Annotated in this window: 43 protein-coding genes and 5 pseudogenes (2 of these 48 only partly in view); 31 read left to right on the top strand and 17 right to left on the bottom strand. The window is 43.5% G+C overall.

Going from position 1 to position 57671, the window contains the following annotated elements; translation table 11 throughout:
• Positions 1–2367 carry the 3' portion of a cellulose synthase subunit BcsC-related outer membrane protein gene (locus L4D05_RS09125; protein WP_428793724.1) on the top strand. Its footprint begins 1215 nt before the window's first position, so 2367 of the gene's 3582 nt are visible here — the last part of the coding sequence; its start codon lies beyond the left edge, outside the window; it ends in the stop codon at positions 2365–2367.
• 80 nt (positions 2368–2447) lie between these two features.
• On the opposite strand, the gene L4D05_RS09120 is transcribed toward L4D05_RS09125, so the two are convergent.
• Entirely contained in the window at positions 2448–4898 is a 2451-nt protein-coding gene (locus L4D05_RS09120; RefSeq protein WP_428793723.1) for a metallophosphoesterase, read from the bottom strand.
• A 271-nt stretch (positions 4899–5169) separates the two neighbouring features.
• On the opposite strand from L4D05_RS09120, the gene L4D05_RS09115 reads away from it, so the two are divergent.
• The 3 genes from L4D05_RS09115 to L4D05_RS09105 all read left to right on the top strand — a co-directional run bounded on the left by L4D05_RS09115 (position 5170) and on the right by L4D05_RS09105 (position 7688).
• Positions 5170–5748 carry a hypothetical protein gene (locus L4D05_RS09115; protein ID WP_428751348.1) on the top strand — a complete coding sequence of 193 codons (579 nt, stop codon included), beginning with the start codon at positions 5170–5172 and terminating at the stop codon, positions 5746–5748.
• Positions 5749–6258: 510 nt separating this feature from the next.
• Complete coding sequence (locus L4D05_RS09110; RefSeq protein ID WP_428793722.1) at positions 6259–7203, top strand: TerC/Alx family metal homeostasis membrane protein; 945 nt, start codon at positions 6259–6261, stop codon at positions 7201–7203.
• Between the two features lie 293 nt (positions 7204–7496).
• The gene (locus L4D05_RS09105) at positions 7497–7688 is read left to right on the top strand and encodes a hypothetical protein (RefSeq protein WP_428793721.1); all 192 of its coding nucleotides are present in this window, start codon (positions 7497–7499) and stop codon (positions 7686–7688) included.
• A gap of 114 nt (positions 7689–7802) precedes the next feature.
• Here the strand turns inward: L4D05_RS09105 and L4D05_RS09100 are convergent, their stop codons facing one another.
• On the bottom strand, positions 7803–8045 hold the full coding sequence (locus L4D05_RS09100; protein ID WP_428793720.1) for a hypothetical protein: 243 nt from the start codon (positions 8043–8045) through the stop codon (positions 7803–7805).
• A gap of 161 nt (positions 8046–8206) precedes the next feature.
• Here L4D05_RS09100 and pepT point away from each other — a divergent pair, with 161 nt between their 5' ends.
• From pepT to yqfB, 10 genes and pseudogenes are all read left to right on the top strand, one after another.
• Entirely contained in the window at positions 8207–9436 is a 1230-nt protein-coding gene (gene pepT / locus L4D05_RS09095; RefSeq protein WP_428793719.1) for a peptidase T, read from the top strand.
• 27 nt (positions 9437–9463) lie between these two features.
• The gene (locus tag L4D05_RS09090; protein WP_428793718.1) at positions 9464–10306 is read left to right on the top strand and encodes a mechanosensitive ion channel family protein; all 843 of its coding nucleotides are present in this window, start codon (positions 9464–9466) and stop codon (positions 10304–10306) included.
• A 134-nt stretch (positions 10307–10440) separates the two neighbouring features.
• Positions 10441–11574, top strand: coding sequence for an efflux RND transporter periplasmic adaptor subunit (locus tag L4D05_RS09085; RefSeq protein WP_428793717.1), 1134 nt, complete (start codon positions 10441–10443; stop codon positions 11572–11574).
• Entirely contained in the window at positions 11575–14727 is a 3153-nt protein-coding gene (locus L4D05_RS09080) for an efflux RND transporter permease subunit (RefSeq protein ID WP_428793716.1), read from the top strand.
• 339 nt (positions 14728–15066) lie between these two features.
• Positions 15067–15771: a response regulator gene (locus L4D05_RS09075; protein WP_428793715.1), complete on the top strand. Its 705-nt coding sequence runs from the start codon at positions 15067–15069 to the stop codon at positions 15769–15771.
• 13 nt (positions 15772–15784) lie between these two features.
• The gene (locus tag L4D05_RS09070; protein WP_428793714.1) at positions 15785–17197 is read left to right on the top strand and encodes an ATP-binding protein; all 1413 of its coding nucleotides are present in this window, start codon (positions 15785–15787) and stop codon (positions 17195–17197) included.
• A gap of 177 nt (positions 17198–17374) precedes the next feature.
• Positions 17375–18520, top strand: coding sequence for an exonuclease SbcCD subunit D (locus L4D05_RS09065; RefSeq protein ID WP_428793996.1), 1146 nt, complete (start codon positions 17375–17377; stop codon positions 18518–18520).
• A gap of 2 nt (positions 18521–18522) precedes the next feature.
• Positions 18523–19356: pseudogene (locus L4D05_RS09060) on the top strand (AAA family ATPase); the annotation flags it as partial.
• A gap of 1647 nt (positions 19357–21003) precedes the next feature.
• Positions 21004–21567, top strand: a pseudogene (locus L4D05_RS09055) (SbcC/MukB-like Walker B domain-containing protein); the annotation flags it as partial.
• 68 nt (positions 21568–21635) lie between these two features.
• The gene (yqfB, locus tag L4D05_RS09050; protein WP_428793995.1) at positions 21636–21932 is read left to right on the top strand and encodes a N(4)-acetylcytidine aminohydrolase; all 297 of its coding nucleotides are present in this window, start codon (positions 21636–21638) and stop codon (positions 21930–21932) included.
• A gap of 161 nt (positions 21933–22093) precedes the next feature.
• On the opposite strand, the gene L4D05_RS09045 is transcribed toward yqfB, so the two are convergent.
• A complete protein-coding gene (locus L4D05_RS09045) occupies positions 22094–23110 on the bottom strand; it encodes an OmpA family protein (protein ID WP_428793713.1) in 1017 nt (338 codons plus the stop codon).
• A 529-nt stretch (positions 23111–23639) separates the two neighbouring features.
• Here L4D05_RS09045 and L4D05_RS09040 point away from each other — a divergent pair.
• The 4 genes from L4D05_RS09040 (at position 23640) to L4D05_RS09025 (ending at position 28041) form a co-directional block, all read left to right on the top strand.
• Positions 23640–24548, top strand: a complete 909-nt coding sequence (locus L4D05_RS09040) for a DUF6279 family lipoprotein (RefSeq protein ID WP_428793994.1) — start codon at positions 23640–23642, stop codon at positions 24546–24548.
• A gap of 24 nt (positions 24549–24572) precedes the next feature.
• Complete coding sequence (locus L4D05_RS09035) at positions 24573–24812, top strand: hypothetical protein (RefSeq protein ID WP_428751339.1); 240 nt, start codon at positions 24573–24575, stop codon at positions 24810–24812.
• A gap of 67 nt (positions 24813–24879) precedes the next feature.
• Entirely contained in the window at positions 24880–26493 is a 1614-nt protein-coding gene (locus L4D05_RS09030) for an NAD(P)H-hydrate dehydratase (protein WP_428793712.1), read from the top strand.
• A gap of 501 nt (positions 26494–26994) precedes the next feature.
• A complete protein-coding gene (locus L4D05_RS09025; protein WP_428751337.1) occupies positions 26995–28041 on the top strand; it encodes a GMP reductase in 1047 nt (348 codons plus the stop codon).
• Positions 28042–28198: 157 nt separating this feature from the next.
• Here the strand turns inward: L4D05_RS09025 and L4D05_RS09020 are convergent.
• Positions 28199–28411: pseudogene (locus tag L4D05_RS09020) on the bottom strand (tyrosine-type recombinase/integrase); the annotation flags it as partial.
• A 225-nt stretch (positions 28412–28636) separates the two neighbouring features.
• On the opposite strand from L4D05_RS09020, the gene L4D05_RS09015 reads away from it, so the two are divergent.
• Positions 28637–30172, top strand: a complete 1536-nt coding sequence (locus L4D05_RS09015) for a DNA cytosine methyltransferase (RefSeq protein WP_428793711.1) — start codon at positions 28637–28639, stop codon at positions 30170–30172.
• Here the strand turns inward: L4D05_RS09015 and L4D05_RS09010 are convergent.
• From L4D05_RS09010 to L4D05_RS08995, 4 genes are read right to left on the bottom strand one after another with little or no spacing between them, the layout of a single operon-like run.
• On the bottom strand, positions 30169–31149 hold the full coding sequence (locus L4D05_RS09010) for a ComEC/Rec2 family competence protein (RefSeq protein ID WP_428793710.1): 981 nt from the start codon (positions 31147–31149) through the stop codon (positions 30169–30171). The two genes, L4D05_RS09015 and L4D05_RS09010, sit on opposite strands and share 4 nt — an antisense overlap.
• The gene (locus L4D05_RS09005) at positions 31136–31828 is read right to left on the bottom strand and encodes a hypothetical protein (protein WP_428793709.1); all 693 of its coding nucleotides are present in this window, start codon (positions 31826–31828) and stop codon (positions 31136–31138) included. The genes L4D05_RS09010 and L4D05_RS09005 overlap by 14 nt, the downstream gene beginning before the upstream one ends.
• Positions 31825–33918 (bottom strand): ATP-binding protein, encoded by a 2094-nt coding sequence (locus tag L4D05_RS09000; RefSeq protein WP_428793708.1) that lies wholly within the window; start codon positions 33916–33918, stop codon positions 31825–31827. Before L4D05_RS09000 ends, L4D05_RS09005 begins: the two co-directional genes overlap by 4 nt.
• A complete protein-coding gene (locus tag L4D05_RS08995; RefSeq protein ID WP_428793707.1) occupies positions 33918–34544 on the bottom strand; it encodes a helix-turn-helix domain-containing protein in 627 nt (208 codons plus the stop codon). The genes L4D05_RS09000 and L4D05_RS08995 overlap by 1 nt, the downstream gene beginning before the upstream one ends.
• Before the next feature lie 88 nt (positions 34545–34632).
• Between L4D05_RS08995 and L4D05_RS08990 the strand changes: the two are divergent.
• Positions 34633–34845 (top strand): annotated as a pseudogene (locus tag L4D05_RS08990) (hypothetical protein).
• Positions 34846–35095: 250 nt separating this feature from the next.
• Positions 35096–35557: a hypothetical protein gene (locus L4D05_RS08985; protein ID WP_428793706.1), complete on the top strand. Its 462-nt coding sequence runs from the start codon at positions 35096–35098 to the stop codon at positions 35555–35557.
• An 84-nt stretch (positions 35558–35641) separates the two neighbouring features.
• On the opposite strand, the gene L4D05_RS08980 is transcribed toward L4D05_RS08985, so the two are convergent.
• Positions 35642–36172, bottom strand: coding sequence for a DUF4823 domain-containing protein (locus tag L4D05_RS08980; RefSeq protein ID WP_428793705.1), 531 nt, complete (start codon positions 36170–36172; stop codon positions 35642–35644).
• Positions 36173–36532: 360 nt separating this feature from the next.
• On the opposite strand from L4D05_RS08980, the gene L4D05_RS08975 reads away from it, so the two are divergent.
• Both L4D05_RS08975 and hflX read left to right on the top strand, forming a co-directional pair.
• Complete coding sequence (locus L4D05_RS08975; protein ID WP_428793704.1) at positions 36533–36832, top strand: hypothetical protein; 300 nt, start codon at positions 36533–36535, stop codon at positions 36830–36832.
• Between the two features lie 283 nt (positions 36833–37115).
• The gene (gene hflX / locus L4D05_RS08970; protein ID WP_428793703.1) at positions 37116–38453 is read left to right on the top strand and encodes a GTPase HflX; all 1338 of its coding nucleotides are present in this window, start codon (positions 37116–37118) and stop codon (positions 38451–38453) included.
• 699 nt (positions 38454–39152) lie between these two features.
• Here hflX and L4D05_RS08965 read toward each other — a convergent pair.
• Positions 39153–40064 carry a LysR family transcriptional regulator gene (locus L4D05_RS08965; RefSeq protein WP_428793702.1) on the bottom strand — a complete coding sequence of 304 codons (912 nt, stop codon included), beginning with the start codon at positions 40062–40064 and terminating at the stop codon, positions 39153–39155.
• Positions 40065–40181: 117 nt separating this feature from the next.
• Between L4D05_RS08965 and L4D05_RS08960 the strand changes: the two genes are divergently transcribed.
• Positions 40182–42203 carry an alkyl/aryl-sulfatase gene (locus L4D05_RS08960; protein ID WP_428793701.1) on the top strand — a complete coding sequence of 674 codons (2022 nt, stop codon included), beginning with the start codon at positions 40182–40184 and terminating at the stop codon, positions 42201–42203.
• A 316-nt stretch (positions 42204–42519) separates the two neighbouring features.
• Complete coding sequence (locus L4D05_RS08955; RefSeq protein WP_428793700.1) at positions 42520–43113, top strand: hypothetical protein; 594 nt, start codon at positions 42520–42522, stop codon at positions 43111–43113.
• A gap of 136 nt (positions 43114–43249) precedes the next feature.
• Here the strand turns inward: L4D05_RS08955 and L4D05_RS08950 are convergent.
• A pseudogene (locus L4D05_RS08950) lies at positions 43250–43801 on the bottom strand (CBS domain-containing protein); the annotation flags it as partial.
• A 906-nt stretch (positions 43802–44707) separates the two neighbouring features.
• Entirely contained in the window at positions 44708–46156 is a 1449-nt protein-coding gene (gene focA / locus L4D05_RS08945; RefSeq protein ID WP_428793699.1) for a formate transporter FocA, read from the bottom strand.
• A 387-nt stretch (positions 46157–46543) separates the two neighbouring features.
• Here focA and L4D05_RS08940 point away from each other — a divergent pair, with 387 nt between their 5' ends.
• A complete protein-coding gene (locus L4D05_RS08940) occupies positions 46544–47449 on the top strand; it encodes a LysR substrate-binding domain-containing protein (RefSeq protein ID WP_265674017.1) in 906 nt (301 codons plus the stop codon).
• Positions 47450–47577: 128 nt separating this feature from the next.
• Positions 47578–48054, top strand: a complete 477-nt coding sequence (locus tag L4D05_RS08935) for a DUF1097 domain-containing protein (RefSeq protein WP_428793698.1) — start codon at positions 47578–47580, stop codon at positions 48052–48054.
• A 188-nt stretch (positions 48055–48242) separates the two neighbouring features.
• Here the strand turns inward: L4D05_RS08935 and L4D05_RS08930 are convergent, their stop codons facing one another.
• Positions 48243–49874: an ATP-dependent endonuclease gene (locus tag L4D05_RS08930; RefSeq protein ID WP_428793697.1), complete on the bottom strand. Its 1632-nt coding sequence runs from the start codon at positions 49872–49874 to the stop codon at positions 48243–48245.
• A gap of 253 nt (positions 49875–50127) precedes the next feature.
• On the opposite strand from L4D05_RS08930, the gene L4D05_RS08925 reads away from it, so the two are divergent.
• Complete coding sequence (locus L4D05_RS08925) at positions 50128–51825, top strand: bifunctional metallophosphatase/5'-nucleotidase (protein ID WP_428793696.1); 1698 nt, start codon at positions 50128–50130, stop codon at positions 51823–51825.
• A gap of 556 nt (positions 51826–52381) precedes the next feature.
• Here the strand turns inward: L4D05_RS08925 and L4D05_RS08920 are convergent.
• The gene (locus tag L4D05_RS08920; RefSeq protein WP_428793695.1) at positions 52382–53089 is read right to left on the bottom strand and encodes a tRNA (adenine(22)-N(1))-methyltransferase; all 708 of its coding nucleotides are present in this window, start codon (positions 53087–53089) and stop codon (positions 52382–52384) included.
• 152 nt (positions 53090–53241) lie between these two features.
• Between L4D05_RS08920 and L4D05_RS08915 the strand changes: the two genes are divergently transcribed.
• A complete protein-coding gene (locus L4D05_RS08915; RefSeq protein ID WP_428751322.1) occupies positions 53242–53523 on the top strand; it encodes a hypothetical protein in 282 nt (93 codons plus the stop codon).
• 186 nt (positions 53524–53709) lie between these two features.
• Here the strand turns inward: L4D05_RS08915 and L4D05_RS08910 are convergent, their stop codons facing one another.
• Positions 53710–54945 (bottom strand): leucine-rich repeat-containing protein kinase family protein, encoded by a 1236-nt coding sequence (locus L4D05_RS08910; RefSeq protein WP_428793694.1) that lies wholly within the window; start codon positions 54943–54945, stop codon positions 53710–53712.
• Between the two features lie 244 nt (positions 54946–55189).
• Between L4D05_RS08910 and L4D05_RS08905 the strand changes: the two genes are divergently transcribed.
• Positions 55190–55900: a pseudouridine synthase gene (locus L4D05_RS08905; protein ID WP_428793693.1), complete on the top strand. Its 711-nt coding sequence runs from the start codon at positions 55190–55192 to the stop codon at positions 55898–55900.
• 126 nt (positions 55901–56026) lie between these two features.
• Positions 56027–56410 (top strand): nuclear transport factor 2 family protein, encoded by a 384-nt coding sequence (locus tag L4D05_RS08900; protein ID WP_428793692.1) that lies wholly within the window; start codon positions 56027–56029, stop codon positions 56408–56410.
• Between the two features lie 110 nt (positions 56411–56520).
• On the opposite strand, the gene L4D05_RS08895 is transcribed toward L4D05_RS08900, so the two are convergent.
• Together L4D05_RS08895 and L4D05_RS08890 are read right to left on the bottom strand one after the other, a co-directional pair.
• Complete coding sequence (locus tag L4D05_RS08895; RefSeq protein WP_428751318.1) at positions 56521–56778, bottom strand: putative hemolysin; 258 nt, start codon at positions 56776–56778, stop codon at positions 56521–56523.
• A gap of 250 nt (positions 56779–57028) precedes the next feature.
• Positions 57029–57671: the final stretch of a DUF3943 domain-containing protein gene (locus tag L4D05_RS08890; RefSeq protein WP_428793691.1), read on the bottom strand. 896 nt of this gene lie beyond the right edge of the window; the window shows 643 of its 1539 coding nt (coding positions 897–1539); the start codon falls outside the window, past its right edge; its stop codon occupies positions 57029–57031.

Below are 57671 nucleotides of genomic sequence, written 5' to 3'. Positions count from 1 at the left end.
ATATTACGCAGCAAAGGCGAGTTAGAACAGGCTAATCAGTGGGCGAAAAAAGCTATAGTGATAGAGCCGTTAAGCACCAGCGCACTCGAGCTTTGGGTTGAAACGTATCGCCCGAATCTTGGTGTGGAAGGTCAAATGCTTGCCCTAAATACGTTATCGTCGCCGCAGCGTAAAGCACTACGCGCTTTTTCTGCGCGTGTTGAGCACAGCGTCATATTGAACCGGTTGAAAGTCGTGGACGCTTTGTCCCCTACGTTAGCGCAATCAAAATTGTTTCAAGATGTCGTGGCAAGTACAGCCGATCTACCGTGGTTGAAAAAAGATATTGCTGAGCAGTTACTTCGTTTAGGTCAACCTGAATTAGCAAACCGCACGATGCGTAAAGCTTACATTGAGCATCAGGATGCTCAACACACTCACGCTTACTCATTGTTTTTGGTCTCGCAAAATCGCTGGGAAGAGGCGTACGGTGTTGTTAATGAGAATAAGTATGTAAACTTAACGCCGTCTGAGCAAGCCACCTTCACTCGAATTAAGCTTGAATATCATCGTCAGGTGGTGCGAAACAAACAAGCTAATGACCAAGCCATTGAACTCTATATTAGCCGCCTTTCTAAGCAAAATCTGCCTATTGCAATTGTGCTGTGGAACGAGTTTGGTCATCAACAGGAGGCGAATGAAGCGTTAGCCTCGGTGGATGTTAGCCATCTGCAAGATTACGAACTTGTCCTTTATTCTCAAGTGAGCTTTGACCTCAATCAAGCCGAGCTACATCACACTGTTTATAGCCAAGTGCACACCCGAAATATAAACGTATCGGTTATCAATGAGCGCGAACAGGCATTTGACGCAGACCGCTACCTTGCCAATAACCAAGCAGGGAAAGCGACAGAGCTTTACGTTGAATTGATCAATGATGGTTTTGATATAGGTTCGGAGCGATACCTTTCACTCGTAGAGCAGTCCCCCGAGCATGCAGAAGCGTTAATTAAAGCTTCTGCGGATAATGTATTTCAGCTGACAAAAGAGCAGTTCTTGACCGCTGAAATTGCAGCAATAAGAACGAATAATCAAGCGTATATCAACTTTTTCAACAATCATTCGACGCAAAAAACGCTGACGGCATTTGATTATTGGCGACTAGAAGAAGAAGCCAATGAGATAGACAATCATGCCCTTGTACAGCGTTATGCGGAAAAGAGTTTGCTTCTTGATGATAAAGAGCGCCATGAACTCGCCAACGTCCGTACAATGAGAGCGGCCTATCGAAATGCCGATGATCAGTGGATGACGAATGATCTTATTTCAACGTTAGATGTGCTTCGAGAGCGAAATCAAAGTTATGTTATGTTTGGTACCGAGTTCAACTCAGTACCCAATGGCGCCACATTTCTTACCGCACCGCTTGAACTTAGTATCGCTATGCCTGACTGGGATGGTCATTTAAAGCTTCGAACTGAATCTGTTTACCTCAATAGTGGTGAGCTTACCTATTATAATGAGGGTGTTAGCTTTGAGCGCGACCGCGTTGGGCAAGCATTTTCAATTGGTTGGGAAGCGGACCAATGGCGTGCCGATTTAGGCACAACGCCTATGGGCTTTCGTATTAACGATTGGGTAGGAGGAGTGGAAGGAACAGTGTCATTGGGAGACGTTTCGGTGCGTGGCAGCCTGAGTAAACGACCTGTGACATCCAGCCTTATTTCTTACTCGGGTCTTGAAGTGGCTGACCGTCGTGGCAATGTCACCGAGTTTGGGGGAATAACACGTACGGGGGGAACTGTCAGCGCGTCATGGAACGATGGGCGTCCTTATGGTTTTTGGGGCTATGGTGAATATCATCAATTGACGGGTAAAAATGTCGCAGATAATGATCGCTTATCTGGAATGTTTGGGGGCTATTACAACCTGATCAGTAGTAATGATGAATCATTGTCACTTGGCGGTTCAGTGTTTTATATGGGTTATGACAAAAACGTCAATGAAGTCGTGATTGGCCATGGTAATTATTACAGCCCACAGTCTTATGTATCGTTGTCACTGCCCGTTTCTTATTACCGACGGGTTAATTACGATTGGACATATGGTGCGAGAGGTACCTTGTCTGTGTCCAACGCAAGCTTTGATGCCCCATATGGACTCGACGGAAGTGCGTCAACAAGCTCAGGCGTAAGTAGTGCCTTGCAGCTTTATACAGAATATAAAATGAGTGATCATTGGACATTGGTGGGTTACCTTTCTCAGCAATTCTCCAGTGACTATCAGCCGAGCTTGTTTAACCTTTATTTCAAATATCACTTTGATCCAGCATGGCAACGTGCGGAGCTGCAACCTGACCCATTAAGACTTTACTCGAGTTATTACTAGGGCTGATTCAAAATAATCATAGCCCTAGTTGTTTAAACTCAACCTAATTGAACCATCTGCCACCGCCTTAATAGAGGTGCTTAATTAAGGCGTATTGGCTGTGATATACCTTGAGTATCTGATGGTTTTTGACCGGGTTTCATAAACTTAGCACGCTGATTAATCCATTTGTGTGCCCAGTCTTCGGGCGCATTTTCATAGTATCGCTCAACGGTTTGATTTAGCGCTCGAACTGAGGGCGTGAAGGTCAATGCACCTTTAACCGGGCCCATGCTCGCGATTTCAGAATCGGTAAGGGGCCTTGGTGTATAAAGTAAAGCGTTCAGATAAACGGGTTCAGCTTCATACTTTTGATATTCGGTATCGGTGAATAAACGCAGCTTATCTTTGCTCATTGCCCACTTGTACCCTTCGCCAGCGCTGTATCTCATGGTTGAGATAAACTTTCCATCCGCATAGAGTTTGTAAACCACATCACCCGCCTCTGAGGCATAAAAAACCAATGCAATTCGGTACCAAGTATTGGCGTCAAACGTACCCGCATATTGTGAATATAATCCTAACTGGTTGCTTTCATTTAAATATATTTCGACCTTGTTGTTGAGGTCATTAGCATCAAGGATCGCTCGATATTCATTACTGCTGCTGTCGGGCCAGAGAACGTCAAAGACTAAGGTGTAATTAGAGATGAGATCTTGTGATGCGAAGTCGCCGTTCGCAGCATGGGATGTTGTTAGCGCCAGATCGCCGTTATCATCGGCGATAAGCGCTTCAAGCTTAATAACATTGCCTTGTGAGCCATCAGGAAGGTAAGGAATGCCAAATGATGCCGTTGTGCCACACGACATAATAGCGCTATCACAGTCAGCGGAAGCCTTGTCACTGGTGCGTAGTGATAGTGATGATAGTTGGCTCTGTTCGCCGCTAAAAATATTAGCCGGGTCATTGAAGTTCCAGATTGTCGTCGCATTAATGACGTCGTTATCACAGCTATAAAGCACGTCATCTGAATCAATAAATTGGCAGTTTGCTGTTCTATTTCGCGCGTAAACGTCATAAATTTGCCACGCTTCTGCAATTAACACTGCGTCTTCTTTTTGGTAATAGTCAGCATTAAAAAACAGCTCCGGATTCCAAGCCGCAGATTTGAATAAGGCGACCTTGTACACCTGTTGGTCGTTTATGTCATCGATTGCAGGTCCGTTGTACTGTAGCTCATTTTTTGCATTCACCATGAGTTTAAGCTCCGATCCTAAGACCTGAACTTGATATAAAGCGCTAAATCCAGGTGTATTAGCGGGTTGTCGCTCTATCGGGTAGGAGCGGTGGAAATGCTCTTGCGTCAGTGAGCCTGGAGCCCAAATTTCACTGTCTTCGATTTCGTTTTCATCAAGAATGCTAGCATCTAGTTCAAAATACTCTTGAGTCTCGGGATTGGTAAAAGAGCGCATGGCGTTATACAAGATATCGCGCATTTGCGTGCGAGTCGGTTGGTTTTTCGATACGGCGATTTCGGTATGGGCATCTGGCGCGTAGCGACCAAGAATCGCGTCGATTTTGCTTTGTGTCGTGCTATCTACGTTTGATGTGAGCTCAATGTCAGTGCTGACAATAGGTTGGGTTATTACTGCCGACTTATCACTGAGATCAAAGGTGATTTCAACATCGGTGTAGCCTTTAGCGTTAAAATCTGGAAGAACCACCATGGTATTATTAATTAGCTCAGCATCTGGTGTCGCATGGGAATGCCCGCCCAGAATCAAATCAATGCCGTCAACATAAGTGGCCAGGGCTTTATCAGTACCAAAGCCCAAGTGACTCAGCATAATCATATAGTCAACATCTTGTGCATAGTCACTGATTAACTGCCTTGCTCGATCGTTCCAATCCCAACGCATCCGAAAATCTGGAATAAAATCGGTTTGAGGCTTAATTTCTTGATCTAATTCGTTCCATGGGCCGGATGTCATGCCAAAAAAGCCAATTTTGATACAGCCAACTTGAGCAATGGCAAAGTTAATACCGTCAAATCCTTGCGGATCGTTGCCGTAATACTCGGTATTTGAAGCCAGTACAGTTGCAACATCATCTTTGGAGTACTTAATTAATTGTTCTGGTCCCCAGGCAAAATCATGGTTACCGATAACACGATAGTCGAAAGCCATGGCTTGGGTCGCTTCCAGCGTCGCGTCTCCTCGCGATAGTTGCTCGGCGACAGACCCTTTTTCATAGTCATCTCCGCCATTGGTAAATAGCGTGTAAGGTTGCTCGGTAAGGGCTTGGTTGTGTATCGCTTTGATTTTGCTGTAGTACTTTTCTTGGAACCCGAAATGTCCATGAAGATCGGCGACGTGAATAAACCGCACGGTTTGAGACGTGGCTGACACGTCGCACTCTGGCCCAAAGGTTTTAACAGGGGCTGGAGGGATAATATCCCCGAGTGATACGGTGTCATCGCTATTGCATGCGGTGAGAATCAGCGGCAAAGTGCAGGCAATCAGAATAGAAAGAGAGTGTTGACGAACGTTCATGACTTCTTTTGAGTTTAAATAGGACAGGTGAATTCTATCAGAGTCATCAATTATTCAGAACGGAATCAGGAATAATTTTCTGCGAAACTGCGAAGTAAACGATAGTGTGGTGATATAGTGACATCTATATCTGGAATTATCGAAAATTCAGTGACCTAGCAGTGAGAAAAATGACGGACTTAAGCCGCTTAAGTATCAACTAGCCACGAAGTAAGTAGGGCAAGATAGCCTGCAAATAACAATCAGACTTTGACAGGGGAGTAGGCTACATATGCGGAACAATCGCCATTTAACAAAGTTACTTCTCACTACGTTGTTATGCTTTACTGTCACTTTTCCTGTGCAAGCGAGTTGGATCGATGACTTCATCGCAGGACATGTAGAGGTTACTAGCTTAAAGGATGTTGAAGCATTGATGGAGGTCTATGACTGCGGCGAAACGGAACATCAATATTATTGTGGGTTTGATTTGGATTATCGCGGCGTTCCAATGAATGCGGAAATACACCTTGCGAAAGGGCAGGTCACTCACATTAAATTCACAGCCGATATGACGCCATACCATTACACACGCATTCCTTATAACCTTCGTATTGATAGTTATCAGCTGGAAGAAGTGACGATTGGCCAAGAAAAATTTAACGTACCAGAATCGCTGAAAAATCATTCTTCAAATGAAGTGGATAAGAAACTGGTTGAATTTTTGAACTTACATCCCATTTCTGACTCTAAACTGTTTACCTGGATTCATAAAAATGAGATTCAGAATAGGTTCATTGCAGAAAAGCTCTGTATGAAAAGTGACAAAGAGCAGATTTCGCTCGAATGGATTTCGAATCCAGCTTTCTAACGTTGTCACACAATAGTCTTACGGTTGTCATTTCACTGTTACATAACGTAAGTAACTTGGAATGCGTAGAGTAGAGAAGGAGTTAACCCATGAAAAAAATGAGACGTGCTCGACTTCATCGTTGTCGTATCCAGTATTGGAAAGAAACCAATCAAAAAACAACGGATAGAGAAAAAGCATAAATTAATCAATGCTATAAAATTTGTAAAAACCACTAGTGAACCGGCAATCTTAATTGCTGGTTTTGCATTTCTGGCCCTCGAAAAAATCTTTCTAAAAAACCAATAGACAACCCATAAATTCAGGCATACAATCCGCTCGTTTTGGGGAGTAGTCACCTAAATTATTTGTCGTCATCTCGTTAAGCCAATGCTTATCCGGCAAATAAGAGCACCTTGTGTGCTTTGACGAGACCAACGCAATCAAAGTTCGAGTGAGCATTTTCACTCGGGTGTATATTGGTTTGCGGAAGGTCGACACTCACTCATCGTCCTTCTGCCTGGAGGACTTATGCCCTTATCTGTTTATCTGTCATTTCTAGTACTAACGCTAGGTTTAGTTGCGTTGGATATTTACCAAACCCGTGGTGGGCTCATCACCATTCGCAAAGCTGCACTTTGGAGTGGTTTTTGGTTCCTGTTGGCGTTTGTTTTTGCAGCATCGATTTACTTCTATTGGGATGTTTACGCACCAAGTAGCGATTACAGTGCTGAAAAGGCAACCGTTGCGTTTTTAACGGGTTACTTACTGGAAAAATCGCTAAGCATCGATAACTTGTTTGTATTCGCGATTATTTTCCACCAGTACACAGTACCTGTGCATTTGCGACCAAGAGCGTTGCTATGGGGCGTAATTGGTGCACTGGTTTTACGCGCTATCATGATTGGTGTTGGGGCACAGCTTCTTGCTCAGTTCCACTGGGTCATGTACTTATTTGCGGCGTTTTTAATTTGGACGGGCATACAGTTAGCACGAGATCGTGGTGAAGATGAGATTAATCCTTTGCCAGAGCGAATTATCAGAAAGCTCTTTACGGTATCAGATGATTATCGTGAGAATAAGTTGTCGGTAATAGAGAATGGTAAACGCGTATTTACGCCAATGTTTATTGTTATCGGTGTGATCGCGTTTATGGATGTGTTGTTTGCACTTGACTCTATCCCAGCAATTTTTGCTGTCACCAGAGAGCCGTTCTTGGTACTAGCAGCGAACGTCTTTGCTTTGTTAGGTCTGCGCTCATTGTATTTTGTACTGGAAGGTATGATGAACCGTTTTGTGTACCTAAAGCCAGCATTGTCATTCGTTATGGTATTTATAGGTATCAAAATGTTATTGGTAGGCAGCGCTTGGGCGATACCAACATGGGTATCACTCAGCGTTATACTCGTGACTATGCTACTAGCAACATTAGCGTCGCTGTATCATGAGCGTAATTTGCCTAAAGCAATAGATTAGAATGGTTGACGAGAGGCTGTTGAATTATAAAAGAAAAACCGGATATTTTTAAGTAACGAATGCTTAACAATTAAACGTGTTGGTTTGGGTAAGTGAGCAATTATTTATCCAAATCGCTGCTTTGTGAGTAATTATGCAGCCGCTTTGAATGGTTAAAATAATCACTTGTTAATGCCTTGTTCCATTAGAATAACTAATCTGAATTGCCAAAAATTGTCATTTCTTTACGCGCGTTTTGTTGCCTATTATTGCTCCAACAACGACAAAAAATGAATTTGTAAAGAGAGGCAATCATGGCACAAGCAATGAATATCGACACCATCGCTCTAGCACCCTCTATGGATAAGAAAGCCTACGCGGTTAACTTCAAAGGATTGATTGCTCACCTACTAGATATTATGTTCGGCAAAGGTGAAGTAGAAAATACTTACTATGCGAATGAATTGTCTGGTCATATGCAGCGAGATATTGGTCTTAACCGATAAAACGCAAGCTAAGCGAATACTAAAAATGGGCATCAACGAGAGTTGATGCCCATTTTTTATGGGGGTACGGCACTTTATTTTTTGGGTTACAGCGATAGTAAAACACCCCAAAGGTTAGTCCGTTAAACCACCTTCGCGTTGTCTTTGCTCTATGAGTTCGCGTCTTTTTTGCTCTGCCTCAAACTGCTCATCCGTTACACAGGGATCTTGCCCTATATATTTTGGATAAAACACGTAATAGATATCGTTCATTGTCCTGTCACTCTCGATCAAAATTGAATGCCCACCTTGGCTGCTACTAGGGTAGTTATGCACTTGTGGCAAGTGTGCGTTTGATTTTAGCCAGCTAAGTATCATGCGGCATCAACCTAATACTCGATATTTAAGGCGTAGGTGATGGGGAGGATATTAAATGAACTCATTTTTGTTGAAGCAATATAATCTGATTTATCTCAACGTCTTGATGTGTCTAATCCGTATTATGGTTCGCGATTACATACAATGATTAGGTGAAACACATGGTAAGTCTTACAGATCGGTTTCTAAAATATGTCACATTTGACACGCAATCAGACGCATCTAAAGGCTGTTGCCCGAGCACCCAAGGGCAAACACACTTCGCAAAGCATTTAAAAAAGGAACTGATTGATTTAGGTTTATCGAATGTAAGCCTTGATGACAATGGTTACCTAATGGCGACGCTACCCTCAAACGTAGCAGGTGACATTCCGGCGATTGGTTTTGTTGCTCACATGGATACGGCACCTGACGCCTCTGGTCGTAATGTGAAGCCACAGATTGTTGAGAACTATATTGGCGGTGATATTGCATTAGGGAAAGGGGATGAGGTGTTATCACCGATTCAATATCCAGATCTTCATGACTTGCATGGGCATGACATCATTACCACGGATGGCACAACGCTACTCGGTGCTGATAATAAAGCCGGTATTGCAGAAATCATTACTGCAGTTGAATATTTGCTGGCACACCCTGATATTCCGCATGGTGATATTCAAATTGGATTTACGCCTGACGAAGAAATAGGGCGTGGTGCAAATCTTTTTAATGTTGAAAAGTTCTCAGCACAGTGGGCGTACACGGTTGATGGTGGACCTGTGGGGGAATTAGAGTATGAGAACTTTAATGCCGCTGCCGCGACCGTCGAAATTACCGGAGTTAGCGTTCATCCTGGAACCGCGAAAGGAAAATTGGTCAATGCTATGACGCTGGCATCCCGCTTCCATGCTGAAATGCCTAGCGATGAAACCCCAGAAACCACTCAAGGGTATGAAGGGTTCTATCACCTGGGGTCTGCCGATATGTCCGTGGCGAAATCGACACTGCATTATATTCTTCGTGATTTTGATAGTGATGGATTGGCAAGGCGAAAGGCGTACCTTCAGGACAAGGTGGCAGCGTTTGAGTTAGGCAGTAAGCGCGCGAAAGTGAGCTTACAGTTAGTAGATAACTACTCGAATATGCGTGAAATGGTGACGCCTCATCCACATATTATTGAGCTTGCTGAAAAAGCGATGATCGCCTGTGACGTGCAACCGGATATCAAACCAATCCGCGGTGGGACCGATGGTGCTAGATTGTCATTCATGGGACTTCCTTGTCCGAATATTTTTACTGGTGGTTACAATTTTCATGGTATTCATGAGTTTATTACTGTGCAAGGTATGGAATTAGCAGTAAAAGTGATTGTGCAAATTGCGAAAGAGACAGCAATTCGGTATCGTTGAGCCAAACCATAATTGATGTAGGCTCACATGGAAGATACAGAAAAAGTCATTGCGTATTTATACGAAAACAAACTCCTGCTGAGTGCTTTAATTCTCTTTTTTATACTCATTGTCCGTCGGATTACGCTAGGCGCAATCCGCGGCGATGTGGCGTTTATTTCTGAAGATCAACGCAAGTGGATGTCTCGTACCAAAAACTGGTCATTTGCACTCATTGTGTTGACTCTATTTCTGATCTGGAAATCAGAGATCAGTGAATTTGCATTGTCAGTAACGGCGATTGCAGTTGCAATAGTGGTTGCATCCAAAGAAATTATCTTATGCTTTACGGGCTCTATTCAACGAGCCAGCTCTCGCTCATTCCGAATTGGTGATTGGATCGAGGTCGGTAAAACCAGTGGGGAAGTGATTGAACATAATCTAATGGCCACCGTTGTACAGGAAATCGACCTGTATCATGGTCATTATCACTTTACTGGCAAAACCATCACGCTGCCTAATAGTATGTTTTTTACGTACGCGGTGAAAAACCTCAACTTCATGAAGCGCTATGTCTATCATCACTTTTCCATCGTTGTGCCAGGCTTTGACAACCTATTTCCGCTTGTTCCTGATTTAATCGCTCAAATAGAGAATCATAGCGAAGGCTTTATTGATGTCGCCCGTCGTTACAACGGCGTGATTGAAAAACATGCAGGTGTAGATTTGCCAGGCTCTGAACCTCATGTCTATCTTTCTAGTGGTGCCACTGGCGAGCAAATCGTTAATGTGATGATATTTTGCCCGACTGAATTGGCGACACATTTAGAGCAAGAAATTCGTGCCGACTTTATGTTGATATATTCCAACGCATTCCCGAAAGATAAATAGGAAACGCATTTAAAAACATACTGTTATATTTTGAAACACTTTCATATGATATGTTGATGATTCTCGGACATTGACCTGACTTTTCGTTGGATACTGTGCAGTGCCTGTTCCAACTAAAATATATTGGTGTTTCAATGCCTAAAAAAATACTTGTTCTAAGCTTAATCACAACAGCGTTGCTAACGGGTTGTGGTGATAATAACGCGAATAAATCTGCCGCGCCGCTCCCTCTTGTACAAACGCAAGAGGTGAGTGTCGTGCAGCACCAGCAAAGCAAATCTTATATCGGTCGCATGGATGCGGTTGAAGATACTGCTATTACTGCGCAGGTTTCTGGCTATCTCAAAGAAAGACATTTTTATGAAGGACAAATTGTAGAAAAAGGCCAACTGCTGTATTCCATTGAGCCTTCATCATTCGAAGCTCAAGTTGCCAGTGCTAACGCACAGGTTTCAGAAGCAGAAGCCACCCTAAAAAAGGCACAACTCGATTTCGCTCGAGGCCAAAACCTAGTCAAATCCAATAACATTTCTCAAGCTGAATTCGATGCACTGACTGCAGCCTTAATGAGCGCGCGTGCACAACTAGCTGCGGGTAAAGCTCAGCTGAAAGTTGCAGAGGTAAATTTATCTTATACAGAAGTACGTGCGCCTTTTACTGGCCGAATTGCTGATAGTAAGGTGAGTACCGGCGATTTATTGTCACCTTCTTCAGGCGTTCTAACGACGCTTGTCAGTATGGATCCTATTTATGCTTCATTTAGTATTAGTGAGCGTGAGCGCCTGGTATTAGGGATGGATGAAATAGAAGGAGATGGTAGCGATGAATCAAACGGTGTAGCGGTCAATATTATTCTTGAAGATGGACAATTGTTTGATCATCAAGGAAGGCTGGATTTTCTGGGCAATCGAATCAATCTAAACACTGGCACATTGGCCATGCGCGCTGTGGTTGAAAACCCTAAGCAGCGCTTGCTGCCGGGCCAACATGTTCGCGTTGAGTTAATGGAGAAGCAAGCGGTTGATGTCGTAACGGTACCAAGGCGTGCGGTTCAAACCGATCTTGAAGGCGACTTTGTAATGGTCATTACGGAAGGTGATGTTGCTGAACGCCGAAACGTCGCATTAGGTCCTCAGACAGACAGTGGCATCATTATCAAAGTTGGTTTAAGTGCTAACGATGTTGTGATCACGCAGGGTCTACAGCGTGTAAGGAATGGAGTTCCTGTACGAGTTGAACAACCGGAATCAACCGAACAAGGTGCCTAGATGTTAAGTCGTTTCTTTATTCAAAGACCAAAGTTTGCTTTGGTCATTTCTATTATATTAACGCTAGCAGGCGCCATTTCCTTAATGGTCCTTCCTGTTGCGGAATATCCCAAAATTAGCCCTCCTTCGGTAAGTGTCACTGCGTACTATACTGGCGCAAGCGCTGAGGTTGTTGAAGAAGCCATTGCAGACCCCATTGAAACCTCAGTGAATGGTGTTGAAGACATGATTTATATGTCTTCAAAAAGTGCGAATGATGGTTCTTATTCACTCAATGTGACGTTTGATATCGGCACCGATCCTGACATGGCACAAGTCAATGTACAGAACCGTGTCTCTCAAATTGAATCTAAATTGCCTCAAGAAGTGCGTATGGTTGGCGTGACGGTGAAGAAGCGTTCACCTGACTTGCTAATGGTACTGAACTTCTATTCTCCAGATGGCACCTACGACGACAAGTTCCTAATAAACTACGTTAACCTGAATATCAAAGATCAGCTTGCACGAGTTAAGGGTATCAGTGAAGTAGGTGTGATTGGGGGCGGTGAGTACTCGATGCGAGTCTGGTTAGACCCAGACAAGCTCGCCAACCTAAAAATGACGACGTCGGACGTGTATTCAGCACTTGCTGAACAAAACGTACAGGTCGCTGCTGGCCGTGTGGGCGCTGCACCTTATGCTGATCCACAGGAAGTGCAATTCAACTTGGTGACCAAAGGCCGTTTAGAGAGTGTCAGTGAGTTTGAAAATGTTGTGCTACGCGCAAATATTGATGGCTCTACGGTTTATCTAAAAGACGTGGCTCGTGTTGAATTAGGTAAAAAGTTCTATGATGGTTCGGGTGAATTTAGGGGGCAAGATGCTTCTATCGTGACATTGTCACTTCAATCCGATGCCAATGCGCTTGAAAGTGGCAAGGCCGTAATGGCGATGCTAGATAAGTTGAGTGTTAACTTCCCTGATGGTATGGCATACGAAACCAGTTATGACACTACTATTTTTGTGGCTGAGTCGATTAAAGGGGTAGTAAAAACGCTTATTGAAGCGATTTTACTGGTTATTGCCGTTACCTATTTATTCTTAGGCAGTGCCCGTGCGACGTTAATTCCTGTTGTGGCGATACCCGTATCATTGATTGGTACCTTTGCCATCATGAACATGACAGGGTTTACCATCAACACGGTAACCTTGTTTGGTTTGATTCTGGCAATTGGTATTGTGGTAGATGATGCGATTCTCGTGATTGAAAACGTGGATACCATCATGAAGCGCGACCCGAGCTTATCGCCACGTAAAGCAACCTTAATGGCGATGAAAGAGGTGACAGGTCCAATCATTACCTCGACGCTTGTGCTTCTTGCGGTGTTTATTCCGGTCACTTTGCTACCCGGCATCACTGGAATTATGTACCGACAATTCGCATTGACCATTTGTATATCGGTAATCATCTCGTCTATTAATGCATTGACCTTGTCACCTGCGTTGTGTTCATTGGTGCTAAAACAAGGGGGCGGCAATACGGCTCGTTGGTTCCAAACCTTTAATAAAGGCCTGGAACGTATCACACGAAAGTATGGTCAAATTGCAGGCTTCCTCGTTAAGAAAGCGCTATTGCTAATCGCATTCTTTGTCGTGGCTCTAACGGCGGTAACCTTCTTTGCGAAATCGACATCAACGGCGTTTGTCCCGCAAGAAGATAAAGGTATTTTGCTGGTTAACGTACAGTTACCAGATTCAGCTTCTTTGTCTAGAACGACGGAAACAACAAGCAACCTAATGGCGCTTGTTGAGCAAGAGCCAGGCATTGATGGTGTGACTGTCGCGAACGGTTATGCGTTCATGACAGGCGCGGCCGCCTCTAACGGTGCGTCGATGTTCATCAAGTTGAAAGACTGGAGTGAACGTAATAGCTTTGAAGGTGACCATTCTGCTAACGCCATTGCGGCACGTATCAACGGTATGGCCGCTCAGGAAATTCCAGGTGCGGTAGTGTTCGCAATGGGACCACCAGCGGTGCCGGGCATGGGCGCAGCGTCAGGGTTTGAATTTGTACTAGAAGATACGTTAGGCCGAAGTCGCACCGACTTGGCGAATGTGATGCAAGAGGTTATTCAAGAAGCGAACAAGCAACCTGAAATTGCCTATACGTTTAGTACATTCCGAGCCAATGTTCCACATTACTACGTGGATATTGACCGGGAAAAAGCGCAGCAACTTGGCATACCACTTTCTTCGATATTCCAAACTTTGCAGGGCAACTTAGGGTCACTCTACGTCAATGACTTTACGATGTTTGGTAAGAACTTCCGTGTGACGATGCAGGCGGATGCGGAATATCGTAGTGGCATGGATGACTTGCAACTGTTCCATGTTCGTTCCGCCAATGGTGATATGATCCCTCTAAGTACATTAGTGACGTACGATCAGGTGTTTGAACCCGATGTAGCGTGGCGTTATAACATGTATCGAAGTGCGGTAATACAAGGGCAGCCAGCACCTGGTTACTCAAGTGGTGATGCACTTGCCGCAATGGAGCGTGTCGCGGCCAACGTATTACCAATGGGCTATCAGTACGAATGGACTGGCATGGCTTATCAAGAGATTTTGGCTGGTAACCAAGCTATTTATGCTTTTGCGTTAGCACTGATCTTTATTTATCTATTTATGGTGGCGCAGTACGAGAGTTGGTCAATACCGCTCGCGATAATTTTAGTGGTGCCCGTTGCGACGTTAGGTTCGTTCCTAGCGCTGAATTTGACGGGGACACCGCTCAACTTATATGCCCAAATAGGTTTGGTACTGTTAATAGCGCTCGCCGCCAAAAACGCCATTCTTATTGTTGAGTTTGCCAAGAATGAGCGTGAAGATAAAGATGTGCCGATTGACGATGCAGCAGTGCGCGGTGGAATGCTACGATTCCGCGCTGTTAACATGACATCATGGTCATTTATCTTAGGTATTGTACCGTTAGTGTTTGCATCCGGAGCGGGGCACGTTAGTCAAAACTCTTTAGGTGTGTCCCTTGTGGGTGGATTATTGTGCGTTTTATTGGCCGGCACATTACTTATCCCAGGCTTCTATGCATTGATTCAGCGTCGTCGTGAAAAAGCAAAAGGCGGTAGCACTAAGCTAATCCCTCTTGATGACGACTAACTGATTATAAACATTAGATAAAATCGTGACTTGCAAAGCACCTCATAGGGCTCCTATGGGGTGTTTTTTTGTATGAGTTTGTCGGGATGGTGGTGACGAGAGTGTACATTAAGGGAGTGAAACAAAGTATCGGTACGGCGATTTATGAGAAAGTGGCAAAAAAGTAGCCGAATCAGTATCAAACTTTCTGTGATTGTGTTAGCAAATTCTGACGGTTGACGGGGAAATTCACAAATAAGGATGATTTTACAGATGATGTAATACAATGTAGGTGTGATTGAGTATATATGTAAAGTTCTGTATGGTGACGGCAGATTATATAGATGTGATGGATGAGTGATGGAAAGTCAAAAGCTGCTAATCGTTGAAGATGATGTTAAATTAAATCAGATGCTCGCGGAATACTTTGAAACTCAGGGTTTTCAAGTTCAAACAGTATTAGATGGTGCTAAAGCCGAAAAGGCTATTCATGAATTTGAACCTGATCTTATCGTATTAGATTTAATGCTTCCAGGGCAAGATGGTTTGTCGATTTGTCGCTCTGTACGAGATAATTATTTCGGAAAAATCCTCATGTTAACCGCGAGCGATGACGATTTTGATCATGTGGCCGCATTAGAAACAGGCGCAAACGACTTCGTAACCAAGCCTGTAAAGCCTCGAGTTTTACTCGCAAGGATCCGCAACCTGTTACGTAAGTCAGCTGATGAACAGGTCGTTAAGACGGGGCATTCACTCAAGTACGGACAGCTAGTGATTAGCCAGTTAAGCCGAAACTGCAAATATCAAAATACTGATGTATCCCTTACCGATAGCGAATTTGACTTATTGTGGTTACTGGCCTCTTCCCCCGGTGAAACATTATCGCGTGATTTCCTGACCAAAAAGCTACGTGGAATTGATTATGATGGCATCGATCGTACGATCGACAATCGCATCGTGACGTTACGCAAAAAACTGTTTGATGACGCAACTAATCCCAAAGGTATTATTACGGTGCGTGGAAAAGGCTACTTGTTTGTTTCTGACGGTTGGTTAGGTTAGGGTCTATCAGAATATGTGGCGAATATTTATAGAATCTCTGATTGGGCTGATTTTATTATTTGGGGCGAGTATTGTCGGCTATGAGTATTTAATATACGGCAAATCCGATCCAGATCTTGTGGACGCAAACCTGCGTGTTGAAGCCTTTCGAGACATAATGAATCATGTTGCCGTCAATGAAAGCGACGAACGCGCGACAGATTTATTGCAAATGTTCGCAACAAAAACACACCGATTGCTTGATACTATGCCGGAATCCGAGCTTCCCAGTGAGATAGCACAGTACTTCCTAGAGCAACCTAATACGCCTTTCTTGTTAGATGATGATGACCAGCTTTGGCTCCGCTTTGATACCACCAATAATTACATCAAAATGTACGATGATCCGGATTCGGAATTACTGCAAGCGATAGCATTCGGTAATCAGGTTGTTTGGTTGTTTTTTCTTGCAAGCTTTGTGGCTTTTAGTTCAGGCTTTATTTGGTTTCTTAGTCGACGTTTGCGAGTGCTGGAAAAAACGGCGGCTGAGTTCGCAAGTGGTAACTTTGATGCTCGAGCGTCAGAAAGACACTGGATCAAGTTGGGGAAACTCAATCGAAAATTCAATAAAATGGCCGATGAAATCGCCAACCTAATGGTCAATAACAAGGCGCTGACCAATGCAGTGGCGCATGAGTTAAGAACGCCTATTTTCCGTATTCAGTGGCAAAGTGAAGTATTACTTGATCAAGTGTCCTTACCTGAACATAAAAAGCAGTTGCAGAGTATCATTGAAGATACAGAAGATATGGAAACGCTTGTTGATGAATTACTTTACTACGCTCGTGTAGAACGCCCAGACGCAGTCGTTCATTTGGAGAACATTGATGTTGCAGCGTGGTTGCAAGAGCATGAAAATAAATGGAAAAAAGATGTAGGCGTCGACTTTTCAATCTATGTTGATCCGTCTCTTAATATTGATAGTGCCTTGAGTTGCAGTGGTTCTCCAGCCTCTGCTAAAGACTCAAGTGATAAGAATACACTCTTGAATCGTTTGGATAATCCAGTCGGTCATCCTGATAATTATGTTCCTCATATGTCTAATGTGGATCCGTTTCTTCTGTGCAGAATGGTCGTTAACTTATTGAGTAATGCGAAACGCTATGCCAATGAAAAGATTGTTATTAAGGTACAAAGTAACGAAGAGCACTTCGTCATTCAGGTTCACGATGATGGATGCGGCGTTCCAAAAGAGCATTGGACATCCTTGTTTGAACCTTTCTATCGTGTCGATAAAGCCCGCGACCGTTCATCGGGTGGCTATGGATTGGGGTTAGCAATCGTGAAACACATAATGCTTCGACACAATGGAAAAGTGAGCGTGTGTGATAGCGAGTTAGGTGGTGCCTGTTTTTGTCTCATCTTCCCACACAAACCTGCGGAATAGAGACGATATATCGCCATTTATTTTCCTTTTTATTAGTGGGTGTCGGTATCAGTTGCTAAGTCCGCTTTTCTCTCGTTATCAGCAAATTATTTCATCCTAAATCTATCGCTGCCAAGTGTTCATTAACGTTATATACTAGCCTAGCTAACGTATTAACAAGGTAACGAATTGAACCGTATGAAATTTATCCATACCTCAGACTGGCATTTAGGCAGGCAGTTTCACAACGTCTCATTATTAGACGATCAGCGCGCCGTACTGCAGCAAATCGAGCACTATTTAACAAATCATAACGTCGATGCGCTCGTTATTGCTGGCGATATCTATGATCGTTCAGTCCCTCCGACTAGTGCGATTGAGGTGTTAGATGATTTCTTAACCAAGGTCATTCAAGACATTGGGGTTCCCGTCATTATGATTTCAGGAAATCATGACGGTGCGAAGCGACTGGGATTTGGTGCCCGCCAGCTAGACCGTTCAGGACTTCATATCATCAGCAGCCTTGAACAGATGACCACGCCAATCGTAATCTCGTCAACGGATAAACCAGACGTCTACTTTTACGGTATGCCTTATAGCGACCCCGAGCATGTCCGTCATTTTTATAATGTGACGGTCAGTAATCATGATGATGCTCATCGCATCATGGCGCAGCAGCTCAGCGAAGTCATGGACTCATCAAAGCAGAATGTTCTCATTAGCCATTGTTTTATTGATGGCGCAGAACCCTCAGAATCAGAAAGAACCCTGTCGATAGGCGGTGCTGACCGCGTTAGCTTTAGTCATTTTAGCCATTTTAACTATGTTGCACTGGGGCATTTGCATCAGGCGCAAAAGCGCGGTGCTGAGCATATTCGCTACTCAGGTTCTATCATGAAGTACTCCTTTTCAGAGCAGTACCACAATAAGAGCATGACATTGGTTGAGCTTGATGATGATGGCAAGGTTACGACGAGCATGATCCCACTGACCGCGCCTCATAATATGCGTATTTTGGAAGGAACCTTGTCTGAGTTACTCGAGGCTGGGCAACATGATGAGCATAACGAGGATTACTTGTTAGTACGTTTAATGGATAAGCACGCCATCTTAGACCCGATGGCGAAATTGAGGGAGGTATACCCGAATGTGTTGCACCTTGAAAAGCCGGGGATGTTGGTGGGGGTGGATAGAGAAATGACACAGGCGAGACTGGCACATTCTGAACTCGATATGTTCAAAGACTTTTTCCATGACGTCCAAGGGGAAGTGTTAACGGCAGAGCAAGAATCAATGGTCGCTGATATCGTTGGCGCATTGTCCAAAAGTAATAAGGAGCAGTAACGTTGAAACCGATTAAATTAACACTCTCCGCATTTGGCCCCTTTGCTAAGACTGAAGTGATCGATTTCTCACTGCTGGGCACATCACCGTTGTTTTTGATTAATGGGCCAACAGGTGCGGGGAAAAGCTCGATCTTAGATGCAATATGCTACGCACTCTATGGCGAAACCACAGGCAGTGAGCGAACTGGCGATCAAATGCGCTGTGATTACGCGGAAGCGACATTATTGACGTCAGTGGTGTTCGAGTTTGAGCTATCAGGACACGTTTATTGTATTGAGCGTAGCCCTGATCAAGAAGTGCCTAAACAGCGAGGCGAGGGAACGACAAAACGCACACATTCAGCGGTGCTAACCAAGCTCACCGATCAAAGCCTGATTGCTAACAAGCCTAAGCAGGTGGCGACGGCGATTCACGAGTTAGTTGGCTTGGATGTTAAACAGTTTCGTCAAGTGATGGTGCTGCCACAAGGTAAGTTTAGAGAGTTGCTGACGGCAAGTTCGAAAGAGCGGGAACTGATTTTTGGTCAACTATTTCAGACGCATATATACAGTAATATCGAGCGAACACTTTTCGATAAAGCGGCAAGTATTCGTAAAGCTAAGGACGAGTTTGACAATCAAATTAAAGGCGCGCTAGAAGTCGCAGGGTTGGAGTCTGAGCAGCAGTTACTTGATCAAGAGCAGGCGCAACTTCCACAGCTTAACGAGCTTAAAGTGCAATTGACTGGCGTCGAAGCACAATTGGCTGACAAGCGAAAGCAGTGTGATTTGGCGATGACTCAGGATCGCAAGTTTAAAGAACGCGATGACGTGCAACGTGCTATTAACGAGCATGAACAAAATAAAACGGGTGATGTGCTCAATAGGAAAAAAGTGGCGGCTTATCAGTCGGCGACAAAATTGCGTACGGCGTATGAGCACAGAAGTCAGTTAGCGAAAGACAGCAACGAACTTGAGCAGCGTTTAGAGGTTGGAGCAAAGAAAATTGCCCAAGCGAATGAATTGGGTGTGTTAGCTCAGAAGGCGCTGGAAGAGAGCCAGCAAAAGCACCTAGTGAGTAAGGTTCTAGATGAAGAGTTGTATCAGCTCAAAGGTTATATGGTTAATGTTCAACAACTTGAACAGCAGCGTATCGAGCAAGATAGAACAACAAAAGCGCTGGCGATATTAACCGATGACGTTAACGTAGGTAAATTGCAGTCGCAAACCTTACTTAATGGCTATGAGCAAGCTAAAGAGCATCAGATACTATCTGAAAAATCGTTAGCGACATTAAACGAAAAGCGTTTATCCCTAGACGCGTTACAAAGTAAGCAGCAATCAATCGGGCAGCTTAATCAGTTAGTTCAACAAGTATCTCAGATGACTCCCAAACATCACGCGATACAAGCTCAGATCACAGAAGTAACTGCCGAACACAAAAAGGCGGAACAGCAACGTATTCGGGCAGAAATAGATTGGCATTCAGGTCAAGCCTATCTACTGTCAAAGACGCTGGAACGCGGCAAGCCGTGTCCGGTATGTGGTAGTGAAACACACCCAAACCAAGCGGAGCCTAACGGTAATGAAGTGACCGCTGATATGGTTGACGGCTATCGTCAGAAAGAGCAAGCGCGTAAGAACCAGCTGGATGCATTAGTCATTGAATGTAATCGTATTGAGAGTGAGTTGTCTCAACTGCAGCAGCGTCAACAGGACATGATCGTGCGGTTTGCTATTGATTTATCGACGGTAAATACGGTGAGTCAGCAATTGGCACACGACATCAGCACGTTAGAATCTAACATCGCACAATTAAATCAGATAAACCTCGATGCGATTAGCGCTCAGGTCGCGACAGCACATAAACGCTATACAGAGACACAAACACAAGTTGAACAAAAACTTCAGCAACTAGAACAGCTAGCCACGACGTTAGGTGGGCTAAAAGCGGTGACGGAAAAATTAGAGTCACAAAATGCCTCTCCCTATAAAACCTTAGCTGAACTCACCACTAGGCAGCAGACAGTGGAAGCGGAGCGACGCCAATTGGATAACATGCTGGAGGCTGCTCGAGCTAAAGCCACAGAAACGACAGATCTGCTAACACGTTATACCGCGCATTTTGAAACACTCACGACACAAAGCTCGCAACTGCAACAAGCGCGCAAGGTGAGTGAAGCACAGTGGCAAGCGAGTCTACAAGGCAGCGAATTTGAGAATGAGCAAGCATTTTTAGACGCGTTACTGGCTGAGTCTGTAATGGAACAGTTAGAGGGTGATATTCGCTCTTACGAGCGGCTAACCACCCAACTCACCGAGCGTTTCAAATTACTTTCAGATGAGCTTCAAGGTAACCAACGACCTAATATGATGGTCTTTACCGATGAAGTAAAACAGGCAGAGGCTGGCTATCAACTGGCATTACAGCAAGTACAAAGTGCCCAATCTAAGCTCGACAATGTATTGAAAGTAAAACGTATTTTAGAAACACTGCACGCGCAGAACGATGCGCTTGAGCAAGAATATAAAGTGGTTGGGACGCTTAGTGATGTCGCCAACGGTCGCACTGGCAGTAAAGTGAGCCTGCACCGATTTGTGCTAGGCGTATTATTGGATGACGTCTTGATTCAAGCTTCACAGCGTCTCAGGCTAATGAGCAAAGGTCGCTATGACCTGAAGCGTAAAGAATTTCGTAGTAAAGGTAATGCTGGCTCGGGGCTAGATTTGATCGTTGAAGATGCCTATACAGGTAAGTGGCGCGACGTTGCGACGTTATCGGGTGGTGAATCCTTTATGGCTGCGTTATCGTTGGCATTAGGTTTATCGGATGTCGTGCAATCATACAGTGGTGGTATACGCTTAGATACATTATTTATTGATGAAGGATTTGGCAGCTTAGATCCTGAATCCCTAGATTTAGCGATTCAAACATTGATCGAACTGCAGCAGTCTGGGCGTACCATTGGTATTATTTCGCATGTTTCCGAGTTAAAGGAACAAATGCCGCTTCGCTTAGATGTTCACGCATCAAGGGTGGGCAGCACGGTGAGTTTAGTTAATTAGAACGACGAATTTCGTCGATTAAGATCCGTAACCGGATCCATTGAGTAGGTAAAGCTATGTTAACAGCAATGACATTTTTCGAGCGCTTTGAAACGGATATTTTAGCTGGTACCAAAACCATCACAATTAGAGATGCGTCTGAAAAAGACTATGAGATTGGCGCTGTTGTACCAGTATCCACGTTTGAGGATGGGCGTCTATTTTGTCACCTAAAAGTACTTTCTGTCGAGGCGATTGATTTTGATGACATTAATGACCTACACGCAGAGCAAGAAAATATGACTCTACCGCAATTGAAAAGCGTGATTGCCGAGATTTATCCCGGAGAAACGCAGTTGTTTGTTATCCAGTTTGCGCTTGCTTAGGCTGTTCTGGCCCTGTTTACTCTGATCCCTGATTAGAACTAAAAATGCCAGTCTATTCAAGACTGGCATTTTATTGGTTGGTTTTAGCTCGAAGGATGAAATAAGCGTAGCGAAAGTAGCCAAGCCTCACTCACGAGAAGTGTTATTTCTTCACCTTTACTTCACTGGCTTCGAATCTCTTCAACCGTATACTCAAACTCAGGGACCGTAATTTCTACACGTCGGTTTTGTGCACGACCTTCCTTAGTGCTGTTGTCGGCAATTGGGTTGGCTTCGCCCATACCACTGATTGTCATTCGAGAGCGGTCAATCCCTTGAGATTCTAAGTATGCGGCGATGGATTCTGCACGCTCTTCAGAGATTCTTTGGTTTAGTGCTTCTGGACCTGAAGAGTCAGTGTAACCAACGATTTCAACCGTTGACTGTGGGTGTTCGGTCATGAGTGCCACCAAGGGATCAAAGTCAGATTGTCGGGACTCATCGAGGGAAGTACTATTTAGGGCAAAGTTTTCTTGGCCAGAAGCCTGCTCAAACGTTTTGGTCATGACAACAGCAACCGCCGCGGTTTCTGTTGGCGCCGGTTCAACTTGCGTTGTTGCCGCTGCAGCAGCCGTTGCCGCGGCGGCCGCGGCAGCGTTACCAAATGAATACGAGATACCTAGCCAAAGAGTGTCTACATCGGTGTTAAACCAGTCATCTTTAGCATCGTTGATGCGTTGATATTCAAATCGACCAGACCACGCCGTTGCAAAATCATATTCTACTCCGACGCCACCCATTAGAGCCGTTGCTTTACGATCACCATAGATGGTGTAAGCGGCACCAATTTTACCAAAGACTGACCAATCATCGGTAAATGGGTAAGAAAATTTAGGGGCTAGGGTAATCGCGCTCAAGCTCGCGTCTTGCGTATAGCTCAGGCTGTTTGCGTTAAACGAAGTTTTGTAACTGCCCAGCCAGTCATAGGCAAACTCTAAGGCAATATAGTCATTCCAATCGTATCCGGCGAAGTAACCAGCGCTAAATCCGCTATCGGTACACTCAGCTCCAGAGACATTACACGCATCAGAAAGCTGGGAGCCCCCCAAACGTCCACCTAAGTAAAATCCTTCGTCAGCCGTAACCTGAGGAACGGTCATGGCGCTCATAATTGCTGCCGCTACCACTGTCTTTCTCATAACAACGTCCTTTATTATTCAATCTGTTTTTTTGATTAGAGATATCACAGATAAAAATAGTGTAGCAGTGGCACTTTCGCAAAGTTATTTAGCTTAGTTTCATATCCTGTTCACTCTGGGTTGAGGGTACTTTATTAATGGTAATTTTGACAATAAGGACGTTGTGCAGCTTTCATCGTAATAACGAGAAATAGTTCAATCCAAAAGTTAACGGTGTAGTACGGCTAGAGACACTTGCTTAGTGTGTTAAAGCCCTTTAGTAGTGGGGATTTACAGTGTGAATTTATAATCGTCCAACATAGGGTTATTGGGGATGATTGAGAGTATCAAACGGCTTCCTTTTCGCTAAGACACTAGGAACACGGCGGTTTAACAATATTGGGTCGTGTTTGGGCGGTTAATGATAATAGTTAGGGTTGGTTTTCCTGAGTTAGCGCAGTTTTTTCATCTATTATTAATAGTGAGACAATACCGTGGGGCACGGGAAGCGAAGTGCCCTGCGGTAAACGTTTAGCTAGGAAAATTAGTGATGAAGATAAAGGAAATAAAACGAAGCATTGCAATAGCGTGGCTGTTGTTCACATTGGTGGGTTGTGGCACCAAGTTTATCTATAGCAACTTAGATTGGATAGTCATTGAATATATTGATGACTATGTATCGTTAAGTCGTGGGCAAGAGGCGATTCTAAGTGACAGGATTGAACTGTTAAGTCGTTGGCATAAAAAACAAGAGCTTCCAATATATCTGCGTCAACTCGATACGATTCGTAATCAGGAGCCTAGCCTAGTGAGTGCGAGTTTTGTCGCCGATCAAATGACCCAGCTTCGAGCTCATGGAAAGCGATTGGTTGAACAGATGACTCCAGACTTGTACGCCTTAACTCAACAACTTAGTGATGAGCAAGTGGAGGAGCTAGTCGCTAATTTGGCCGATCAAGATGAAAAGTTGTTGGAAAAATACCAAGGGTTAGATGAACAAGCGATTCGCGTAATTTATCAAGAACGAATAGAAAGCAGTTTTGAACGTTGGTATGGGGAGGTAACCGATGAACATCAAAACCTCGCATACCGTTGGTCTCAAGAAATGACGCTGACCGTTATTGATTGGCAAATGCACCGAGAAAACATGCAAAAGTACGTTAATCAGCTGCTACGTCGTCGTAGTGATATTGCTTATTATCAACCTGAATTTCAACGCTTTATGAATGATCCAGAGAGTTACTACACTGATGCGTTAATGGAAAAAATAAAGAAGAACCGAGTCATCGCCGCGGAGTATATTGCTAAATCGTTGAATACGCTATCTAACAAGCAGCAGCAACATTTGGCTAAAGAAATTGATGAATGGCGAGACATTGCTACCGATCTCATGGCGGGAATGGCGTTAGACTATAGTCCTACAGCTTTGATTGTTGGTTCGGCTTACAATCGAAGTTAGAAATATGCACTAGGAGCAGGACAAATGGAAACCAGTCTATTTTTAGCGGAAAAAGGATTACTCATCGTCGGTATATTGTTCATCTTAGCTGGGATGGTGCAGTACGGTCGTAGAAGTCACGATTGGAAAGGCGTTGTGACTATGTTTTACAAACGTGTACCAATGAATGTGTCTGAATATAAGCGCTATCGCCTTGGCGTTGCGCTTGTGATCGCCGCCATTGTAATACGGTTTGCATTTCACATTTTTTGGCCACAATTCTAACTTAGAGGTAAGTCATTAGGTTAGAGCGCGTGGAAACTTAACCAAGTTTCGAGAAGGATAGAGTCGAATGCCCAAGCCCACTGTAAAACCAAAGTATAACAGTGTACTTCCCAGTAGGGTTTATAGCGCCGAATCCGTCAAGCTTGGTGAAAAGCAGGCTGCTTTGCATGCAGGAATAGAGCTGTATACTTTGATGCAAAGAGCTGGTGGAGCCGCTTTCGAATTACTTAAAGACCGTTACCCAAGACTGACTCACATTTTAGTATGTTGCGGGAAAGGTAATAATGGCGGGGATGGATATATTGTCGCCGCTAACGCGCTGCAAGAAAATATTACAGTCACGTTATGGCATGTTGGTGATCCTAACTCATTAACAGGTGATGCTCAGCGAGCTAAACTCATGTTTCTTCAGTTGGGCGGAAATATTCATGCGCCGGGAAACCAAATTCCTGATGATGTGGATGTTATTATTGATGCTCTGCTAGGGACTGGATTAACGGGGGCCCCTCGTCCTTACTATTCCCACCTTATCGACCGTATTAATCAATCGACAGCGCCAGTTATTGCTATTGATATTCCTTCAGGCGTAAACGCCAATACTGGCTATGTTGACCACAATGCGATTGAAGCCACACATACCATTACCTTTATTGGTATTAAATCGGGATTGGTGACGGGTAATGCTCGACAGTATGTCGGTGAATTAATTTTTGCTGGACTGCAAGTCAATCAGTACTTTGACAACGTGACTCAAGCGGTTGGACAGTTGACCAATCGTCAGTGGTTATCGTTTTTAAGATCGAGACGCAAAGATGCCCACAAGGGCAGCAATGGTAAAGTCGTAGTGATTGGTGGTGATAAGGGGATGAGTGGCGCGGCATTTTTAGCGTCTGCGTCCGCGTTAAGAACTGGGGCTGGTCTTGTCGCAACGGTGTCTCACGCAGATAGTGTGAACGCAATAAGGTCGTTACTACCAGAGGCGATGGTTATCGAAGCAAGGGTTACAGAAGCAGCGGCGACAGAAACAACGCTTATAGAAACAATTGCTACAGAAGCAACACTAAGTGACGCGGTCACCGAACGTTTGTCATGGGCGAGTGTGGCTTGTATTGGCGTAGGCCTAGGAAGAAACGACTGGAGTAAGACACTTTATGAACAGGCCGAGTGCTTTTTTAGCGACAGACATATTCCAAGAGTTTTAGATGCTGACGCTCTGTACTGGCTCTCTAGCCAAAGCCATCATGGCAAGTTTGATGGTGTTGGTTCATCACGAATACTGACTCCTCACCCAGGAGAGGCCGCAACGTTATTGGGCGTCTCAACCGACACGATAGAAAAAGACCGTTATAAAGCAAGTCGTCAACTTGTTGAACGATACGGAGGTGTTGTTGTGTTGAAAGGGGCGGGTACGATAATCACCAACGGTGAAATTACGGTAATCTGCCATGCGGGCAATTCAGGAATGGCGACTGGAGGGATGGGAGATGTTCTGTCGGGTACCATCGTTGGTTTGCTTGCTCAAGGCTACGCTACATTTGATGCGGCTGTTTTGGGTACATTGATCCACAGCTTAGCGGCTGATGACAGTGCGAATGAACATGGAAGCATTGGTATGATGGCCAGTGATCTACTGCCGTATTTACGCAAAACGGTAAATTCGGCTCATTATCTAACGAGTTAATGTTGTAAATAAATATGTAGTTTTGTGTTTTTTCACGAAAACGGTTATCAAAAATTGGCGCGTTGTGCACTTATTGAACAGTAAATGAGCCAGTTGGTGCGGCTAGGAAGTGAGCTAATCGTTTGCTTGCTGGTTTTTTGAGCAGGGCTGGGTCATTTGTAGGGAATGTACTAAATGAACGGCAATTGAATTAATGTGTTTTAAATTAGTAACTTATCGTTTATTTAGGGCGAGGTGAAGTCGAGTTGCGATGAGCAGATTTGCAGATGTTCGAAATGGTATCACAAAAAAAAATAAAAAAGCAGTCTTGTAAGAAAAATATCCCGACCTATAATGCTGAAAACCGGAGCGTCTGCCAACGCTCCGGTTTTTTTGTGTCCGAAGAAAGGTAAATCGTCTGCCAACGAGTTATCAACGCACTATGCTTAGATGTCATTTGTGACAGTTAGACAAGATAGATGCCCACTGGAACATGTACTACTAAATTAAGGAATTTACATAATGCGTATCGAACAAGAACTTAAGTTAGGCTTTAAAGATGTACTGTTTCGCCCTAAGCGTTCAACTCTTAAAAGTCGTTCTCAAGTAAATTTAACCCGCGAGTTTACATTCAAGCACAGCGGTCGTCAATGGTCTGGTACACCAGTAATTGCAGCGAACATGGATTCTGTTGGTAGTTTCGAAATGGCAACTGAGCTAGCGAAGCATGGCGTTATGACGGCAATGCACAAGCACTACACGGTAGAGCAGTGGGCTGAATTCGTAAAAGGTGCGGATAAAGAGACGTTGAACAAAGTCTTCGTATCTACAGGTACTTCTGACAGAGAGTTCGAAAAAACGAAGGAAATCTTGGCACTAAGCGAAGACCTAGAATTCATCTGTATCGATATTGCTAACGGTTACTCAGAGCACCTCGTTGACTACGTTCAACGTGTACGCGCTGAATTCCCAACCAAAACAATTTCTGCGGGTAACGTAGTAACCGGTGACATGTGTGAAGAGCTTATTCTAGCAGGCGCAGACATTGTTAAAGTGGGTATCGGCCCAGGTTCTGTTTGTACAACTCGTGTAAAAACTGGTGTAGGTTACCCTCAGCTTTCTGCAATCATCGAGTGTGCAGACGCGGCACACGGCCTTGGCGGCATGATCATCGGTGATGGCGGTTGTGCTTGTGCTGGTGACGTCGCAAAAGCATTTGGTGGCGGCGCAGATTTCGTGATGCTTGGCGGTATGCTAGCAGGTCACGAACAGTCTGGTGGTGAGCTTATCGAGAAAGACGGTAAGACGTTCATGAAGTTCTACGGCATGTCTTCAGAAAGCGCAATGGCGAAGCACTCAGGTGGCGTTGCACAATACCGTGCAGCAGAAGGCAAAACGGTTCTTCTTCCTTTCCGTGGCGACGTGAACAACACCATTTCTGACATCCTTGGTGGTGTACGTTCAACTTGTACATACGTAGGCGCAGCAAAGCTTAAAGAGCTAACGAAGCGTACCACGTTCATCCGTGTACAAGAGCAAGAGAACAACGTTTACGGCAAAGACGCATAAGCGAAAGCTGAACAAAATTTGTTGAATAAGGGCCGCTTTTTAGCGGCTCTTTTTTTGCCTGAAAAATAGCAAATGGCGACTAAGTGGCGACAGTGAAATAATTTTTACCTTGCTCAAAATAGGTTAAATGCATAAACACCGTTAAAAATGAATAATGCTAGAGGTTAGAAAGTGGGTTCTTTGAGATGGCTTCAATCAAATGGTCTGGTGCAAAGTGCGAGTAGCGCATCGTCATCTTGATGTCGGCATGACCAAGAATATCCCTCAATACCAGAATATTGCCTCCGTTCATCATGAAATGACTAGCAAAGGTATGGCGAAGAACATGGGACGCCTGACCGTTGGGCAGCTCGATACCGAGTTTGTTCTTCTATATGATCGTTTTATAGACGTTATGTCTTCAAAATACCCTGAATCTAAAGCTATCTCTAGCCTTCATCTCAACATAAAATTAAAAACGAAGAGCTGATTAATATATGTTTTCGAACAATAAACCACCATGTTTGCTAATAACCTAGCTGTATAATCGAAAGTTGTTGCCACCTGGACTAAGCCTGGTATGATTGCCAGGCTTTTTATTAATAGTGTGGTAAGCATGGAATCAGGTGAAATTCTTGTAATCGATTTGTTCGCGGGGCCCGGTGGGCTTGGCGAAGGTGTTACATCTGTTGTGCATGAAAATGGTAATTCTCCGTTTCAAATTGGCGTATCTATCGAGAAAGAACCTTCTGCACACACCACGCTTACTACTCGCGCTTTCTATCGTAAAATTCGTGATACTGAACAAGGCTTAGCGTCTTACAACGAGTATCTAAACGGCGAAATAAACCGTGAAGAACTCTTTGAACGCTTTCCTCAACAAGCTGAAGAAGCGCAACAAGAAACGTTGTATACGCCTCACGCGTTGGGTGACGACAACAAAGAAATCCATCAGCGAATTAAAGACCTTGTAGAAGCCCACGGTGATCACCCCAAAGTTGTAATAGGTGGTCCACCTTGTCAGGCATATTCGTTGGCGGGTCGCTCGAGAAATGCAGGTATTAAAGATTACAAAGCTGAAAAAGATCACCGAAACTTTTTATATAAAGAGTACCTAAAGGTACTTTCTATCGCTCAGCCCGATGTTTTTGTGATGGAGAACGTGCGTGGCATCCTTTCTGCAAAAATAGACGGAGAAGTGATGTTTCCTAATATCTTAAGGGATCTCAGAGCTCCAGGTCGCATAACCAAAATCGCAACGCCGAGGTACAAAGTATTTTCCTTGGTGGTTGAAGCAGAAGATACTGAAAACCCAACTTATAATGATCCTGCTAATTTTTTAATAAAAGCAGAGAGGTACGGTGTACCACAAGCGCGCCACCGTGTGATTTTGTTGGGTGTGCGGGCTGATATCGCAGGTGCTCCTGGAGTACTTACCCCAATAGAACAACAAACAACTGTAGAGCAGGTATTAGCGGATTTACCTAAGCTAAGAAGTGGCTTTTCTAAGCGTAAAGATGACGTCAAAGAGTGGGGGAAAACCGTTTCAAAGAATGGCACTCAAGTGAAGAAGCTGCTTCAAAAGCAATTTGATGATGTAACTAATTTAGACCTAAAGCCCTTTAAGAAGCTGCCAAGAAGCGCCAGTCAGCCCGTTAATCAACCAGTACAAATGCCAAATCACTTGGTTCAATGGTACCGTAATAATGCACCAACTTCTGTGCTTAACCATGAAACTCGTGGACACATGGAAAGTGACTTACTGCGTTATGCGTATAGTGCAGCGTATACTCAGCTAAGTGGCGGTACTTCACCTAAGGCGAGAGACTTCCCCGATGATCTTGCTCCCGCGCATGAAAACTGGAAATCGGGTGCGCATGCCGATCGCTTTAGAACGCAAGCAGCAAATAAGTGCTCTACAACGGTAACTAGCCATATATCAAAAGATGGTCATTACTTTATTCACTACGATCCTAAACAATGCCGTAGCCTAACGGTGCGTGAAGCAGCTCGCTTACAGACATTTCCAGATAACTATAAATTTGAAGGGAATAGAACGCAACAGTATGTGCAAGTAGGAAATGCTGTGCCACCGTATTTGGCACAGCAGATTGGTAGAGTTGTTATGGATTTACTTGATCCAAATGTCTAAATACACTTTCTTTCAGCAAAGCTAGCAATATAACCGACATGCCTTCCAAGTGGCGCGGTTACGTCTGTTGTTGCACCATTTAGCGTGATTGTAACGCTGCCAGCACAACTGTAATTATTAAGTTGCCCCTTACTAGGGTAGCTGTCTATCAAATGCTCGCTAGATAGATATTCCTCATTAGGACAACAGCTTTCTGACATTTGAGTACATGCTAGATGAGCCCCGCAATTAGATTGTCGGACTCCAGCGATAACGTCAGGTATTGGATTGTTATGCTTACGTCGAGAGTTGGAGAAAAGTACTAGGTCTGGATCTACTTTCTCACATAGTTCTTTTGAAAACTCATGCGGGTTTCTACCGCCTGGTCGACCTCCATGATGTGGGAATACTAAGATTTTGGCATCTAGGCACTGTTCTTCATTTTTTAGAAATTCTAATGTATCGCCATCCATATCACCCGGAATAAGAGCAATTTTCTCTTCATCATGTATGAGTCTTAAGACAACTGACATTGAATTTGCGTCTAATAGTTTCCCTTCTTCACCAAGAGTACCTGGACCTGTTATACAATCAATGGGAGAAGGGGCTAGGACTTCTAGTTTATAGCTTGGATAAATTAGATCGGAAGAATCACTATTTATCGAAGTTATAACGGCAGTATTGTGCGTATTTCTTGAGTGAGCAACGGCTGTTCTAAAGTCATCCCATGTTGCAGTTTTTTTAATTCCATCTGGATTTAGATGAATACGATCTACGACGATAGAGTCATCAAGCAGAATCGCGATAGCCCCCCCCACATGATCTTTATCTGAATGTGAGATAATCAAATCATCGACTTTAATTATATTTTTGTCATTAAGTATGCTTTGAAGATCGTTCCCCTGAGCTGCGTCGATAACCGTAAAACAGTCGGTTGACTCAATTAATGAACAGTTTCCATGCCCGATATCGAGTACAGTAAATTTAGTCAAGTCCATCTAATCCCTCGAAGCTTGGTGCTAGGTGAAAATCACTAAAGTAAATTTCATTTGGATCTGTTGCTCCTGTATTAACAAAAGCCATTAATCTGTTTACTTTATCTTGAGACATATTGTTAAAGACATCTGGTGGGATAATATCGGTAGGGAACTTTACTATTACATCAGAGCTCCAGTTAGTAATGATTCCCTCAACTAAGCCCTCGTCGATTGCTACCTTTAGATCGTCAATTCGAATTAGTGCACGATGGGGCTTTCTCTCAATAGGAAGACCAAATTCAAGCTCTTTTTTTGCCATTTCTAAGAGCCTAGCAATAAGATTTTCATCGTCATCTTTGCCACGACCAATTACTGCTGGTAGCTTTTGTCTATATTTTCTAATTGATGTGTCGGCATCTTTATCTGCCCACTGACTGATTAATACGGAAGGTACGTTATTATCATATAAATCAGCTAGGAGTTCAGCACCAAAAAAGCTTGCTAACTTACCTGGCGAAAGGTGATGATCGGAGACAACACCATATACATCATGTTTAAAGATCGCATCAATTAAGCGATTTTTATCATTGCCAAATTCGCCACTTATTAAGATAGGGTCGAATCCCGCATCTTCAACACGAAACTTCATGTTGTTTCTTGATTGAGGATCATCATCAATTATTGCTATTTTTCTTGTCATAGTGTTATAAATTCAAAATAAAAAGTGGCACCACCTAAGTGGCCTTTAGCATCTACGCGGCATCTACCGCCAAGATCAGATACTGAGTCTTTAACTATAGTTAGGCCAAACCCTGTACCATCTTCGATGGTTGTAATCCCCGGAAGCCAAACATCAGCTGTACTTAGCTCTGTAATTCCGGGGCCGTTATCACTAACACGTATTAGAAGAGAATTGTCAGCTTCTTGTGCTAGATGAATTTCTATAGTCCGAGTGTCAACGTCAAAGTTCTCGGTTCTAAAGGCCCGCATTGAGTTCGTGAGGCAGTTAGTAATGATAGCTTCTAATATACAAATAGAGCCATTGAGCTTCGGGTTTTCTACACCTGTGTGATCAAAGTTTATAGTAATAACTTCCTTATCTAACAAAGGTTGGAAGTTATTTAGTAATTCGAGAATTACTGGTACCACTTCAATTACTCCGTTTCTACGTTTATTTCTTTTTAGCAGATCTAGTTGCAGCTCGGCAAAGTGACTTAAACGACTTAAGTAACCTAAAATATTTGATGTACGCTCTTTGTAACGCTTATAAAGCGTCGCGTCACTATTCATTCTTACAAGTCGCTCAGCACTACTTAGTGATTCAGGAATTTCCGCGATAGGTTTTGATATTTCATGAGAAAAAACAGCAGTAGTCGTTCCTGCTGTAGCCAAAGAACGATAAAGCTTCAAGTCTTCTTTAAGGTGCTTTGTTTGCTTTAAAGAAGCGACCTTTGAAGCTTTGAAAGCAGCCCTTAACTGTTTCTTGATAATAGGGTCTGGTAGATTTTGAATAGCTTCCTTAAGGGCACTTTCTTTGTCTTTAACATTTTGTTCATCTTCGCTTTTTTGTGCTTCTTTAATTTTTGTAGCGAGTTGAGTTCTTTGATTGGCATACCAGTTTAATGCATCTGTAATAAACCGTTTTAGCTCGTGAAAATTTTCATCCTCAATAAAACCGACTCGGTCAGTTTTTTGCTGTAGGACCTTACTCTCATCGAAGATACTAATACGACCAATCGAAGTATTAGTTGATGGTCTAATTGAAGGGCTGTTTACACGAGCTAAGTTCATATCGAGCCAATCTGAACCTTCGTCTCCGTATGGATGAACACGGAAGTCATTGTGATATACATGTACACCCCCAACAGCTTTCAACCAAGTAGAAACTTGGCGCTTATTTATGGCACGAGTAGCGAATGAAGAATTATCTAATTGGAAAATTGAAAGCTCAAACTCTGCTCGAGGTGCTTTGTAGGTGGGGCTATTCGATTTATTTTTACGGGTAAACCAATCGCTACTGGAAGTTTTCCAAAGGATGGTGTCTTTCCAGTCATAAATTTCGGCTTCTGCTGTTCCATCGCTGTTTAGTTTAGCTTTGATGACAAATTCTGCTTCACTTAAGTAACCTGTCTTAACTAACTTTTCTAATTCGGGGTATTCGGAACAAACTAGTTTCAATTTGAAGTCATTTACTTTTTCAAATGGATTAGATAACAGCATTAAGCTGCGAGCTAGCCTTTCCGCTTCTTGTTTAGATATTTTTTGTTTTAGATCTCTAATAATAATTGTTGTTCCAGAAAGGGTTTGATTAGGAAGATCTAAGGATTCAATTTCAACACTTATTTCATCTACAGTTGAGCTTTGGTCGAATTTCACCCAATCTAATTCTACATTATGCTCTTCATTTGAATACTTCGAATTTGGATATTGCTCAGGATAAGAATGAACGATAACAGAAGTGCCCATTCTGAGTGCTGCTAGTCGGCCTAATCCTTTATCACCTACTTGTATACGTCCATTTGGAGTCGTTTTGGTTCCTCGCTTTGAAGAGTGACCTAGAACTAACCACGCTGATTCAATTTTATTCCTATCCATACCTATCCCAGTATCACGAATCGTAATCGATCCTCCGGGCTTACTTACGTTATTCAGTGTTACTGTGCACTCTAGAGCGTCTGCGTCATATGAATTCCTTACTAACTCGATGATGCCCTGATCAAAATTAGGAAGTAGCTCTTCCCCAAGTCTCGCCAAAATTGAAGGTGCAAATTTTAAATTGTGTTGGCTCATCACTTCTTCCCCATAACCAAACAAACTCTACCCATAACCCGCACATCATCTTCATCAACCGTTAGCGTCGAGCCGTTAAAGCTGATCGCCAATTTCTTACCGGGTAAACGTTGAATGTCGTTTAGGGAGAGTAGGCCGTCCATGTCGACTAGGTAAGTTCCCGCGACTGCTTGGCGAGTTTCTTTGTCTACGATGTAGGTACTACCGTCGTAGTCGATTGCCATGACGTTCAAAACGCCAAGTTTGTTTAGGTAACTTTTGTCGAAAGTTAACGTTTCAGTCCCAACCAGCTTTCCGTTGATTAGTGAAAAGTAATCCAGATCAAATAGGGGAACGGAGACGTTCTTCTTTGAAACATGCATTTGAGCGTTTATTTCGGGAAATGGCTTGCCTTCACCCAATGCCATGAACGCGACTGATGCACCAGTCCTCAAGTGAGTCCTCAAAATGATTTCATAAGGTGTTAACTTGCGTTGATGCCACGTCGAAATAGTGGATTTTGGAACGCCAAGTACTTCCGCAAGCGATAAAAAATCACGAGAATCCGTGATCTCCTTCAATTTTTCGGTAACTTCTCTGCCCTTTAAATACTCAAGCGGGCGATCTAAGTCTTGATAATCACTCATAGTCGATCTATTATTCACTCAGTTGGGCGAACGAGCTGCAACTCTTAAGCCCGAAATTAAACAATCAATAACTTACAAGGATACCACTATGCTTTCATATCAAGTAGTACTTAGTACCCCTTTTATGACCTACGAGCAGTATTCTCAGTTCACTGGCATGCCCAAACGCACCATTATGGATTGGGTAGCAGAGGGCAAATAACCCATTAAAAGAAAAGCTAAGAGTAAAGAGGCCCCGTTAATCAACATGATTGCGCTGGTCGAAATGGCGAGCCGTGAAACGTTAGAGCTTCAGGGGTAACCCGTGTCTTTCTCTCGAATGGTGCCCACCAAAGAGTATTGTCCACTTTGGCTCAATATTCTCGGCTGGGTTCTCATTTTCTTTTCGTTGAGTTGTATAGAGCTCTTGTGGTTTCGTTTTGTCGCCCTGACCGACGGCGTAATATAGTGTAATGATACTTTTCTATAATAAGTGCAACAATAAAATACGTACAGTGAATAACAAGAATTGATTAAATATGTATTTTGTTAAACAACAAGGGATAAATACAATGAAAATAGTAAAGTCGATAATTATAGTTGCGATAGTTAGTCTGTCAGGTCAAGTATTAGCGAAATCTCATAAGTTCGAAAGTAAACAAGCAATACTTGTCGTATCTAATTGCGGAACAGACACATGGAAAGCAAGTCAACTCGATTGTGCAGATGGTGGCTACCGTATAAATTATAAAGACTCGAAAGCAAGCAATCATGGAATAACAAAAGAAAGTCCAGGTGTCTTCTTTATGTATCAAAGCAGAATTCACGGTCCAAACTGTAAACTTACACTAAAGAGTGGCTCGAAAAGTGTGACTATAAAATACCAGCAGAATTTTGTTGCTGCGGAAGCGGGTGATATTACGTTAAAAGCAACTAGTGGTAGTCAATATGTTGTAAGTACGAATTCTTATACTGGCAGTTACGCTCATGGGGTGCCAGGGGTCGGGGAGGCTTGCTTAGATTCTAAGAGTTAAAATGAAAATAACCTTTGCTCTCTATGAAAATACAGAGCAAAGGTTATAAAGTGGAGTATCAATGCTTGATAACACAATAAGAAACTACACTTTGCTATCAAACAACGTATCTAAGTATTCAGAGATTGGTTGCGGTAGCAAATCTTGAGGGTGGTCGCCGCCAAATGTACCGAGGCCGCTTTTACCTTCGATGATAACAGAATTCACTTCTTGGTCAGCGCTCACATCCCATGTACTAATCTTAACCTCGACTTTATCTGGTTTCCCAGACCATTCCGTTGCTCGATCTTCCCAGTGCATAATGGTTGGGTACAGCAAATAGTCATAGTGTTTTTCTGATGCTGTTGCCAGAGCTGCCCTTAATGATTCAGGGGTAGTGGCTACCGATACATCGTTTGTTTGCGAAATAACCCGAGCTCTAATGATGTTACTCAGCATTTTTCCTGATCCGATATAATATTTTTCTCCGTAGATCCCATCATGTGACAGTGCGATATAAACGGACGAAGAAGAAGCAATCTTATTGGTGCTACTTTGTTCAGATACGTTCAATTTATGAGTGTCAGCACACCCGCTAAGTGCTAAAGCTGAAATAAGAAAGATGTGTTTTTTCATGGAGATGCCCCTATCACCTAGCGCTATGTTTGTAGGTGATTTCATTCGTGTGTTAATGAAGTAGAGGTTATCAGCGCTGAGCTAAATAGTCTGTGAGTCATGTGTGAAGATGTGTATGTCTTTTGCCTAACTGGGCTTCTTGTTTAATGTGTGCGACTGACTTAACTAAAACCCTTGGTGATAAAAGATCGAGCATTAGAAAAGCCCATTCAACATTCGAGTCGCCCAACAGAATGTGCCGAATGTGTTCCTTTCTTTGATATGGGGATACACAAGGTATAAATAATACTGTATATTTAAACAGTACTATTTACGCAATCAAGAGACGACAAGTATGGTTGGTTCAGAGGGTGGGGTTTTATGAATGATGACAGTTCTAATTACCAGTTGATCGATAAAAAAAATGCACTTTTTCGTTTAGATTTCGATTTCAAAAATTATGACTTGGTGCTTAGTCGCGATGATTTATTGAATCTGGAGAGGCTAGGGTACGAAGAGGAAAGAGTGTTTGTATCGAAGAAGGGCATAGAATTTGAAAAACTGGAAGACTCTGTTGCATTCAGTTATTCCGTTCCTAATGGTAAGCGATTGGATGTGTACCCAAGCTTACCTAAGTTCAATGCACTCGTATCAAGTGCACTGAGTATGATGGATTATTAAAGCATTAGATTTAGAGGAGACCCTTACTTTGGCAATTTTACTTTGGCAATTCTAGGTTGAACGTGGCGCATGGAATAGTTGCTGTATGAAAAGGGAAAGGGCATGTCTATATAGACCAGTCTTTTGATTTGTTTGGGCATACTCCCTCCTTGGGCAATCACTCTCGCGTAATCATTTTGTATTTAGCCTGTTATTGCTCTATCAAGCTTGTCAATAACAGCGTAGGATCACGCCACTTTAGACCAAATACTAGGTTTGCATTTAGGTGCATAAAAACTAAATCATGAAATTAACCGCAAAAGCAGCGCGCAATAACGCTTTACTTATTTCCATTACCACGCCGGAATTTAAAGGTGATGAAGCGAAAGAGTCTCTCGCGGAACTTGCTCGTTTAGTAACTACCTTAGGGTTTAAAGTGGTTGGCACCCAGTCGCAAAAGCAAAGTTCGACACAAAAAGCCAGCGTGCTTGGTGTTGGTAAGTTGGCTGAAATTGCTCAGTTGACGGGGTATCAAGGCTCCATAGAAGAAGCGGAGTATGACGATCTTTTTGATGAAACGGATTTTTCTGATCTTGATGCTGAAACCTTGCCTTCTCAAATTGCAGATGTAGTGGTATTTGATTGTGACTTAACGCCATCTCAACTACGTAATGTAGAAAGCCAACTAGGGGTGGAAGTATTTGATCGTACGGGCATAATTATCGAGATATTTAGCCGCCACGCTCGTACCCGTACCGCACGTTTACAAGTTGAAATTGCTCGCCTTAATTACCTAGTTCCACGGCTTCGTGAAACCGAAAATGGCGATAAAGAACGCCAGATGGGTCAGGGTGCGGGTGAAACATCATTAGAGCTCGACCGCCGAAAAGTGCGTGACCAACTAGCAGACTTAAAGCGTGAGCTCGTAAGCGTACAGAGTGAATTGAAGAACCGACGCTCGCAACGTTCTGAGCTATTTTGTGTGGCTTTAGTTGGCTATACCAATGCCGGCAAATCTTCAATGATGCGCGCTCTGACTGCGACGGATGTGGTAGGTGAGGATAAACTGTTTGCGACACTTGATACGACAGTTCGTGCGCTGCAACCCATTACTCAACCTAGGATCTTGGTATCAGATACGGTTGGCTTTATCAAAAAGCTTCCTCACGATTTAGTCGCTTCATTTCACTCAACACTAGCGGAAGCCCATGATGCGTCATTGTTGCTGTATGTTGTCGATGCCTCTGATGCTTCGTTCCGTGCGCAACTTGATGTGGTCCACGAAGTGTTGGGTCAAGTTGGCGTAGAAGACAGTGAAAAGCTGTTGGTATTGAATAAGTCTGACCGTTTGAGTGCAGAGCAACAGCAAGCATTATTGGAAGAGTTCCCTGATGCGATGTTCACGTCCACTCGTGATCCCCTTGATATTAAAAAACTGCATAAATACATTGTTGGTGTGGCAGAGCAGGGGATGATCGAAGAAGAAATTATCGTGCCTTATACCGCTAATGGCGTGGTAGGAGAGATCCGCTCTAGTATGAGCGTGACGAAAGAAGAGTACGATTATGAGCATATTAAATTGACCGTACGCACCAGCGAAATTGAACTGGCAAGGCTGAAAAAGCGCATGCGGAGTTTATAAGCGCGATTGGCTGTGGTGTAGTGTCTAGGTTGGTGCATCACAGCGTTCTGGGGTCAGCTCAAGGTGAGGCGACTCCTTATTTCCTGTCAGTAATCCCTATTGTGAATGGTCTCGTTACTACTGTTAGGCGTTTGGTCGTTAATTATTTTTAATTGGTTTTTCGGGTCCTGATTTTGTTATATTTTGGAATGTGCATCAAATGTAATTGATAATAAACATTATTGGCTTGGGTTGATTGTTTAATTAAGATAAAAGTAAATTAATTATAAATTGATTTGAGATATTCATTACATGTTTAGACTGAGAAGGAAGTGGTATCACCGCGTATTTGGAATAAGAGAAATTTGGTTTGATCAGAATAAACGGGTGTTTTACGTTTGGAAGGTGTCTTCATTTTATGAACATGTTGCTGTCTTTTATCATTCCACTTTTAAATCTAATCCTACAAAACATAATTATTAGCTAATAAGCGGTTTCGATTAAAGTGGCTTTGTTAAGTATTATTAATATTCGCACCATATACTACAAAGACTTTGCTTCTACTATGCGCTCCGTGCTCAGCAGCGAGCACTAACATTAAATGCAATCGGAATACCGCATTCAGTTGAAGTCAAAAGTCATATTCAAAATGGTCGTGGCGCAATAGCGTCATGGTCAGGCAGAGGTTAATCTGCCTGTGATTTCTGTCAATTTATAGCGCTACGTATTTTGGGGTGGTATAGAGAAATACGTTTGAATCTTATTGCGCAACCACATATTCGCTGGGCTGTTACGTTCCCTATTGTGGGCAACCAACTGATAGTGAACCGGAATTCCAGTAAACGGCGTATCTAAAACCTGGGTATCAAATTTATCGGCAAACATGTGAGCGATACTTCTAGCGATGGTGGCGACACAGTCACTTGCCGAAACCATCGACATTTGCGATACCAGTGAGGTACATTCTGCGGCTACCATACGGTCGTGTAACGCTTCTTCGGTAAAATAATCCGCTAAATACGCATCCTCCCTGCGTAACTTTAATGTAATGTGCTTTTCTTGGTAATATTGCTCTTTGCTAATAGTGCCGTTAATTCGTGGGTGAGCGTTGCGCGCAATGATGCAAACATCATCGGTAAATAACGCTTCGGTAAAATAAGACGCAGAAGAGTAGTTGGTAAAATCAATCGCTAGATCGGCTTGATGTTGATTTAAACCTTGAAATAGATGTTCTTCGTTAGCATGCGCCGGTTGCAGCTCAATCGACACATTACCTAACTGCGTATCGGCTTCAATTTTTGGTAGCAGCATCAGCATAATCGGTTCGGAAGTATAAACAACAAACTTTCTAGGATGCAGAACAGAAAAGCCTTCTAAGCTTTCTAGCGCGTTATTAATTTGAATGAGCGCAGGCTCTACTTGCTTAATGAGTTCCTGAGCGTGTTGTGTGGGGGCAATGCCTCGTCCCGAGCGAACAAATAAAGGGCTACCGACTTGTTTTTGTAATCGCTTTAGTAAACCACTGACACCTGGCTGTGTGAGTCCCATCTCATCGGCGGCGCGAGTTATTGATTGATGACGATAAACAGCGACAAACACTTTTAGCAGATTGAGATCAAAGTCATTAAACATTACGGCCTCATACATAACAAAACATGATGTAATAAATACAGTTTCATGCATATATTGTTATGTGTCAAACCTTTAAATTAGCCTCATATCCAATATCGAATGATAAAGAGGTTCCCTATGAAAACTCGTTTTGCTCCTTCAGTCCTATCATTAGCTGTTCTCGTGTCGTTTGGCGCTGCGGCCAATGATTACGCTTCTATCGACACATATGAAGGCAAACCAGCATCCGCGCATACCGCTATGGCCAATGCAGCGGTTGCTAAGATTTTACCATGGGAAGATACATCTGCATTTGAGCGCACTAAACGTGGACTCATTGCGGAATTTGGCACTCACGAAGCCGGGGAACTTAAACAGCGCTTTAATTATATGACGGATATGTCAGTTGATGACTTACCCCCTTCGGTTAACCCGTCTATTTGGCGTCAAGGTATGCTCAATTACGCGGCTGGTGGTCTCTATGAAGTCACGGACGGTGTATACCAAATCCGTGGTGCAGACTTATCAAATATGACCATCTATCGTACTGACAACGGTTATGTCATTCACGATCCACTACTTTCACGCCAAGCAGCAGCGGCTTCTTGGGACTTTGCCAAGCAGCATCTCCCTGCTATTAATGGTGAACACAAGATCACTGGTATGATCTACTCTCATATGCACGCTGATCACTTTGGTGGTTCACGTGGCATCGTAGAGTCTGGTGACTTTGCTGATGGTGCGAAAATATACGCACCTAAAGACTTCATTAAAGAGCTGGCCGATGAAAATGTGATTGCAGGGACTGCGATGGGGCGCCGCGCAAACTATCAATATGGCACGACGCTAGATAACAATACAAAAGGCATAGTGGATAACGCGTTAGGGTTAGGGACTTCTCGCGGTGAAGTGACGTTAGTGGCGCCAACTACGGAGATTCAAGAGCGCGAAAAAACCGTGACTATTGATGGGCTAGAGTTCCATGCGATTAATATGCCTGGTGCAGAAGCGCCGGCAGAGATTGTTTTGTATGTTCCGCAGTATCGTTCGTTGAATACCGCAGAGCTTACCTATGATGGTATGCACAATATCTACACTTTCCGTGGCGCTAAAGTGCGTGATTCATTGGTATGGACGAAATACCTAACAGAATTGAAGCTGCGCTTTGTTGATAGCGGTTTAGTCGACAATATTCATGCAGCTCACTCAGCGCCAGTGTGGAATAACGCCGATACTGACGTGAACGAAATCTCACAATATATGACGCTACAACGTGATAACTATGGCTTTATTCATAACCAAGCGATGCGTTTAGCTAATCATGGCGTGACGATCCATGATGTAGGCCGTGAAATTGAGGGTATAGTACCTCAATCTCAAATTGATACTTGGCATACTAACGGCTACCACGGCTCATACAGCCATAATGCTCGTGCCGTTGTTAACCTTTATTTGGGTTACCACGACATGAACCCGGTAAATACCAATCCGCTGCAGACTCAAGACCAGTCTTGTGTCTACGTGAATGCTGCAGGTGCAGATACGCTCTACAAAGCAGGTATGACGCATTTTAAAGCGGGTGAGTACCAAGAAGCGTCTCAACTGTTCAATGACCTAGTGCAGTGCGACCCGAATAATATCGATTACCGTTTTGCATTGGCCGACAGCTTTGAACAACAAGGCTACCAATCAGAAACCATGGCATGGCGTAACAGTTATCTGCAAGGTGCGGTAGAGCTGCGTACTGGTGATATTCAGCCATCAATTAAACTGGCGTCATCGGATGTGATTGCTAACACGCCAACTGGCATGTTCTTAGATTTCATTGCGGTAAGCATGAACGCACCAAAAGCTGAGGCGGCGGGATTGGACTTTAACTTCGGTGTTTACCACCCGGATCTTGAAGAGCGTTACTACGGTGAAGTATCTAATGCCAATATGTCGAACATTGAAGTAGACGCTATTCCTGCGGTTGATTTTGAACTGATTATCAACAAAACAGACTTCACCAAAGTCGTATTAGGTGAGACGACATTGGACGAGTTATTTAAATCCGGTCAAGCAGGCGTTAAAGGTGATGCTTCACTACTTAAGCAGCTAGCAGGTACGCTTGATAAGTTCGACGGCATGTTTGAAATCCTACCCATGCCAACAAAGTAATTTATTATAGCCTAAGTAGAAGCCTCGCATCGTAGCGGGGCTTTTTCCGTCTCTTCAAATAAAAATACAGCAGGTCAGTCAGTTAAGTCTATTACTCCTACGTATTACTAATTTCTTTTTAATACGCTAAAAAACACTTTGTTTTTACTATGCGCCCCGTGTTCAGCAGCGAACACCGAAAACCAAATGCTACGGGAATACAGCATTCAGTTGAAGCGCAGAGTCATGTTCTAAATGGCCGTCGCTTTGTAAAGGGCGGAAGGATTATCGCCAACTTAATCATCCTTTACCTTTTAGATACAAAGAGTTTTATAACATGAAAAAATCTTTACTAGCGTTCTCTATCCTTTCTGTTGTTTCTGCCTCTTCAATGGCGTCTTCCGTTGATTATAAGTTTATGGCTGGTGCTGACACCAAAGGCAAAGCAGCGTTAGCCGCTGAAATCATCGCCTATGATGTTATTTTGGGTGTTCAAGGGAACTTTGCGACATCAGAAAGTGAAGAATATTCTGTATCAGCAGGCGCTGAGTGGGAAAAAGGTGGCTACACAAAGAAAAACGAGCAGTACTCAATCTATACGGGCTATCGTTTTAATAGTGACTTTGGTTGGGCAGAAGGTATATCGATTAAAGGCGGAGCGACAATCAGTACCAGCAAAGTGGATGCTTATGTTCGTGGAAATGATGTTAATGGCAATTTTAGTGAAACGGCAAGTGGAAAAGATACGCGTGTGGTTCCATTTATTGGTCTTGGGTATGGGTTCGGAAAATCTGGTTGGTCTGCAAACGTTCACCATACCTTCGCGAAAGATAGTAACGTTGAAATGAAAGACGGTAAATCAAAAGGTCAAGAAACGGTAAGAATTCAGCATGAAGCACGTACGACGTTTATGGTCGGATATTCATTTTAAACAATAGACTGACAATGGAGTGCTTTTAAAGATAAAGCCAATGTCGATCGTTGCAGAAAGGTGCCCCGGTTTTTACACCGGGGCTTTTTTGGCCAAACGACTTATTTCCTAACCAAAAACTTTTAAAATGAGTTCATCATGCCGTTGCACGTTCTGGTTCGACGATATTCAAACGCTTGCCGTAGGTAGGGCGGATCGCTTGCATCACTTCTAAGCGAGAGATACTGCCGACGAGTCTTCCGTCTTCAAGCACGGGTAGTACTTGTGGTTTGTTCACTTTCATTGCTTTTGCACGCTCTTCTACAGAAGCTGTGGTTAAGTTTGTGGCATAGCCCATAGATGATGTTGGGTACAACTGCTCTTTATCGATACACAGCGCTTCTATAACGTTGACTAATGTCTCTTTCGCGTTAATCGCGACAACATCACGGTTCATTAGGTCGACGACTTTCTGATCCTGTTGCGGAAGGTAATTCTCGCACCATAGATCCACCATTGCATCGTGCACAGAAAAGAAACCAATTAAACGCCCATGTGCATCCACGACAGAAGCACTGGTTTGATTGTTGTCTAATAGGGCATCCAGTGCGACGGAAGTGAGTGTTTCGGCACTAAGAGCAATAGGTTGGTTGTTCATAATGTCTTTTACAATGATGTTGTTCATATCTGGTTCCCTTAATCTTGTTATAAGCCGCTATTTAAGTGAGCCGCTTTGGGTTGTTTGCGTGCCGATACGACTAAACATAAACGTGATAATGTCGGCAGTTGCTGTGTTCGAAACTAGATTAAGGGATGATTACCTGTTGAGTAAAATGGGTAATATTGACTAGGGTGTTCAACATAATTGATGGCCCAGTGAAGCTCGCTATGACGGGGTTTACGGCATATTTTGGCCGGGAGTTTAGTGATTTTTTTATGTTCGCGCAGTCGCCTATTGGGTCAGTTATTTTATCAATAACAAAGATGAATATACGCAGTAAGAATCTTTGATGTTGACGTTATTTGACCGTTACAAGCAATGTCATCTCTAGCTATTCCTATTCCTATTCCTAGCGCGTGTCGATTAGGTTTTAGTGAGCGTGTTCGTTTCTAAGTCTTTTGTTGGCTATAGGTGTGAGTCGTTGTGCAACGCTCTATATGTCCTTAAAGGGATGGTGATGGATATTGTCGTCTTTAAAATGGTGCTCCTTTGTACCTTGGGGCGGTTGGTAATTGATTAATCAAAAAAGCCGTTGAGCGGTATGAAAAGGTGGCTAGCGGTAAGCTACTGCGAGTTATTTGTTATTGGCTGTATGTGTAGTGAGGGACGTTTGTTAGTCTATCTGTTTCCAGACACCTATTATCGGGTTGGGCTTTAGGGTAGCTAAGTGGCGCTTAATGAACGTAGCGATTTATTCGTGGTCGAATATCAAATGTCGAATCCAGCAGAAATACAGCCAGCGAGAGTAGTAGGGTTATGAGGGGGGTTGGAACGAGGTAAAGGTTTTTTGAAGGACTAGAAATAGGGTAGCCCCAGCTTTTACACTGGGGCTTTTTTGGCCAAACGACTTATTTTCCAACCAAAAACTTTTTAACTTTTACTGCGATGTGAGCATTAAGCGGTTTCTAAACTGCGCTCGACCACATTGAGTCGCTCACCGTATACTGGACGAATCGCTTTCATGACGTCTCCACGAGATAGCACGCCAACTAATCTTCCATCGTCTAGTACTGGCAGAACATGTGGCTTATTCACTTTCATCGATTTAGCACGCTCTTCTAAAGACAATGTCGTGTAGTTAGTCGCGATACCCATTGAAGTGACAGGGAACAGTTGCTCTTTATCAATACAAAGGAATTCAGCTACGTCGACCAGCTTTTCATTGCAGTGAATAGCAACAACATCACGGTTCATGAGGTCTACCACTTTTTGACCTGCTTTCGGGTTGTAGTTCTCACACCACAAATCAACCATTACGTCATGAACCGAGAAGAAACCTACCAATCGTCCTTCAATATCTACAACTGGCGCGCTGGTTAGGTTGTGGTCAAGAAGTGTGTCTAGCGCAACAGCTGTCAGTGTTTCAGCACTTAGCGTTACGGGTTGGTGAGTCATGATTTCTTTTACGACGATGCTATTATTCATAGTGCTTTCCTTAACTGACATTAGAGTGGTTGTTTGCGTGATTGCAGTGACATTCGCCGCTTTTAATTGCGGTCTACGGTAGATGCTCCAGTTGGCCAGCCCCACTAACACGGCGCCTCCGACGATATTGCCGAGTGTCACTGGAACTAAATTATTAGAAACAAAGTGGAATGGTGTTAAATCGGCATACTGGCTAGCGCTGACGCCGACCGATGCCCAGAATTCAGCTGGCGCAAAATTTTGGATAACAATGCCAAGAGGAACCATAAACATATTGGCAACACAGTGCTCAAAGCCACTGCTAACGAACATAGCCACAGGCAAGATGGTCATCGCCGCTTTGGTCATGGCATTAGCGGAGCTAAAGGTAAGCCAAATAGCTAGACACACCAAGAGGTTACAAAGTACGCCCAGAGCAAATGCCTGTACCCATGAATGATGCAACTTATGTTGTGCGATATTGAGGGCATTAAGACCCCACTGACCGTTGTCCATTTGGTACAAACCAGCGGCAGAAACAATAAGTAATAAGAACATCGCGCCAATAAAGTTACCGACGTAGACTTTCCCCCAAACCGACAGCATTTTGCCGAAGGTGATTTGTTTGTTTGCCCAGGAAATACTAGAAAGCACTGAGCTGGTAAATAGCTCACCTCCACAGATCACAATAAGAATTAGGCCCATACTGAAAGCCAAACCGCCAGCGAAGCGGCTCATGCCCCATCCTGCGTCGGCGCTACCCGTCGTCACAGTGATATAGAATAAAAATGCGAGACCGATAAAGGCGCCAGCCATAATGGCTAGGCTCATTGTCATGCCGCTGGTTTTCTTAGCCTTACTTAATGCAAACTTCTCTGCTTCAGCCATCATTTCGACAGGAGAAAATAAGAGGTGATTATCGGAGTTGGAAGTTGCCATGGGTTACTCCTTTTCAATTAGTGTGTGTAGTCGTTCGCTCATTTCATAACTCCTTAATCTATTTGCGAAAACAAGGCTGATTGCCGTGTTCGAAACTAGATTAAGGGAGTTTATGGTTAGAGGTAAAATTGATAATTTTTAAAAACCACATCAAATTTATTGATAAGTGCTGTGCACTAGGTAGAATAAGGGTTTCAAGGGGTAACACATTGTTTTCTTGTTATTTTGCATGGTGGCTCTATAACGTGAGTTGGTGGTTAATTGACCGCTAAAAGACACTGGCAATAACGGATAAGAAAACTTGATGTCCTCAAATGACATAAACGCACAGTGAAGAGCGTTTATTTGTATCAATTTCATTATTTTGACCTGTAGTAAGGAACAACTATGCGGTACTCATTAAAACAACTCGCCGTATTCGATGCCGTGGCTGATAGCGGCAGTGTCAGTCAAGCTGCAGATAAATTGTCTTTAACTCAATCTGCTACCAGCATGTCTCTGGCTCAGCTAGAAAAAATGCTTGGTCGCCCACTTTTTGAAAGACAAGGTAAGCAAATGGCCCTCACGCACTGGGGAGTTTGGCTTAGGCCTAAAGCAAAACGCTTATTGCAAGATGCGCAGCAAATTGAGATGGGTTTTTACGAGCAACACTTATTGAGTGGAGAACTCAAATTGGGGGCGAGCCAAACGCCTGCGGAGCACTTGGTTCCGGATCTCATTAGTGCCATCGATAATGATTTTCCAGAAATGCGCATCACGTTAGGTGTGCAAAGTACCGACTCTGTTATTGAAGGGGTGTTGGAGTATCAATACGACTTGGGCATTATTGAAGGGCGTTGCGATGATAACCGAATTCACCAAGAGACATGGTGTCGAGATCACTTAACCGTGGTTGCTGCTGCGCATCATCCGTTTGCAAGACGCGACCGAGTCAGCCTTTCTCAACTTGAACAAGCTCGCTGGGTGTTAAGAGAGCATGGTTCAGGTACACGTAAAATATTTGATAGCTCCATCCACCATCTTATTGGCGATCTCGATGTTTGGCGTGAGTATGAGCATGTTCCTGTACTGCGAAGCATGGTTGCCAATAGCCAGTATTTAACTTGTTTACCTTATTTAGATGTAGAGCGTTTCATTGAGGCAGGGCAGCTGGTGGCTCTAAATGTCCCTGAATTAGAAATGGAGCGAACATTGTCGTTTATTTGGCGTGCGGATATGGCAGAAAATCCACTTGCGGAATGTGCTAAACGTGAAGGTATGCGAATGATGAAAGGTCGTCCATCAATCTTGTAGTGTGATGCATGTCTTGTTTTTGATGTAACATATCAATTGGCACATTAATTGGTGGGATTTTGATCACTTAATGTTGGCGATCTTTTGGCTATTGTAGTGCCTGTGTTTACAAATACTGGTGCAAAGTAATGAGTCAATTGATCGCAATTTCGCTAACGACAGGTATTCTTTCTGGAATTTGGGGATGGATTGCCATTTCGTTTGGTTTGCTTTCATGGGCTGGATTTCTGGGTTGCACTAGCTATTTTGCCTCTCCGACGGATGGTGCTAAAGGATTGGCTAAAAGCCTATTAACCAATATATCTGGCGTTGCGTGGGCATTGATCATTATTCATGGCTCCTCGCTGATCAATATGGAAATTGCGGGTTATGTAATGACCGCACTGGTTTCATTTTGTATGTGTATCCAGGCTAAGCGTGCGTGGCTTGCTTATATTCCTGGTACTTTTATCGGAGCATGTGCGACGTTTGCAGCGGATGGAAATTGGCAATTAGTGGTGCCTTCATTGGTGTTAGGTGGTCTGTTTGGCTATGCAATGAAATCCAGTGGATTGTGGTTACATGCAAACATTGCGCAACGAGACGCTCAGCTATTAAAGCAATAGAATCTGAAACGTTCAAACTGACAGCTGAAAAGGCAAGTAACTTACATACTGTAAGGGCTCATCAAGATTAGTGATGAGCCCTTTTTGTTTCGGTGATGTCGTCATAAGCAGTAGCGATACGAGAGGAGTTCGCTACCGATACTGTCATTGGTGTTATTGATGCTTTTTTGTTTAAGATATTGAAAGTGTTATGTATTCCCGTTAGCCATGGTAATCACCCGCTTGAGGATCCAACGAATGAGCAGCGGAATGCTATCGACTCCTCGGTCCTCACACTCCCCAACAATCGCCAAAGCGAGATCGGGTTTGGCGAACTTTTTCAGCACTCGCACAACCACTTTATGAGGCGGAATTGGGTGGTCATTAGGAATCTTGATTAACCCCTTAAAAAAGTCTTCAAACCCATTGATATACAAGTAATGTTCAATATCACGCTCGGGTAATTCGGTTAAGTGATGGCGAGGGTGCTCTCCGTCGAGCTGATTCATCACTGCCGCTGCGTATTTTTTCCCAGCCGCATCGCCATCGGTGACTACATGCCAATCGATACCAAAGGTTTTGGCCACTTTGATCAGAGATTTCAATCCGGACTGTGCGAACTCTATGATTTGCACGCCTTCTGCTGCTAAATTATAACCGCTCAAATTGGCCAGTTCATTGAACAGCCATACCTCAGTTTCACCTTCGACCAGTAGCCAGCAGCGAGCAAATAGTGCCCGAGAACGATGAAAGCGAATATGAAAGCCAACTCGCCGCAGCTCGTCTTTCGATAAGTGTTTGGTGCTTAGACTGGTCGCAACCGTGCGGTCTGACTGACGAACCAAGCGACGTATGGACTGTATGGGCACCGTGCCTAATAAATCACTACTGTTGGTCGTCAGGATTTTTTGCATGGGGAGCATTTGTAATAAGCTCCATGCACGAGACAGGTGGGTAGGGTGTAGGCGACCTTCCGGATCTTCTAATATCAGTATAGGTCTAGCACAGCGGCGGAGGTCATTAGGCCCTTTGGCTTGCAAATACGCATTAAGTAAACCGAGCAGAAGTAAACGAGTTTGATGATTCTTAGTTTCGTCGATAATGTTGACGAGATTTTGTTCAGAGTGAGGGCGGCTAAAAAAAACACCGTCGCGGTTTTTGGTGGCAGTGTCTCGGGAGTGGCTTTTAAATGAGAAGTAATGCTCAACCAAATCGCGCATGGTATTCAAGCTGCTTTTTATTTCACCTTTATTAACGTGCCCCGGCACGGCGAGAAGGCGGCGGCATGTGTTGTTAATTCGTTTCTCTGCTCGTGAATTGTGCAAGCGCTCTAATTCCATAGGATGACGGAAGCGACGTGAATCCCTAAGTCTAATCACAGGGTGTAATGTCATCAATTCTTGGGCAATTTTTTCTGAATGGTGAAGGCGTAAAGTCTGTCCTTGCGTATCCAAAAAGGCGTAGTGTTGTGTCACGTTGTACGCTTCGAGTGTGGCACTAATGCGGTAGTAAAACCGATATGCTCCGTTTTCGTCGACTTGCCATACGGGTTTTAATTTTCGGTATCGACCAGTAAGCGTTTCATTTTTTTCAGTAGAGACAAAAGAGAGAACAATTTGTAGGTGGCGAGTTTGTGGATGTGAGACAGAGTGGTCGACATGGAAATCGGTCATTTCAAACTGATAGAGTTCGCCATCTGAAGGTAATACCACGCAAATTGCATCCAGTAGCGACGACTTGCCCCAAGTGTTTTCACCAATGAGCGTGGTTAAATCGTCTAATGCAAGAGACAGGCGCTTTATGCCTCGGAAACCAGATATATCGATTCGTTCTAATTTCATCCAACTCTCCCGAGTGTTTCGCAAAAGTTATCTAAGTAAAATCGTAGCGCGGTGCTAACTATCTATCTAAATTATAAGAAACTAATTCCAATTTTGTTGGATGTTTGCTCATAAAGTTATCTAATAACCTTAGATATTTAGTGTGATGTATATCTTACTAAGACCTGTATAATGCTTTGGTGATTTCAAAAAATTCATTTGAATGTCACATAATGCTGGCTACCATCAGAGGGGAGAATTAAGAGATAATAATATGATAAAAACAACAACACCTCTCAAATTGACCATCGCGCATATCAACGATACGCACTCTTACTTTGAACCGACTTCCTTACAACTCAAGGTTCAGGTAGCAAATCACGAATTTCATCCCTTCGTCAGTGCGGGGGGATTTGCACGTATCAAAACCCGCGTCGAACAAATTAAAGCGGCGCATAAGAGTGATGATTTTCTATTCCTTCATGCCGGCGACTGCTTTCAAGGCACCTTGTATTTTTCACTCTTCAAAGGCGAAGCGAACGCTGAATTGCTTAATGCCCTAGAGTTGGATGCCATGGCACTTGGTAACCATGAGCTGGATATGGGTAACGACCCGGTTGGGCAGTTTGTACGTAGCATTCAGTTTCCATTTCTAGCCGGTAACTGGAACTTATCACAAGAAGGTAGCAAGGCCTTTTCACTTAAGGGGCAACCCAATGTTTATGATTATCAACCCGCCACAAAAACAGCAAAATGGGTAGAAAAAACGATTAAGGGAGAGAAGTTAGCGATTTTCGGGCTCTCAATTGACAAGATGGCAGATATCGCTAACCCAGATAGTGATACGGTTTTTGAAAACGCGATATTAACGGCAAAAAATACCATTCAAGCCATTCATGACTCGGGCATCAATAAGATCATTCTGCTTAGTCACCTTGGTTATGATGCTGATCTTGATCTGGCGAGTAAAGTCGACGGCTTAGGTTTGATCATTGGCGGGCATAGTCATGTGTTGCAAGGTGATTTTTCTTGCTTGGGGTTAGTAAGTAAAGACCCATATGGCGTAAAAGTTGGCAATACTCATGTTGTTCAGGCTGGGCACCACTCTATGACAATGGGGCACTGTGAGATTGAATTTGATGCGAATGGCGTGGTTACGCAGTTTAGTGGCAAGAATGAGCTCTTAGTCGGGCGCCGTATATTTATGGACGTCGATAATGCCTTAACCGATGATGACTATGATGCGGTAAAAGCAACGGTACAAGGCCACTCTAATGTTGTTCAGTGTCGTAAAGATGAGCGAATCAAGGCGATTCTAAGAGACAAATACCAACCTCGAGTTAGGACATTGCAGCAAAGCACCATTGCGTCGCTACGTCGTCCACTTCGTCATGTACGGCTACCCGATACCCAAGGAGGCAGTCAGATCGCGCCTTCTGTCGCGGAATCATTTCATTATGCGATGAGCCAATTAGGTCATACACCTGAATTTGCCATACACAATGCGGGGGGCGTGAGAAATTCTCTAAATGCAGGGGATATTTCGGTCGCCGATATTGCCGGAAAGCTGCTGCCGTTTGCCGTTCCTATCGGGGTCTATGGCATACAAGGTTGTTATATCCCTCTTATCATTGAGGGGGCGATTAATAACGCCACTGATAACGGTGTGGTTGGAACCGGATCGGGCAGTTATCCTTACACTTATCAACTTGAGTTTCATTATGACAAAGATGCGCCTATGGGTGAGAGGGTAAGCGATGTCTTTATTGCAGGAAGGCCGCTTGATGCTACCCGACTATATACTGGCACCTCAAGCGCATATACCATGAAAGGCAAAGAAGGCTATGACGCCATCTTGAATATGCAAGGTGAGGGGATCGTAACGAATTGGTCTATGTCTGACTGTTTTATTAAGCTATTGAAAGATAAACCGGAAAGGTTAATTTCCGCGTGTCACTATCAAAAGTTTTAGTCTGAAAAAGGTTATCAAACGCTAAATTGGTATCTTTATTGCAGTGTTTTAGGTGAATACTGTTGTCGCTTACCTGACATTGATGTTGTTTAGTCAGCGATCCTTACCGCGCTCTTTGGAGGCGATATGTGGAATAAAGATTGGTTTGATGTAGCCGTTGTGGCGAGCTGGATTGGGGTATGGCTAGTGATGCTGTACTTTATGCCAAGTGGCGGCATAATCTAAAATTAATGATAAAAAGCTGATGGAGACATCGGCTTTTTTCATATGTAGAGACCGTTAGGTTCACATTGTTCAATGTCTTGAGAGAAAGAGAAAGAGAAAGAGAAAGAGAAAGAGAAAGAGAAAGGCTCGATACAAGAAAGAAAGTGGCCGAGTACAACTTCCTCTCGGCCATTCCAGACGCGCAAGCAAAGGCGTTCGCTACCAAGTTAAGAAATACCGCTCGTTCAGTCAAGCCAATAAGCACCACATTTGCTTTGAATATTGATATGTCATACGGTTACCTAAAGATGTGCGGTGCACTTAACACTTTTGGTGCTTGGTCCTGCGCTAGCTAACGGTTTGCTTTGAGCGCTCCCTGCTTATCACAAACAGAAATTTGCCGGTAATCTTGCAAGATATTGGTGACGTCGGATCTACCACCACGTTGAATACGTTCATAGTGACGCAGAGTGTTGTCGAGATAATTGGTGGCTGTTTCGGTTTGCTCCGAGCTGGTGGTTTGCCAGAATTCCTTGCCAACGGAACTAATGATATCGCCTTGTTCGGGATTGGTTGTCACCAGCATGACTTCGTAAAAGCGACGATTGTCCTCAACCAAAGCCTCACTTAGAAGACGCAAGCCGCTTTCTATCAAGGTTTGGCGAAGCGCATACTGATGGTGAACAGGACACAATAGAAAATCGATGTCTAGCTGTGGATAGCGTTGGCAAAGGCGGCTGACAAAATCCATCATTAAGTCTCCCCCTACGCCAGCAATGACAACTAAATGCTTGCCTTTGTAGTCGGATAACGGCAGCTTGGCGACGTCAATACAATGGACGTAATATTCGGAAGGGCAGCTTGCGTAAAACTGTTCGAGTTTATTTTCAAGTGTCGTCATTAACTTCGGAACAATATCGACAAAATGAATATGCTTCGCGGCATTACGGTCTAGTAGAGCGGCACCAAGAAACCCGTGATCACAGCAGCAATCCCAAATATGGGTGTAGTTTGAAGCGATCATGCGATCGATCTGCGAGAGTCTTTTACTTAACTTCAAGGAAAGTACCTATACGTTTAGACAGTTAACTATTTTAGTAAATTGCGCGCATTGTAATGGTTTTCTTAGCGTTAGCGAAGTAGTCTGGCTATATCGTTTTTAGCTAGGGCAATTTCGCGTTACTAGAACTTACGACAAGAACAAGGAATGATATGAACGTAGATAAAGCAAAAAAGCGCATTGCTAAACAAGTGAAAAAAGGATTTAAAGGCTATCCACAAATCACATTGGAATATCGTGGTGAAACCGCAGAGAGGGCATCTGAGGTTGTGGTTCAGTTTGTACTTGCTGAAGGCGCTCAAATCCAAGAGGAATTGTTTGCGAGTACGACCGATGCACGAAATGATGAAGTGATTCAGTCAGCATTAGTTAAGATTATTGAGCGAGCCAATGCCAGTTCAGTCATTGAAGTCGAAGGCGTGTCATTAATTTAATACTCACTTAATTGTGGTTTTGTGAATGTAAGCGCTGTATCGCTTAGTTCATCGCCGATTACCAAGTTTGGCTGAGTCTTCACGTTATTCCACCCATTAGGCTGGGCACTAGATGTGCTCCACCTAATAGGGAAATAACGATTCGCATATTCGGAAATCATCTCAGCCTGATATCGAGAAAGGCGGTTATGTTTTCTCTCGCAACGCCTTGTATTTCTTGGTGTTAATGTCCTGCTTAGCACAAATACTTAGCAGGTCATCAATGAAGTGTTTAAGTGCGCGCTGCTCTATGGTTTTTACTTTGTTTTGTTGCTGGCTTGATAGCATGTGATACATGGTGGCGGCACCAAAATCACCAAATATAATATTACCCGCTTCATCAACAAGCGTGTTGTGCGCATACAGGTCGCCATGACACACTTGATTTGAGTGTAAATGCTCAAATACGTCTTCCATCTGCGTAATGATTTTTTCAATTTTTTCAATGGGTAAGGTAAAGTTTGGCTCAAAAGTGTCTCGCGTGCAGCTGTCTAGGCAAGGGGGCAAGCCTAAGTTTTTATAGTGAGCTGGGATTAAGTTCATGATCAAAGCTAAGTAGTTTTCCTCATGCACTTGCGCTAAAGATTGAACGAGGTTGGGGTGATTTCCGACTTTTAAGCAAGCTTGCAGTTCATCTTCTGGGTAACCATCGCTCGTCACTTGGCCTTTAAACACCTTGACCGCGATCTCTTGCGGTAGCGTTGCTTGCGCTTGGTTCCATGTCGCCTTAGAAATCACACCCGATGCGCCTTGCCCCAATGTTTCTTGCAAAGTAAAACTCGTGGCTTTGATTTTAGGAACAGACTGAATATTAATGTCGGATTGACAAAATGGATTGCCAGCAAAGGCAAGCCATGCCAGCTTAGGTAATGATAGTAATAAGTCTGGACATTGCGTTAATTGGTTAGCAGAAATCCGCACCAGTTCAAGGTTATGCAGGTTCTCGATAGTGCTTGGTAGCGCCGTTAAGTGGTTTCCTGCTAGGGCTAACTTTTGCAATCGAGGTCGTTCACCTAACGAATCAGGCAAAGATGAAATCTGGTTATCCGTTAAGATAAGCCAACGTAAACGCTTTGGTAATGATTCTGCTGGGACATGCTTGATGTTATTCGCTTTAAAGCCGACCATTTCTAAGTTAGGGCAGCGACCTAAGACGGAAGGCAAGGTGTCAAATAGGTTGTTGGAGGCAAACACGATTTTGAGTTTGCTGAATGTTTCTAATTCATCAGGTAGTGATGTGAGTAAGTTATTCGACAAATCGAGAACTTCTAAGCTATCGGCAAGCGATAAAATCTCTAATGGGAAAGTGGTCAGTGATTCGGATAATTTGAGATGAGTTGTGCCAGAAAGTTCGCCGGATTGGAGCTGTGAAAGCGTCTGCAAAATGATTTGTCCATACTAGGTAGTGATTTTAAACGTGGCTAGTCTACGCGAAATACCCGTAGGTTGTGTAGAGCTAGGCGCAATTAAAATCGCAATACGTCTTCTAAAGTTGTCGATTTTTCTGGCATCAGTGGACTTGCTAAGCATTGCTAAGCATTGCTAAGCATTGCTAAGCATTGCTAAGCATTGCTAAATATTGCTTAGTGCGCATAATGGCGGCGAAGACTATTAGGAGAATAATGAAATGCGTTTAGATCGATTTGTCTGTAAAAGCACCGAACTGACACGTGCGCAAGCCTGCTCAGTGATTGAATGCGGCGAGGTGTGCGTTAATGGGCAAACGATGACAAGTGAACGTACTCAGGTACATGAAAATAACCAAGTGACATTGAACGGAGTGAAGCTATTGTGTCGTCCGTTTCGTTACCTACTACTGAATAAGAAGGCAGGGACGATTTGCTCAAATATTGATGAAGTTTATCCCTCACTATTCAACAATATTGATGTCGCACACCGTGATGAACTTCATATCGCTGGCCGCTTAGATGCTGACACGACAGGGCTGGTACTCATTACCGATGATGGGCGTTGGTCTTTCAATATTATTACGCCTTCGAAACAATGTAGCAAAGTTTATCGTGTCGGTTTATCAAAACCTATTGATACCGATGCCGTTGGTAAGTTTAAATATGGGGTTCAGTTGCAAGGAGAAACGCACCTGACGAAGCCAGCCATCTTAAACATTATTACCCCTCAGGATGTACGTTTAACAATAACAGAAGGCAAATTTCATCAAGTGAAACGTATGTTTGCAAGCATTGGCAATAAAGTCGTGAAACTTCACCGTGAGCGGATTGGTGATATACAGCTGGACGTTGAACCTGGGGAATGGCGCTATTTAACGCAGTTAGAAGTAGAAAGCTTCTTTCATAGAGATCGCCAAGAGGGTGAATAATACTTACTAATTATTTACAGTTTGGGTTTGGGAGCCTAAGACCTGTCAATTACAGTGGTACGAGAACTGGTATTTCTTGCGAACAACGCCTACGGTTTAGCGTAAATGCGAATTGGGAGGTTGGCGATGAACAGTCAAGTTGAGCAAAATAAAAAGCATGCTGTCGAATTTTACAGGATGTCGTACTCAGGTTGTCCGGAAAAAGCAGTAGAGCAGTATGTTGGCGACGAATACATCCAGCACAACCCCGTTGTCATGGATGGCAAGCAAGGGTTTATAGATTACTTTCAACAAATGGCTACGGAATATCCTCAAAAGAATATCGAGTTTTTGCGTATGATTGGTGAAGGAAATTTAGTCGCATTGCATACTCACCAACAGTGGCCCGATGGAGACGAGTACGTCACCATGGATTTTTTCCGATTTGATAATGATGGAAAAATTGTGGAGCACTGGGACGCGATTCAACAGATACCGGATCGTTCATTGAATGGTCATTCAATGTTCTAATAAGATTATTGTGGAAGAGTAGGTACGGATACTAAAGTGGCTAAATTAAGGTGTTTAAATGAAAGTGGTTAAATAATGGGCACTGCTGTCGAGTGCCCATTATGTTGGTATTAGTTTTCTTCTTTTTTGTTTCTATTTTCGTAGTAGTCCCAAACTGTGTACTTTTCTTCGTCTGAAATTATGCAGTATGGGACACGTTTGCCGCCTTCTGATACGCGCGCGAGTTTATTGCCTTGCTCAACACAATAAACGTAAGCAGGATCGCTAATGGCTGTGATTTCATCGACATCATATTCGTCAGGCTCGCTTGCACAACCTGCCATAATACCCACTGCAATCGCACCAATCATCCATTTTGCTGTTTTCATTTGTTCTCCTAAACTGGAAATCTGACTTTCGGTTAAGTGTAGGAGATCTCAGAGAAAAAATGTTTTGATTCGGTCAAAATATTTACATTTATTCACCAAATTGCCGTGATTTTGTGCTTGCGACTAAAATTCCTACAAGATGATCTCGTTAGGTTACCCATTAACGATAGCAAGTAGAGGCTCTCCCTGGCTTTGTGTTAACTAACGAAAAGCGAAGGGAGCGTTTATTGAGTTAGATGTATTTGTTGAGTTAGATGTATTTATTGCCTTCACCAAATCGGTAGACTAAACGAGAGCCCAATAGATGATCTCGCGCACCAGAATTGCGGTGGTAGGCATACTTCCAATCCGCTTGTAGAGACCAATTGGCATTGATTGAGTAATGAACACCCGTACCAATATTCCACTGTAATTTTTTAGTATCTCGATCTTTATCAAGCATTGCCTCACCCACACCGGCATTGAGGTATGGCTTTACTGGGCTACCAGGGAGTAAATAGTATTGAAAATCTAAACTGTAGTTTTCATAAACATGCTTTTGGTTGCTCACGGTTGACTCGTAGTTGCCTTGCATATAGCCAAGACGCGTCGAGAACTGCTCTGTGAAATAAAGTCCCAGTGTAAATGCTGGGGCAAAGTCGTTTTTGAGGTTACGTTCTTTATCTAGCTGAGGGTAGGCAAATCCAGCGCTGACACCAACAATGCCGTATGTGACTGGATCATCCGTGTATTGATGGTAGTTTTTCTTCTGGCGACGCTTCAAGCTGTCATCGGTCTCACCAGCGCCAAAGGCATATTGCACTTGAACTTGATATTTGGTTTCCACTTCGCCATTTCTAAGGACATTGGAATGCGCACCGACAAAGCCAGTACCAGCCTTCACGATCTCTCTG

Source organism: Vibrio nomapromontoriensis, assembly GCF_050337205.1.
In the GTDB taxonomy this organism is placed as follows: Bacteria; Pseudomonadota; Gammaproteobacteria; order Enterobacterales; family Vibrionaceae; genus Vibrio; species Vibrio nomapromontoriensis.
The sequence above is the reverse complement of the archived record's forward strand: the minus strand, read 5'-3'. Positions and strand labels throughout refer to the sequence as shown.

What these genes read in the sequence shown, in the direction of transcription:
- L4D05_RS09120 (WP_428793723.1), bottom strand. Translation starts at nt 4,898, where the DNA reads ATGAACGTTCGTCAACACTCTCTTTCTATTCTGATTGCCTGCACTTTG.
- L4D05_RS09115 (WP_428751348.1), top strand. Translation starts at nt 5,170, where the DNA reads ATGCGGAACAATCGCCATTTAACAAAGTTACTTCTCACTACGTTGTTA.
- L4D05_RS09110 (WP_428793722.1), top strand. Translation starts at nt 6,259, where the DNA reads ATGCCCTTATCTGTTTATCTGTCATTTCTAGTACTAACGCTAGGTTTA.
- L4D05_RS09105 (WP_428793721.1), top strand. Translation starts at nt 7,497, where the DNA reads ATGGCACAAGCAATGAATATCGACACCATCGCTCTAGCACCCTCTATG.
- L4D05_RS09100 (WP_428793720.1), bottom strand. Translation starts at nt 8,045, where the DNA reads ATGATACTTAGCTGGCTAAAATCAAACGCACACTTGCCACAAGTGCAT.
- pepT (WP_428793719.1), top strand. Translation starts at nt 8,207, where the DNA reads ATGGTAAGTCTTACAGATCGGTTTCTAAAATATGTCACATTTGACACG.
- L4D05_RS09090 (WP_428793718.1), top strand. Translation starts at nt 9,464, where the DNA reads ATGGAAGATACAGAAAAAGTCATTGCGTATTTATACGAAAACAAACTC.
- L4D05_RS09085 (WP_428793717.1), top strand. Translation starts at nt 10,441, where the DNA reads ATGCCTAAAAAAATACTTGTTCTAAGCTTAATCACAACAGCGTTGCTA.
- L4D05_RS09080 (WP_428793716.1), top strand. Translation starts at nt 11,575, where the DNA reads ATGTTAAGTCGTTTCTTTATTCAAAGACCAAAGTTTGCTTTGGTCATT.
- L4D05_RS09075 (WP_428793715.1), top strand. Translation starts at nt 15,067, where the DNA reads ATGGAAAGTCAAAAGCTGCTAATCGTTGAAGATGATGTTAAATTAAAT.
- L4D05_RS09070 (WP_428793714.1), top strand. Translation starts at nt 15,785, where the DNA reads ATGTGGCGAATATTTATAGAATCTCTGATTGGGCTGATTTTATTATTT.
- L4D05_RS09065 (WP_428793996.1), top strand. Translation starts at nt 17,375, where the DNA reads ATGAAATTTATCCATACCTCAGACTGGCATTTAGGCAGGCAGTTTCAC.
- yqfB (WP_428793995.1), top strand. Translation starts at nt 21,636, where the DNA reads ATGACATTTTTCGAGCGCTTTGAAACGGATATTTTAGCTGGTACCAAA.
- L4D05_RS09045 (WP_428793713.1), bottom strand. Translation starts at nt 23,110, where the DNA reads ATGAGAAAGACAGTGGTAGCGGCAGCAATTATGAGCGCCATGACCGTT.
- L4D05_RS09040 (WP_428793994.1), top strand. Translation starts at nt 23,640, where the DNA reads ATGAAGATAAAGGAAATAAAACGAAGCATTGCAATAGCGTGGCTGTTG.
- L4D05_RS09035 (WP_428751339.1), top strand. Translation starts at nt 24,573, where the DNA reads ATGGAAACCAGTCTATTTTTAGCGGAAAAAGGATTACTCATCGTCGGT.
- L4D05_RS09030 (WP_428793712.1), top strand. Translation starts at nt 24,880, where the DNA reads ATGCCCAAGCCCACTGTAAAACCAAAGTATAACAGTGTACTTCCCAGT.
- L4D05_RS09025 (WP_428751337.1), top strand. Translation starts at nt 26,995, where the DNA reads ATGCGTATCGAACAAGAACTTAAGTTAGGCTTTAAAGATGTACTGTTT.
- L4D05_RS09015 (WP_428793711.1), top strand. Translation starts at nt 28,637, where the DNA reads ATGGAATCAGGTGAAATTCTTGTAATCGATTTGTTCGCGGGGCCCGGT.
- L4D05_RS09010 (WP_428793710.1), bottom strand. Translation starts at nt 31,149, where the DNA reads ATGGACTTGACTAAATTTACTGTACTCGATATCGGGCATGGAAACTGT.
- L4D05_RS09005 (WP_428793709.1), bottom strand. Translation starts at nt 31,828, where the DNA reads ATGACAAGAAAAATAGCAATAATTGATGATGATCCTCAATCAAGAAAC.
- L4D05_RS09000 (WP_428793708.1), bottom strand. Translation starts at nt 33,918, where the DNA reads ATGAGCCAACACAATTTAAAATTTGCACCTTCAATTTTGGCGAGACTT.
- L4D05_RS08995 (WP_428793707.1), bottom strand. Translation starts at nt 34,544, where the DNA reads ATGAGTGATTATCAAGACTTAGATCGCCCGCTTGAGTATTTAAAGGGC.
- L4D05_RS08985 (WP_428793706.1), top strand. Translation starts at nt 35,096, where the DNA reads ATGAAAATAGTAAAGTCGATAATTATAGTTGCGATAGTTAGTCTGTCA.
- L4D05_RS08980 (WP_428793705.1), bottom strand. Translation starts at nt 36,172, where the DNA reads ATGAAAAAACACATCTTTCTTATTTCAGCTTTAGCACTTAGCGGGTGT.
- L4D05_RS08975 (WP_428793704.1), top strand. Translation starts at nt 36,533, where the DNA reads ATGAATGATGACAGTTCTAATTACCAGTTGATCGATAAAAAAAATGCA.
- hflX (WP_428793703.1), top strand. Translation starts at nt 37,116, where the DNA reads ATGAAATTAACCGCAAAAGCAGCGCGCAATAACGCTTTACTTATTTCC.
- L4D05_RS08965 (WP_428793702.1), bottom strand. Translation starts at nt 40,064, where the DNA reads ATGTTTAATGACTTTGATCTCAATCTGCTAAAAGTGTTTGTCGCTGTT.
- L4D05_RS08960 (WP_428793701.1), top strand. Translation starts at nt 40,182, where the DNA reads ATGAAAACTCGTTTTGCTCCTTCAGTCCTATCATTAGCTGTTCTCGTG.
- L4D05_RS08955 (WP_428793700.1), top strand. Translation starts at nt 42,520, where the DNA reads ATGAAAAAATCTTTACTAGCGTTCTCTATCCTTTCTGTTGTTTCTGCC.
- focA (WP_428793699.1), bottom strand. Translation starts at nt 46,156, where the DNA reads ATGGCAACTTCCAACTCCGATAATCACCTCTTATTTTCTCCTGTCGAA.
- L4D05_RS08940 (WP_265674017.1), top strand. Translation starts at nt 46,544, where the DNA reads ATGCGGTACTCATTAAAACAACTCGCCGTATTCGATGCCGTGGCTGAT.
- L4D05_RS08935 (WP_428793698.1), top strand. Translation starts at nt 47,578, where the DNA reads ATGAGTCAATTGATCGCAATTTCGCTAACGACAGGTATTCTTTCTGGA.
- L4D05_RS08930 (WP_428793697.1), bottom strand. Translation starts at nt 49,874, where the DNA reads ATGAAATTAGAACGAATCGATATATCTGGTTTCCGAGGCATAAAGCGC.
- L4D05_RS08925 (WP_428793696.1), top strand. Translation starts at nt 50,128, where the DNA reads ATGATAAAAACAACAACACCTCTCAAATTGACCATCGCGCATATCAAC.
- L4D05_RS08915 (WP_428751322.1), top strand. Translation starts at nt 53,242, where the DNA reads ATGAACGTAGATAAAGCAAAAAAGCGCATTGCTAAACAAGTGAAAAAA.
- L4D05_RS08905 (WP_428793693.1), top strand. Translation starts at nt 55,190, where the DNA reads ATGCGTTTAGATCGATTTGTCTGTAAAAGCACCGAACTGACACGTGCG.
- L4D05_RS08900 (WP_428793692.1), top strand. Translation starts at nt 56,027, where the DNA reads ATGAACAGTCAAGTTGAGCAAAATAAAAAGCATGCTGTCGAATTTTAC.
- L4D05_RS08895 (WP_428751318.1), bottom strand. Translation starts at nt 56,778, where the DNA reads ATGAAAACAGCAAAATGGATGATTGGTGCGATTGCAGTGGGTATTATG.